Source organism: Streptomyces sp. NPDC097107 (assembly GCF_044762405.1).
In the GTDB taxonomy this organism is placed as follows: Bacteria; Actinomycetota; Actinomycetes; order Streptomycetales; family Streptomycetaceae; genus Streptomyces; species Streptomyces thinghirensis.
This window is the reverse complement of sequence record NZ_JBIWEF010000009.1, coordinates 226,025-280,665: the sequence shown is the minus strand read 5'-3', so window position 1 is coordinate 280,665 and position 54,641 is coordinate 226,025. Positions and strand designations below refer to the sequence as shown.

Here is a 54,641-nt window from a genome sequence, read left to right as displayed (position 1 = left end):
AGGGCTTCGTCGCCGGAGAGTTCGTCTCCGAGCATGTCCCGGGTCTGCGGGACGTGAACGGCGGTTCCCACGGTGCGGCTGCTCCTCGTGTCGGGGCGGGCGAGGCGGAGGTCCTCCACCCGTGCGCATGCCCCGTGAACGAGCCGGCAGCGCGCACGGGACGACCTCGTACCTCGACGGCATCGCCGTGTTGACCGGACTAACCCGTGAGTGTGCACTCGTGCCTTCCGCCACCGCCTCCCGTTTCCACCGGCCGGCGGACGGGCAGTCCCCGGCGGGGGAGCCGAGGGGCGGCCCCGGACGTCCGGTGAGCCGAAGCGTCCGGGGCCGCCCCTCGCACCGCTGGCCCTGCGAGAGGGGGCGCACGTCCGCCTGGTCCTCGTCCCGGGCGGCCAGTTCCTGGAGACGGGCCGGTTCGGTGGTGAGCAGTACGCCGCACCACACCCGTGACAAGGTCGCGGCGGCCGGCAGGCCTGGACAGCCGCGGAGCGAAGCACTACGGGGCGTGGCTTCGGCGGCTCGAGTAGGCCGACCAGCGGCCGTCGCGCCCGGACACCGTGATGTCGCGGCCGAAGCAGGCGGTCAGGAGGGAGTCGGTCAGGACACCGTTCACGGCCCCCTGGGACAGGACCCGGCCCTCGCGCAGCAGCAGGCCGTGGCTGACGGCCGGGAACAGCTCCGCCAGATGGTGGGTGACCGTCACGGTGGCCAGTCGCCGGCGCCCCTCGGCCAGTCGGTGCATGGTCTCGACGAGATCCTCGCGGGACGGCAGGTCCAGGGCGTCGAACGGCTCGTCCAGGAGCAGCAGGGCCGGGTCGGCCATCAGCGCCCTGGCGATGAGGACGCGCGCCCGCTGCCCGCCCGAGCAGACGCCGTGCGGCCGGTCGGCCAGTTCCTCGACGCCGAGTTCGGTGAGGAGGTCGTGGGCCCGGAGGCCGGACCTCCGTCGTCGTACGTCCGCCACAGGGGCTGCACGGTTCCGCTGTGGCCGGTGAGCACGACCGCGCGGGCGGTGAGGTCCTGCGGCACCCGCTGGGCGGAGCTGACACGGCCGATGCGCGCCCGGAGCTCGCGGACGTCCACCCGTCCGAGCCGGCTGCCGAGGACCTCGACGCCGCCGGTCGTGGGGTGCATGAGCGCGCCGAGCAGGCGCAGCAGGGTGCTCTTGCCGGCGCCGTTGGCTCCCAGCAGGGCCCAGTGCTCTCCTGGCCGGACCGTCCAGTCGACTCCGTCGAGGATCAGGTGGTCCGTGGTGTGGCGGCGGACGCTCACGTCCTGGAGCCGCAGGACGGCGGCCTCGTACTCGTCCACCGGTGACTCGGCTGTCTGCCCGGCCATGGCGGAGCTCCTTCGCGCGGGACGCCGATCGTTCACGGGGAACGGTAGATGCATCCACCACGCGCCTGCCGGGCCGTCCGGTTCCCGGACGGCCCGGTCCGTTCCACGCCGGAGACGGGTCAGGGTCAGACGCCCGCCACCGACTGGATCCACGAACGGTAGGCGGTCACGTTCGTGTAGGCGGTGGTGGTCTGCCGGTCGCTGGTCGAGGCGACGCCCACCTGGACGCCGCCGGCCGTCATCGGGCCGCCGGAGTCGCCGCCCGCGGTGATGCCGTCACCGGGGCGGGCGCAGATCGCCTGACCGTAGTAGGCGTCGTAGCAGCCGCGGGTGACGGTCAGGTTGGCGACCTTCAGGTACCGGGACTGGCAGTTGATCTCCGAGCCGCACCGGGAGGTGGCGCCCCAGCCGTAGACCTGCACGCCCTGGCCGACCCGCACCGTGCCCGGCTGCCCGAGCTGTGCGTAGGAGGCGGACACGGAGCGGTCGAGCCGGACCAGCGCGAGGTCCGACGAGGCGTGGGTGACGGTCTGGACGCCGCTCGCCACGGTGCCGCCGGAGCTCTGGTCGAGGCTGCCGATGCGGAAGGAGAGGTTTCCGCCGCTCACGCAGTGCTTGGCGGTCAGGATCCAGGTGGGGGAGATGATGGTCGATGAGCAGGTCTGGGTTCCGTTGGAGAACAGCCGGGCCGCCCAGGGGGCGTTCTGCGCGTAGCCGCCGCCGATGATCGGCTGGGGGCCGCCGTCACCGGGCCGGGGCTCAGCCGCGGAGGCGCTGGGTGCGAGCGCGAGGGCGGACAGCAGGGCTGCCACGAGAGCGGCCGTCAAGGTGGGGACGAGTCTGGATATGCGCAAGGCTCCTCGATTCCGACGACACGCGTGGGGGCGCGTGTTGATGTGTGGGGCGCCGCTCAGCATGTCCGGCGCGGTTACGGGGCCACCAATCCCGACTTCTCATAACGCGCCGTTATGGCGGGCCCGGGCCGGCCGGCGGAGCCAGCGGGCCGGCCCGGTGTGTCGGTCGGCCGGCGGGCGAGGCCGGTGCGTCCCTTCTGCCGCGCACGGTCACACGGTCATCAGCGGCGTCCGGGGCCGTACGGTGACCGCGGCGACGGGCCGCACCGTCCGACCGGGAGCCAGTTCCAGCCGCACCCGCCGGGTGATCGTGGCGATGGCGGTGGCGGTGGCGGTGGCGCTGACGAGTTAGGTGAGGGCGAGCCGGTCGCCGACGCACTTGTGCTTGCCCGCGCCGAAGGCGCAGGAACGCGTGCGTGGGCCGGGGCTGGTCGCTGTCCAGCCGGCGGTCGGGGTCGAACCTCAGCGGATCGCGAAAGAGTTCGGGGTCGCGGTGGAGTGCGTGTCGCCACCGCACCGCGGGCGCGGTAAGGGTGTGGGCGGGCGAGCGGCGGGGGCCCCATTCCACTTCCGGCCGCCTTTCAGCCCGCGGACCCGGGAAGGCCGCGGGCCCGCTGCCGGGTCAGCGGAGCAGCAGCTGCACGAGGGCGACGGTGCCGACCGCCACGACCAGTGTCCGCAGGACCAGCGGGCTGAAGCGGCGGCCCACTTTGGCTCCGAGATAACCGCCGAGGGCCGAGCCGACCGCGATGAGCGCGACGGCCGTCCAGTCGAAGTCCGCGGCGAAGAGGAAGAAGAGCGCGGCGACGGTGTTGACGATGGCGGCCAGCACGTTCTTGACGGCGTTGAGGCGCTGCAGGGAGTCGTCGAGGAGCATGCCCATCAGGGACAGGTAGATGATCCCCTGCGCGGCGGTGAAGTAGCCGCCGTAGACGCTGGCGAGAGTCAGGCCGGTGAACAGCAGTGGACCGCCGTCACTGCGGGGGGAGTTGCCGGTGCGTTCGCGGCGGCGTTGCACCAGCCTGCCGATCCGGGGCTGGAGTGCCACCAGCACCAGGGCCAGACCCACCAGGACCGGCACGATCGTCTCGAACGCGTCGGCCGGCAGCGCCAGCAGCAGCGTGGCGCCGGCGAGACCGCCGATGAGCGCGCCGACGCCCAGTTTCAGGATCCGCCGACGCTGGCCGCGAAGCTCCTTCCGGTAGCCGATCGCCCCGCTGATGGAGCCGGGGATGAGGCCGAGCGCGTTGGAGACCGTGGCGGTGACGGGGGACAGCCCCGTCGCCAGCAGGACGGGAAAGGTGATCAGCGTTCCGGAGCCGACGACGCTGTTGATCGCCCCGGCCCCGACGCCCGCCGTGAACACGGCGGCCATGGCCTCGGGCGTCACGCCGTGCCGCCCCGCGCCGCCCACGGACCCGGCGGGAAGGTGTCTTGTGCATCTTTCACGGGGCCGACTGTACCCACCGCCCGAGTCGGTCCTTGTGCCGGTATCAACCGGTCCTGGATGAACACTTCTTGACGTAAATTCACCTGATCACGCGGTGATACGATCACCGCGTTTGCGGAGCGGGCGGGTGGGTGAAAGACCGCATCCCCGACTTCAGGGACAGCCCGGACGGCAACCCCGGTGCGGGCAGTCCACCGGGCCGCCCGCGTAGACGGGAATCCAGCAAGCCGGCCTTCAGTCGCCTGAAGAGAGTCTTATGACGGAATACACAGGGAACCCAGTGCTCTGGGCCGCCCTCGTCGCCCTCGTCGTCGCCGCCGCGCTCATCAGCCGCCAGCGCAGGGCGGCACGAGCTCTGCGGCAGCAGGTCCAAGGGCTCAGGGATCATTACACGGAGCTGGAGAACGATTACGGGAAGTCCGTGCAGGCGGCTCAGGAGCGGGCCGAGGACGAGACGAAGACCGTGCTGAAATCGGCCATGCGGACCCTGCAGGGGCTCGCCGCCGAACAGCAACTGGTGCTCTCCCGGCTGCAGAGCAAGTACGGCGACTCGGCGCTCCTGCAGGACCTGCTGGAGATCGACCACACCAACTCGCAGTTCGGCCGGCGCGCCCAGTCCATCGCGGTCCTCTGCGACGGCTGGCTCGGCGGCCGGCGGGACACCGCATCGGTGTACGACGTGGTGCGCAGCGCCCAGGGCCGGATCCGGCACTTCCGCCGGGTGGAGATCCTCTCCCAGGTCGACTTCGGCATCACCAGCCGCGCCGTCGAACCCGTCGCCCTGGCCCTCGCCGAGCTGTTCGACAACGCCACCAGCTACTCCAGCCCGGACACCGTCGTCGAGATCAACATCCGGACCGTGCCCAAGGGCATCTGCGTCGTCGTCGACGACGCCGGTGTCGGCATGAGCGACGAGGAGCGTGCCCGCGCCGACAAGCTGCTCGCCACCGAGCGGGCCTCGGGGGTGGCGGGACTCGGCAACCCGCCCCAGTTCGGCTTCGCGGTCATCGGCCTGCTGTGCGAGCGTTTCGGCTTCGAGGTGTCGGTGGACTCCTCCTCCCCCTACGGAGGTGTACGCGCGGTGGTCCTGTTGCCGCACGAACTGCTCACCGCCATGCCGGAGAAGAAGGCCCCGGCCCCCGCCGCCCGCGGGACGGCGCGGTCCGCCCCGGACGCTGGGCCGGAGGCCGCGCTCACCTCGTCCCAGACCGATGACGGACTGCCCCGGCGGCGCCGCAAGCGCCCGATGGCCATCGTGCCCGGCAGCTCCTCCACCCCGCGCCAAGCGGGCCGCTCCGACTCCGAGCAGGCGCAGATCATGGGTGCCTTCCAGCGGGGCACCCAGACCGGCCGCGTCACCCGGACCGAGGACACGGACCGGACGAGCAGAACACCTGGTGCAAGCAGAGAAGGACATGAGGACTCGTGAACGACGATCTGTCATGGATGCTCGACAGCGCCCTGGAGATTCCCGGGGCCCTGCACGCGGTCCTGATCTCCGCCGACGGCCTGCTGATGGCCCGGACGCAGGACTTCGACAAGGACGACGCGGACCGGGTCGCCGCCGCGATGAGCGGTGTCCAGTCACTCAGCCGCACTCTTGCCTTCTTCTGTGAGGACCCGCACCAGGCGTGGCGGCAGACCCTGGTCGAGTTCGACGGCGGCTGGGTGTTCCTGATCTCCGCCGGCGAGGGCGCCTACCTCGGCGTCTCCGCCTCCCCGGAGATCGACATGGCGGACATCACCTTCCGGATGCAGCAGCTCGTCGCCCAGCTCGGCAAGCGGCTGACGACACCGCCGCGCGAGAACCTCGGCACCGGCTCATGACCGGCCGCGACGGCTGGGAGCCGGAAGCCGCCGAATTAGTACGGCCGTACGTCATCACCAAGGGACGCGGCCTGCCCGACGAGGACGACCTCTCCCTCATCACCCTGGTCACCGCCTCGGCCGAGGGCGCGCGGCGGCCGACCCGGCTGTCCCCCGAGGAGCAGAGCCTGCTGGACCTCTGCTCGGCCGGCTACCTCTCGGTCGCCGAGATCGCCGGACACACCCATTTCCCGCTTGGCGTGGTGCGGATCCTGCTGGCATCCCTCATGGAAGGCGGCTACGTCATGACCCGCCCGCCGGTGGCCCCCGCGCGCCTGGCCGACAGGGAGATCCTGGAGGAGGTGCTCAATGGGCTCCGCGCCAAGTTTGGGTGAACGGGACTACGTACGCGGCGGGGCCACCCAGACCGCGGTGAAGATCCTCGTCGTCGGGCACTTCGCGGTGGGCAAGACCACCCTCATCGGCTCCATCTCCGAGATCGAGCCGCTCTCCACCGAGGAGACGATGACGCAGGCCGCCGAGGCGGTCGACGACCTCAAGGGGGTCCAGGGCAAGACCACCACCACGGTCGCCATGGACTTCGGCCGCCTCACCATCAGCGACCGCGTCGTGCTCTACCTGTTCGGCACGCCCGGTCAGCAGCGCTTCGTGCAGATGTGGGAGGACATGGCCCGCGGCGCGCTCGGCGCCCTGGTGCTGGTCGACCCCGAGCGGCTGGCCGACTCCTTCCCCGTGATCGACCTCATCGAACACTACGGACTCGAGTACGCCATCGCGGTCAACCACTTCGACGGGTCGCCGCTGCGCGACGAGCGGGCGCTGCGCGAGGCCCTGGACCTGCTCGACGACACCCCCGTCGTCACCTGCGACGCCCGCGACGAGAAGTCCTCGGCCGCCGCACTGACCACCCTCGTCCGCTACTTGCTGGACCGCACCCGCTAGGAGCTGGGAGCAGACATGAACGCCCACGACACCGCCCCGGTGCCGCCGCCCGGGTGCCCGGCCCACGGCTCCGGCGCCCGAGTGCCGCTGCACGGGACGGAGTTCGCCGCCGACCCCCAGGCGTACTACGAGTACCTGCGCCACTACGGGGCCGCCGCGCCCGTCGAGCTGGCCCCCGGGGTCGAGGCGACGCTGGTCACCGACTACGCGGCGGCGCTCCAACTGCTGCAGGACTCCGGTTCCTTCCGCAAGGACGCGCGTCGCTGGCGGGCCTTCAACGAGGGCAAGGTGGGCCCGGACAGCCCCGTCGCGCCGCTGCTCGCCTACCGGCCCAACTGCATGTTCGCCGACGGCGCCGACCACCTGCGGCTGCGCCAGGCGGTCACCGACAGCATGGCGAAGGTGGACACCCGCCGGCTGAGCCGGAGCACCGAGCAGATCTCCGACTACCTCATCGCCCAGTTCCGCGGCCGCGGCTCGGCCGACCTGCTCGGCGACTACGCCAAGCAGCTGCCGCTGTTCGTGTTCAACGAACTCTTCGGCTGCCCCGCCGACATCGGCGACCGGGTGCTGTTCGGCATCTCCGGCATGTTCGACGGCGTCAACGCCGACAAGGCCACCGCGGTGCTGTTCCAGGCGGTGGGGGAGCTGGTCGCGCTCAAGCGGAGCAAGCCCGGTGACGACGTCACCTCCTGGCTGATGCAGCACGAGGCCGGGCTCACCGACGAGGAGATGGTCCACCAGCTCGCGCTGCTGCTCGGTGCGGGCGCCGAGCCACTGCGCAACCTCATCGGCAACACCCTGCACCGGCTTCTCACCCACGAGCGGTACGCCCGAGAGGGCGGTCTGATCGACGAGGCCCTCGACGACACGTTGTGGGAGAACCCTCCGATGTCGAACTACGCGCCGCACTACCCGGCCGCCGACACGGAACTCGCCGGACAGCAACTGCAGGCGGGCGACCTGGTCCTGGTCAGCTTCGCCGCGGCCAACACCGGCCCCGCACTCAGTGCGTCCCGCCAGGCCGGCAGCAACCGCGCGCACCTGGCCTGGAGCGCGGGGCCGCACGCCTGCCCGTCCAAGGAGCCGGCCCGGCACATCACGGTCACCGCCATCGAGCACCTGTTCAACGTACTGCCGGACGCCGAACTCGCCGTCCCCGAGGACAGCCTGACGTGGCGTCCGGGTCCCTTCAACCGGGCCCTGGCCACCCTTCCGGCCCGCTTCACCCCGGTGCGGTCCGGGCGGCGCGGTGACCCGCAGCCGGGCTCGGGGGCGGCCGAGCAGGACAAGTCGGCGGGTCCGGCCAGGCCGGCCGAACGCAACGGAATGTGGAGCCAGTTCCTCAGCTGGCTCACACGGTGACGTGCGCAACACCCTCCCAACCTGCCCCTCCCGCATGAAGGTTCAACGGCACGGGTAGTGAGCAACGCGGCATTCAAGTTGCTTACGAGTAAAAGGAGGTGTCGTGGACCACATATCCACGAACGCCGCTTTCCCGCCGCCGAACCCCCCGATACCCGCCTCCCCAGGCGGGTATCTCGCTGTGCGGCCCCGGCCGGGGACGGGCCGGTGACCGCCGCACCGACGGACACGGGCCTGCGCGGCACACCGACGCTCGGCGCTTTCACCGGCGGCCAGTTGCGAAGACTCGGCGCGGTCGCCGGCCTGTCCGGGGCCGACGTCGAGACGTATGCCCGTGTCCTGACCGACTCGCTCGGCCCGGTCGCCCAGCGGCCGCTGAACCTGCCGCCACCCAGCCGCACGTTCCTGTCCGACGACCACACCCCCGTGGAGTTCTCGCTCTCCTTCCAGCCCGGCGCGGCCCCCGCCCTGCGGGTGCTCCTGGACCCGGGCTGCGGCGCAGACAGCCTGGCCCGGGGCGGCCGTGTCGGACTCGAGGCGATCCGGGCGATGGCCCGGCGCTGGCACTTCACCACCGGGCCGCTCGACGACCTCGAGGACCTCTTCCTCCCGCCCTCACCGCAGGGTGCCCTGGCCCTGTGGTGCGCCCTGGAGCTGAGACCGGGCGGTGTGCCCAAGGTCAAGGTCTATCTGAACCCGGCCGCGAACGGGGCGGAACGTTCCGCCGGAACGGTGCGCGAGGCTTTGCACCGGCTGGGCCACCGGCAGGCCTTCGCCAGCCTGCCCCAGGGAAGCGGGTACCCCTTCCTCGCCCTGGACCTGGGGGACTGGGAGGAGCCCCGGGCGAAGGTCTACGTGCGCCACGAGGACCTCACGGCCGGTCAGGCCGGGCGGCTGTCCCGGATGTCCCCGGGACCCGGTCCCGCGGCGATCGAGGGATTCTTCCGGACGGCCGCGGGCCCCGGCCCCGACGTGAGCGGGCTCAGCGGGCGGCCCGGCCTGTCCTGCCACTCCTTCACCGACACCGCCGCGGCCCGACCGAGCGGTTTCACCCTCCACATCCCGGTCAGGGACTACGTCGGGCACGACGGGGAGGCCCTGGCACGGGTGGCGAGCGTGCTGCGCCACCACGGCATGGACGCCTCGGTGCCGGCCCGTGCCCTGGCCGCGCTCACCGACCGGCGGCCCGAGGACGGCGTGGGGCTGATCGCCTATCTGGCACTGGCCCACCAGCAGGACCGCCCGCCGCGGGTGACGGCCTACCTCTCCTCGGAGGCGTACGCGGTCAGGCCGCCGGCCGTGGAGGCCGTCCGCCACCCGGTGGCGGTGCACTGAGCGGACCCCCCGGGCACCGCAGGGCTCCCGGTGAGATCCACCGGGAGCCCTGGTCACGGACGGGGTGGCCGGGCGCCGGCGGCGGCACCGGGCGGCGCGGCTACACGGGCAGCGACTCCCGGAACTCCGCCAGATACGGGCCCACGTCGACCTGGATCGAGGCGCCCCGGGTCCGGCCGTAGCGCTCGACGATGGCGGCGAGGTACGTGCCGATCTCCTCGCGCATCTCCTTGGCCGCGGGCAGCTCGGCCTCGCCGTCGATGATCCGCGCGACCCACTGCGCCTGGGCCTCCACCAACCGGGTGATCGCTCCCACGGGGCGGACGAGTCCGACGAAGTACAGCCCCGGCCGGTCGGCCGGGACCACCCGTCTGTACAGCTCGACCGAGCCGTCCGCCGCCACCGGGCAACCGGCGGGCAGGAAGGGGAAGGTCATGTGAAATCCGGTGCAGTACACGACCGCGTCCGCCGCCACCCGGGTGCCGTCGGTGAAGACGACCTGGTCGCCGTCGAAGGAGGCGATCGCGGGCTTCGGGGTCACGGCGCCGTGCCGGATCCGGCTGAGGATCTCGTCCGAGAGGGTCGTGGCCGAGGAGAAGACCGGGTGGTCGGGCTCGGGCAGGCCGTAGTCCGCCAGCCTGCCGCGCGCGACGAGCAGGGCCTCCTCGGCCCACTTGCGCCGCTCGGCGAAGGACATCTCGTTCCACCAGGGCGCTTCGGCGATCTCGTCGAGCGACTTCCCGTACAGCTGCTTGGGCACGATGTGCAGTCCCCGGCGCACCGAGAGCACGGTCTCGGCGGCGTGCCGGGACAGGTCCGCGGCGATGTCCACCGCCGAGGCGCCGAGGCCCACCACGACCACGCGCCGGCCTGCGAAGTCGCCGCCGTCGCGGTAGTCGAGGGAGTGCAGAATCGTTCCGGTGAATGATTCGGAACCCGCCGGAAGCGGGTTGGGCAGAGCGGGGTCGGTGTGGTGTCCCGACGCGACGATCACCTGCTCGAACCGCCGCGACGCCATCGCGCCGTCCGCGTTCCGGCTGACCACCGTCCACATGCCGTCCGCGTCCCGGTCCACGGACACCGCCTCGGTCCGCAGTTCGACGTGGTCGCGCAGGCCGGACCGGTCGGCGAAGGCGCGCAGATAGGCGGCGACCTGGCTGTGCCGGGGATAGAGCGGATACGAGTCCGGCATCGGGAAGTCGGCGTAACCGGTCAGCTGCTTGGCGGTGTTGAGATGCAGCGACAGGTACCCGGGGCCCCGCTCGGCCGCCTCCGGCTGACGCCAGATCCCGCCGACGTCGGGAGCCTTGTCCAGGCAGACGAACCCGATGCCGCGCGCCTTGAGGGCGTGGGCCACCGCCAACCCCGACAGACCTGCACCGATCACACACACACGCACGGGATTTCCCCCCAGGACGGACTCAACCTCCCCCGATCATGCAGTGACTGCCCATCCGCATCCCTCCGCACACCAGCACGAGGGGCGAACAGACGTGTCGGTGCTCACGTTTCGTTTCCTCTGCCGGCCGGCGGTCACGCCTGGCGCAGGTCCCTCACCCTGCGGAGCTTGCCCAGTGAGCGCTCCAGGGCCTCCGGGTCGACGATCTCCACCTCCACGGTGACGCCCACGCCGTCCTTGACGCCCTGCCGGATCGCCCCTGCGGCGGCCGCGCGCTGCTCAGGAGCGGAGTCGGGGCGCGCCTCGACCCGTACGGTCATGTGGTCCATGCGGCCGCGCTGGGTGAGCCGGATCTGGAAGTGCGGGGCGACGCCGGGCGTGCGCAGCACGATCTCCTCGATCTGGGTGGGGAAGACGTTCACCCCGCGCAGAATGATCATGTCGTCGCAGCGGCCGGTGACCTTCTGCATCCGGCGGAAGGCGGGCCGGGCGGTGCCCGGCAGCAGCCTGGACAGGTCGCGGGTGCGGTACCGGATGACCGGGAGCGCCTCCTTGGTGAGTGAGGTGAAGACGATCTCACCCTCTTCGTCCTCGGTCAGCACGGCGTCCGTGAGCGGGTCCACCACCTCGGGGTAGAAGTGGTCCTCCCACACGTGCAGCCCGTCCTTGGTCTCGACGCACTCCTGCGCCACGCCGGGGCCGATGACCTCGGACAGCCCGTATATGTCGACGGCGTGGATGTCCATGCGCTGCTCGATCTCGCGGCGCATCTCCTCGGTCCACGGTTCGGCACCGAAGATGCCGACCTGGAGGGAGGTGGTGCGCGGATCGACACCCTGGCGCTCGAACTCGTCGAGCAGGGTGAGCATGTAGGACGGGGTGACCATGATGATCTCGGGCCGGAAGTCCTGGATGATCTGCACCTGCCGCGCCGTCATGCCGCCGGACGCCGGGATCACCGTGCACCCGGCGCGCTCGGCGCCGTAGTGCGCGCCGAGGCCTCCGGTGAACAGGCCGTAGCCGTAGGAGATGTGCACCTTGTGGCCGGGGCGGCCGCCCGCGGCCCGGATCGAACGGGCGACGACGTCCGCCCACATGGACAGGTCGCCCTCCGTGTAACCGACGACGGTGGCCCGGCCGGTGGTGCCGCTGGAGGCGTGCACGCGCCGCACGTCGGCCATCGGGACGGCGAACATGCCGAAGGGGTAGGTGTCCCGCAGGTCGGCCTTGGTGGTGAAGGGGAACCTGGACAGGTCCGCGAGACTGCGGCAGTCGTCGGGCTTCACCCCGGCGGCGTCGAACTTCCTGCGGTACAGCTCCACGTTCTCGTAGGCGTGCCGCAGCGTCGAGCGCAGCCGGTCGAGCTGGAGCTCCCGGAGCTGCTCACGGGACAGCCGCTCGGCGTCGTCCAGCAGGTCGTGGGGGAGGACCATTTCTCGGCGGGGTGCCGGGGCCGTCCCGGTCGTCGGCTCGCTGCTCATCGCGACTCCTTCGTCGTCGTGCCCGGCGTCTCGCGCGCCGTAGTGTCCCGCACGCTGCGGCTGCGTCCGCGGAACTCCGCGATCACTTCTCCGGCGCGCCGCACGGTCACGTCGTAGACGCCGCTGCGGCCGAACCGGGCGCGCTCCTCGGCGCGCGCCACCAGGACGTCGCCCTCGCGGGCCGGCGCGACGAACACGATGTCGGCGCCCGCCGCCACGGTCACCGGGCCGTGGCTGTTGCAGGCACAGGCGAAGGCGGTGTCGGCGAGCAGGAACAGGTAGCCGCCGTGGGCGATCCGGTGTCCGTTCACCATCGCCGGTGTCACGGTCATACGGAGCACGGCGCTGCCCTCGCCGTGCTCGACCAGTTCGATCCCCAGCCGCCGGGACGCCTCGTCCGCGGAGAACATCACCTCCGTGGACGTCGGCTCAGCGGCCCGCGACACCCTTCCCACCACGTGGTCCCACCACCCTGTATCCCGACCGACCATTCGGTTAGCGCATGGCCCGGCCCAGTAATCCAGCCGTGCGCTTGCCCTGTCAAGAGCGGGGGCGGCGAGGGTCCGGGTCTTGCCCGGCACCGGGAAACGCGTCACACTGGTACCGAACGAATGGTCGGTTGGGAAGCTGGTGACGATGACCACGACACACGCCGCCGAGGCGCCGCCCCCGGACGGGTTGCAGCAGCACTTCGACGCGACGATCGCGCACGACCAGCGCGTCGAACCGCGCGACTGGATGCCGGACGGCTACCGGAAGACGCTGATCCGGCAGATCGCCCAGCACGCCCACTCGGAGATCATCGGCATGCAGCCGGAGGGCGAGTGGATCACCCGGGCGCCGTCGCTGCGCCGCAAGGCGATCCTGTTCGCCAAGGTCCAGGACGAGGCCGGCCACGGGCTGTACCTGTACTCGGCGGCCGAGACGCTCGGCGCGGACCGCGAAGACCTCACCCAGCGGCTGATCGAGGGGCGCCAGAAGTACTCGTCGATCTTCAACTACCCCACCCCGAGCTTCGCCGACGTCGGCGTGATCGGCTGGTTCGTGGACGGCGCCGCGATCTGCAACCAGGTACCGCTGTGCCGCAGCTCGTACGGGCCGTACGCGCGCGCGATGGTGCGCATCTGCAAGGAGGAGTCCTTCCACCAGCGGCAGGGTTACGAGCTGCTGATGACGATGATGCGCGGCACCGACGCCCAGCGGGAGATGGTGCAGGACGCGGTGAACCGCTGGTGGTGGCCGTCCCTGATGATGTTCGGCCCGCCGGACGACGCCTCGCCCAACTCGGCCCGGTCGATGGCCTGGAAGATCAAGCGGCACAGCAACGACGAACTGCGCCGCCGCTTCGTCGACATGACCGTCCCGCAGGCCGAGAAGCTCGGCGTCACCCTGCCCGACCCCCAGCTGCGCTGGAACGAGGAGACGGGGCACCACGACTTCGGCACCCCGGACTGGGACGAGCTGACGCGCGTCATCAAGGGCGACGGCCCGTGCAACGACCAGCGGATCCGGCGCCGGCGGACCGCCCACGAGGAGGGCGCCTGGGTGCGCGAGGCGGCCACCGCCCACGCGGCCAGGCAGGCGGCCCGCACGGAGAAGGGAGCGGCGGCATGAGCGCCGAGAAGCAGGGCTGGCCGCTGTACGAGGTGTTCGTGCGCGGCAAGCGCGGCCTCAACCACGTCCACGTCGGCTCGCTGCACGCCGCCGACGACACGATGGCCCTCACTCACGCCCGCGACCTCTACACCCGGCGCAACGAGGGAGTGAGCATCTGGGTCGTGCGCTCCGAGCACATCGCCGCCTCCACCCGCGACGAGAAGGACCCCTTCTTCGCTCCCAGCGCCGACAAGGTCTACCGCCACCCGACCTTCTACGACATCCCCGACGACGTCCCCCACATCTAGGAGCAGGGCATGAGTGACGACCACGTCTACCTGACCCTGGCCGAGGGACACGAGGACGACACCCGCTGGGCCTACGGCACGGGCTTCGAGGACCCGCTGCACGGCGTCGACACCGCCGTGCCCGAGGGCGTCGACGCCGGTGAACTGGCCGCGGACTGCGTGGCCCTCGCCGACGACGCCCTGGTCTCGGCGCAGCGGCTCGCCGAGTGGGTCACGCGGGCACCGGAGCTGGAGGAGGAGGTGGCGCTGGCCAACATCGGCCTCGACCTCCTCGGCCAGGCCCGTCTGCTCTACTCGCGCGCGGGTCAGGCCGACGGCACCGGCCGCGACGAGGACGCCTACGCCTACTTCCGGGACGCCGGCGACTTCCGCAACGTGACGCTGGCCGAACTGCCCGGCGGCGACTTCGCGTTCGCCGTCGTGCGGCTCCTGGTTCTCTCCAGCTGGCGTCTGGCCCACTTCCAGCGGCTGGTGACCCACCCCGACCCGGTCCTCGCGGCGGTCGCGGCGAAGGGCGTCAAGGAACTGTCGTACCACCGGCAGTACGCCGTCGAGTGGGTCGTCCGCCTGGGCGACGGCACGGACGAGTCGCACCGCAGGACGCGCGCGGCGCTGGAGCAGGTCGCCCCGTACCTCGGCGAACTGCACACCGCGTACGACGTCCGGGACGAGGTCGCCGACGACCTGCGCCAGGTCACCGAGGCGGCCGGACTGCCCCTGCCGGTCTACCGCCCGCTGCCCGGCTCCGGACGCGCCGGCGAGCACACCGAGCATCTGGTGCCGCTCCTCGCGGAGTTGCAGGGCGTCGCCCGTGCTCACCCGGAGGCGACATGGTGACCGGTGGCCCCGCACTTCTGGACGTCCGCCGCGCCCGGCGCGTCGCCGAGCAGGTGCCCGACCCGGAGCTGCCCATGCTGACCCTCGCCGACCTCGGTGTGCTGCGCGGCGTCGAGGTGACCGGGGACGGGACCGTGGTCGCGAGCCTCACCCCCACCTACTCGGGGTGCCCGGCCATGGCCGAGATGCGGGCGGACGTCGCCGCGCGACTGCGCGACGCGGGGTACGCGCGCGTGGAGATCCGTACGGTCCTCGACCCACCGTGGACCACCGACTGGATCACCGAGGCCGGCCGCCGCAAGCTCGCCGAACACGGCATCGCCCCGCCCGGCGCCGCACCCCGCGGCCCGGTCCCCCTCGTCCTGTCGCCCACCCGGCCCACGGTGCCCTGCCCCCGGTGCGGCTCGGCGGAGACGGAGGAGACCTCCCGCTTCGCCGCCACGTCCTGCAAGGCGCTGTGGCGCTGCCGGGCCTGCCGCGAGCCGTTCGAGTACGTCAAGGAGATCTGATGGCCCCGACCGCCCCCGCCTCGGCGACCGCGTCCGCCTCGGCACCGCCGGCACGCACCCGTCGCCGTCCCGCCTTCCACCGCCTGCGCGTCGCCGCCGTCCAGCGGCTGTGCGCGGACGCGGCGGCCGTGAGCTTCGAGATCCCAAACGAACTGGCCGAGGAGTTCGCCTTCGCCCCGGGGCAGTCGCTCACCCTGCGGCGCGAGGTCGACGGCCGGGACGAGCGCCGCTCGTACTCGATCTGCGCACCGGCCGGTACGGTCCCGCGCATCGGTGTCCGGGTGGTGCCGGGCGGCGTGTTCTCGTCGTGGCTGGTGAGCGAGGTGCGCCCGGGTGACACCGTCGAGGTGATGGCCCCCACCGGCTTCTTCACGCCCGACCTGACCACGCCGGGGCACCACGTGCTGATCGCGGCCGGCTCGGGCATCACGCCCATGGTGTCCATCGCCGAGTCGGTGCTGGCCGCCGACCACCGCTCGGCCGTCACCCTGTTCTACGGCAACCGCCGCACCGACACGGTGATGTTCGCCGACGAACTGGCCGACCTGAAGGACCTCCACCCGACCCGTTTCCACCTGGCCCACGTGCTCTCCCGCGAACCCCGCGAGGCCGAGGTGCTCTCCGGCCGCCTGGACGCGGAGCGGCTCTCGGCGCTGGTCGACTCCCTGGTGGACGTGGACGGCGCGGACCACTGGTGGCTGTGCGGCCCGCAGGGCATGGTCGCCGACGCCCAGCAGGTCCTGACCGGCCTCGGCGTCCCGGCGGACCGCGTCCACCGGGAGCTGTTCCACGCCGACGACGAACCCGTGCGGGAGGTCCGCCATGAGGAGGCCGGCCTTGAGGGACCCGTCAGCGAGGTCACCATCACCCTGGACGGCCGCTCCACGACCTCCTCCCTCTCCCGCGAGCGGAGCGTCCTCGACGGCGCCCAGCAGACCCGCCCCGACCTGCCCTTCGCCTGCAAGGGCGGCGTCTGCGGCACCTGCCGAGCCCTGGTCACGGACGGCAGCGTCGACATGCGCCGCAACTACGCGCTCGAAGCGGCCGAGGTCGACGCCGGCTACGTCCTGACCTGCCAGTCGTACCCGGTCTCGGAGAAGCTGACCGTGGACTACGACAGCTGAGCCCGCGGCATTCTTCGGTGATCGGGCGAACACTATGAACGCAATGATCGAAGGGGTGGCCCCGGCCTCGGCGGGTTCCTAACATCCCGGCTCGCAGCGCAACTTCGCGCCGAGCACGTACAGGAGCCGCTTCGTGACCACACCTGACGCGCCCACCCGTGTCCCCTGGGCCTCCCACCGCCGACGCCGTCCGGCGGTGGCGGCCGCCGTCCTCGCCGCCGTCCTCCTCGGCACGCTCGGCAACGTACCGGCCGCCCACGCGCGGCCCGCCTCGCCCCGGGAGGCCGCCTGCCCGCCAGACCTGGCCGGCAAGGCGCGGTGCTACACCGGCCAGGACGCGAACGGCGCCCACTACACGATGGCCGTACCGGCCGACTGGAACGGCTCCCTCGTCGTGCACGCCCACGGCGGCCCCGGCCTCGGCGACTCCTCCGACCCGTCCCGCAGCACCGACGACCTGGAGCGCTGGGCGGTGATGGTCGGCGAAGGGTACGCGTGGGCCGGCTCCGCCTACCGCCGCGGCGGCTACGGAGCCCGGATGGCGGCCGCCGACACGGAGAACGTCCGCCGCCTGTTCGCCCAGCGGTTCGGCCGGCCGGAGCGGACCTATCTCCACGGACAGTCCTGGGGCGGCAACGTCGCAGCCAAGGTCGCGGAGACCTACGGCAGGCGGCCCGGAGCCTACGACGGAGTGCTGCTGACCAACGGTGTCCTCGGCGGCGGTTCGCGCGGCTACGACTACCGAGTGGACCTGCGGGCCGTCTACCAGTACTACTGCCACAACCACCCCCGCCCGACCGAGCCGCAGTACCCGCTGTGGCAGGGGCTGCGCCCGGACTCCACCATGACGACGGCCGGACTCCGGGCCCGTCTGCAGGAATGCACCGGGTACGCCTCCGAACCGGAGGACCGGACCGGGCTCCAGCAGCGCAACCTCGACGACATCCTCGCGGTCACCCGTATCCCGGAGCGCACCCTGGAGTCGCATCTGAAATTCGCGACCTTCACCTTCCGGGACATCGTGACGAACCGGCTCGGCGGCCGGAACCCGTGGAGCAACCGGGGTGTGCGGTACTCGGGTTCCCACGACGACAAGGCGCTCAACGCGGGCGTCGAGCGCTTCTCGGCCGACCCCGCCGCACGCCGTGACCTCTCCTACGACAGCGACCTCACCGGCAGGGTGCCCCTCCCCGTCCTCACGCTGCACGCGATCGACGACCCGACGGCCTTCGTGGAGCACGAGGCGGCCTACCGCGCCGCAGTCCGGGGCGCCGGCCGGGGCGGCAACCTCGTCCAGACGTTCACGAAGGAGGCCGAGCACAGTTCGCTGAGCGACTCCGAGTACGCCAACTCCATCTCCGCGCTGGACACCTGGGTGCGCTCCGGCCACAAGCCGACCCCGCGTTCGATCGCGGCCTCCTGCGGCGCCTTCGACGCGACGTACGGCGGCGGTTGCCTCTACGACCCCGGATTCCAACCCGCGCCGTACGGCTCGCGGGTGCGGCCCAGGCCGGGCGGACTCGGCTGGCCCGCCATGACCGCCGCTCAGGAGCGGGCGTGGAGCCGGATCGACGGGGTGGGTATCGCTCCCTAGCGCGCGGGAGGTGGGGCGGCCGACCGCTCAGCCGTTCTCCGAGAGCACCGCCCGGATCACGTGGCGGGCGTTACCGGCCATCGCCGGGTTGGTCTCGCGGTAGTACGGCAGTGCGATCAGGGCCTGGGAGAGCGTCCGTCCGCGGCCGCGCCTCCAGGCCGCGTCGTCCACGCCGAGCGCCTCGCGGAAGACCTCCCTCGCGCCGGCCGGCAGCAGATTCCAGGCCGGGAAGAGGTCGCAGGCCGGGTCGTCCGCTCCCATGCACCCGAAGTCGATCACCGAGGACTGCCTGCCGCCGTTCACCAGCAGGTTGCCCGGCATCAGATCGGCGTGCAGCCAGACCGGCGGTCCGTCCCAGGCCGGGGCCCGCAGCGCGTCCTCCCACACGGCGGCCAGGGCGTCGCAGTCGACACCTTCCCCCGGGGAGGCCGCGCAGTTCCCCGATCGCGGACCGGGTCGCCTCGTCGAGCGTGGCGAGCGGGCCGCCGCGATGGGGCCGGCGGCGCGTCCGGCAGGGTGACGCTCCGCATCGCCGCCACGAACCCGGCCAGATCCCCGGCCGGCAGCGCGGGTTCACTCAGCGCTCCGGCCTCGGGGATCTCCCCGGGCAGCCACCGGTACACCGACCACGGCCACGGATACCCTTCGGCGGGCCCGCCGTCCCCGAGCACCTCGGGGACGGCGGTGGGCAGCAGGGGCGACAGGCGCGGCAACCACTCCCGCTCCGCCAGCACGTCCCCGACCCCGCCCTCGATCAACGGCAGCCGTACGACCAGGTCGTCGCCGAGCCGGTACATCGCGTTGACCGTGCCACCCGACGGGAAGCGCTCGACAGGCAGTCCCGCCCACTGCGGGAACTGCCCGGCGACCAGGCGCCGTACGAGACGGTCGTCGAGGGGGCGAGGGCGGCCCTGCCGCGTCTGACCTGAACTCATGCGGCTCATCCGATCCCCCGACCCCGACGGCCGTCAAACGCCTTCCTCATCAGCGAGGCTGACGGACCCGGCTCGGTCAGACGCCGAACTCCGACGGCGACACGCCGAGGGCGGTGCAGGCCTCGCGGATCGCGTACTGCTCGGACGGCTCGAAGACCCCGTCGGCTCCGGCGATGACCATGCCGGTCTGGATGACCGCCCGCGCTTCCGCGGGCTTCTTGGCGGCCTTGGCGATCACCTGCAGGGCCTCGCTCTTGCCCAGCTCGAAGTTGGCGATGAGCTTGTCCACGTGCTGGTTGAAACGCTGACGGAGCTGGTCCGCCGGGAAGTTCTGCAGGACTTCGTTGGAGACGATCAGCTCCTCCACGCGCTGCCGCTCGGCCGGCTCCACCTGGCCGTCGGCCGCGGCGACCAGCGCGCACATGGCCATGCTGGCGTCCCGGTAGGCGCCGCTCTTGAGTTCGGTCTTGACCGACGCGAGCTGGGTCTTGAACATCCCGATCAGCTGGGCCTTGGAGCCGCCGGAGGACGAGCCGGGCCGGCCGGACCCCTGGTGCCCCTGATGTCCCTGCGGTCCCTGCCCGGGTCCGCCGGCTCCCCGAGTGCCCTGGGACTGCTGGAAGGTCTTGGCCTGGTCCTTGATCTTGTCCCACATCGCCACTCGTGCCACCTCGGCTTCTGTTGCTGCTGCGTGTCCGTCTTGGTCCTTGGCCGCGATTTCTCGCGGCTATCAGGATGAACGCACCCGTGGGCCGCTCGGTTCCCGAAAGGCAAAGGCCGGGCAAAGTCTCTCACGGCGGCGTAGTAGGCTGCGCGACCAGGAGTTGACGGTCGGTCGGCATGGGTGGGGGCGTGACGTGTGGCTCGGCTGAACGCGTCACCGGTCGCTCCCGAGCCCCGCGAGCCGCTCCGCGCTCCCTCCACGCGGCGCACGGTGTGGTCGCGGGAGGTCGGCTGGTTCGTCGCGATCGGCATCGTCTCGACCGTCGGTCAGGCCCTGTTGTACTGGGTGCTGCGGGTGTGGTGGCCGCCGGCCGCCGCCAACCTGGTCTCCCTGCTGGTGCTGACCGTGCTGAACACCGAGGCGAACCGGCGGTTGACGTTCCGGCACACCGCCGCGGGGGCGGTCCGTGCCCATCTGGGAGCCGGCGGCCTCTTCGTGCTCGGCTACCTGGTCACGTCCGGTGCCGTGCTGTGGTTCAGGCACGCCGAGCCCGGCGCCTCGCCCGCCGCCGAGACCGGGGTCCTCGCCGCCACGTCCGTCGCCGTCACCGTCGTGCGCTTCGTGGTCCTGCGGCTGGCCGTCTTCCGCGGCTCCGCTCCCCGGCGACGCTGAACCGGGCGGCGCCCGTCATGCCCCGAAGCGGCGACGGGAAGTCTCTATGCGGCCCAGGTACTGGTGGGTCCAGTCGCACATGTGGTGCGTCGTCTTCAGCAGTCCTCGTCCCGGCTCCGTGAGGGTGTCCTCGACCCGTTGCGGCACCGTGGGGTGCACGCGCCGCTCCACCAGCCCGTTGCGCTCCAGCATGCGCAGGCTCTGGGTGAGCATCTTGTGGCTGATGCCCTCGACCTCGTCGCGCAACTCGCTCAAACGCAGGGTGCGGCCGCCCAGTGCCACGATGAGCAGAAGTGCCCACTTGTTGGCGATGTCCGAGAAGATCTCCCGTGCCAGGGAGTCCGCGCGCGTCAGGTCCGCGTCGTCGGGCGAGCCCGTGAACTGCTTGGTCACCATCAGGTTCCCCAGTCACTGAAAAGTGCGTTCTTCCATGCCGGCGGCCGGCACCTGCCGCTCGACGCCCACGGCAGGGCCGGCCTGCGCCTGACCGTCCGGGCCCACCCGCACGGGCGCACCGTGCCCGCCGCTACCGGTACCGCTGTCGCCACCGGTACCGGTACCGAACGGCGACCGGACCGGCATGAACCGACGATGGACGTGACGGACGTGACGTCCGGACCCTCGCCGCCGGCCAGCGGCCCTACCACCCGCTGCCGTACCACCGGGGCAGCGCCTGGCCGCACGACAACGCGGTCATCGCCCTGGACCTGGCCCGTCAGGGGCTTACGCCCGAGGCGCGTACCGTCGCCGAGGGGCTCGTCGCGGCGGTGAACGGCCCGGCAGTGGGCGATCTCCACGAGCGGTGGCCTGCTTACCGACCTACTGCGGGGTCGTGCGGGCCCGGTCGTGCTCCGGCGTGCCGACGTGATGGCGGCAGTCCGCGTCGTGCCGTGCGCCCAGAGAGGTCCACCACCGCTCGCAGCAGTCGTCGCGGAGGGAGACGCGGGCGGCGGCGGGGCGGGTGCATCCCGGGCCGTGCACGGCCCCGTCGGAGTTCTGCCAGAACGCGCAGCAGGGCTTCAGCGTCGCGGCGAGCGGCTGCCGCAGGCGGGGGCGTGCCAGCCGCTCGGCGCGCTGCGCCCGCGCGACCCGCAGCCGGTGTTCCGTCCGGGCGCGGGCGGCACACCAGGCGAAAACCGCGGCGGCGTACAGGCCGGGCAGGCCGAGCCACGGGTGGTGGGTGGCCGCGTATCCGGCCGCCGCGAGAAGGAGGGCGGCGGCGGCACGGCACGCGCGGGCGGTGCGCAGGCTCGGCGTCACAGGGGACTCCCGTGGGTCGGCGACGGAGAGGGCCTCGGGACATCCGTATGCCCGCTGTTCGCCACCGGAAGCCACGCTAAGGCTGTTCGTTCTCCTGCGCCCGTTCCCGCGCGTGGTGGCCCAGGGCCGCGCTGCGGCTCGTCGCCAGGTGATGGAGGGCGAGCGCCTGTACGCGCTCGACGTCGCGCTCCGCGATGGCCTGGTAGAGAGCCTCGTGTTCCAGCGCCACGGCCAGCAGGTCGTCGTGCTGGCCCATGAGCCACCGCAGCCGGCTGCGCAGGACGCGCTCGAGTTCGTTGAGGAGCTCGTTGGCGGCCAGGGAGATGACCGTCCGGTGGAAGTCGGCGGCAGCCCGGCGGGCCCGTACCGCGTCGTCCGCGCGGGCCGCCTCCAGTTCGGCGTCCACCGTCGCGCGGAGCTTCTCCAGCCCGGGACGTGTGTGCCGCTGGGCGGCGAGCCGGAACGCCAGAGTCTCCAGGCCCGAACGGACCTCGTCGAGATCGGCGATGTCGCTCGTGGTGAACTCCCGTACCACCGCCCAGGACCGCGGCCGAGGCGTCACCAGGCCCTCGGACACCAGGGTCTTGAGGGCCTCCCGGACGGGCAGCCGACTCACGCCGAGCGCCTCGGCCAGCTCCCGTTCCACCAGGCGGCTGCCCGGCCGCCGCGCACCGTCGACGATCTCGTCGCGCAACAGCCGCGTGACCCGCTCGGACTCGGGCGTGAAGCCCTCTGACGCAGCCATCGCCGTCCTTCGTCTGTCTTCCCGTTCCGAGGCGCGCCGACCGCGCCGGTGCGGAGCGTCGGTCGGGCGGCCCGTCAGAATACCCCGCGGCCGGTGTACGGCCGGTGCGGCCGGTGTGCCGCCGCCCATAGGGGGCGCGGGACGGGGGGAGAGGGACGGGACGCAGCGGTTTCAGACCGCCTGCGGGGGCCAGTTGACGATCCGTTTGGGGCGCGGTCGGGCGTAGGTGCGCACCTTGGACGTGGACAGGCCGAGCCGGACCAGTGACTCGGCGATCGTCACGGCGGCGGCGATCCCGTCGACCACGGGGACACCGGCGCGTTCCACCACGCGTTCGGCGAGGCCGGCCATGCCGCCGCAGCCCAGGCAGATCACCTCGGCGCGGTCCTCCTCGACCGCGCGGGCGGCCTGCGCGGTGATGGCGTCCACGGCGGCCTGTTCGTCCCGTTCCAGTTCCAGTACGCCGAGCCCGCTGGCGCGCACGGAGGCGCATCTGGCGCTCAGCCCGGCCACCTCCAGCCGCTCCTCGATCAGGGGGACCGTGCGGTCGAGGGTGGTGACGACGGAGTAGCGGCGGCCCAGGAACTGGGCGGTGCTCGCCGCGGCCTCGGTGATGTCGACGACGGGGACGTCGAGCAGTTCCTGAAGACCCTCCCGGCCGTGTTCGCCGTACCCGGCCTGGACCACCGCGTCGAACGGCTCCGGGTGCGCGCGGACGGTCTCCATCACGGCGATGGCGGCGAGGTAGCTCTCGTAGTTCCCCTCGACGGACTCCGCGCCGAAGGCCGGGGTCAGGGGAACGATCTCGGTGCCGGGGGAGGCCGCGCCGGCCGCCTGCTTGCCGATCGCGTCGGTGATGGACTGCGTGGTGTTGACGTTGACCACGAGGATGCGCATGGGCGGGCCTTCTGCTCGGGTGGGTGTGGCGCGGCGACGGCGGAGCTATTCCGCGGCGACGGCGATGGCTTCGCCGTCCACGTCGCGGATCGGCGAGGCACGGTCGGCGATCAGCGCGTACAGCGCCGCCGCGATGATCGCGCCGATGAACCAGGAGAATCCGGCCGCGGCGTGGAAGTAGGGCACCAGGGCGACGACGACGGCGATGGCGGCGCTCGGCACGAAGGCGGCGACGGCCCGCGGGTTGTAGCCGCGGCGGTAGTGGTACTCGGCGCCCGCTTGCTCGGTGTAGAGGGCCGGCACGTTCACCCGGGACCTCCGCAGCAGCCAGTAGTCCGCCATGATCACGCCGAAGAGGGGGCCGAGCAGGGCGCCCAGCCCGCCGAGGAAGTAGTTGACGACGACCGGGCTGTTGTAGAGGTTCCAGGGTGTGATCACCAGGCCCAGGACCGCGCTCACGAGGCCGGCCCGGCGGAAGTCGAGCCGGTGCGGGAACAGGTCGACCAGGGCGTAGATCGGCGCCACGAAGTTGGCCAGCAGGTTCACCGCCACGGTCAGGGCGATGAGGGCGAGTGAGGCCACGGCCAGCAGGAACATGTTGGGGATGGTCCTGACGATGTCCGTCGGGCTGGTGATGACGTGCCCGTCGAGAGTGAACTGGGCTCCGCTGAGGATCGCCACGATGACGGCGAAGAAGAGCATGTTCACGGGGATGCCGATCACGTTCCCGCGGACGATGGAGCCGCGGCTCCTCGCGGACCGGGTGAAGTCGCAGAAGTTCAGGACGAACGTCCCGTAGATCACGACCCACAGGGCGGCGGCCTGCAGGACCTGGAGCCACATCGCGCCGCCGCTGAGCGGCTCGCCGTTGGACAGGCTGATCGAGCCGTCCGCCCGGACGAACATCCACACCGCGAGGGCGCACATGGTGAGCAGCGTGGTGGGCGCCGCGAAGGCCATGTACCGGCGGATCATCTGCATCCCGTAGCTCACGATGACCACTTGCAGGGCCCACAGGACCAGGAAGGTGATCCAGCCGAGCGTCGACTGACCGAGCAGGGAGTTCGTGTCCAGGCGTGCCAGGCCGGGGAACATCGCCACCAGCAGGGTGCTCAGCACCGCGGAGGCGAGGTAGGTCTGGATACCAAACCAGGCGATGGCGACGGCGCCTCGAACGGCGGCCGGGAGCTTCGCTCCTTTGATGCCGAACGCGATGCGGCTCATCACGGGGAAGGGGACGCCGGTCTTGTGTCCCATGAACCCGGACAGCGTCAGCAGCAGGAAGAGCAGGACCGACGCGAGCCCGAAGGCGGCGAGGATGCCCCACACGTTCAGTCCCAGGGCGAACAGCCCGATCGCGAAGGCGTAATTCCCAAGGCTGTGAACGTCGTTGGCCCACAGCGTGAAGACGTTGTAGGCACCCCAGCGGCGCCCTTCCCTCTTCGTCGGGGCCAGGTCGTACGTGTAGAGGCCCGGACTGGGGGCGGTGTCGCTGGTCTCCACGGGCGAGCGGCGGTCTTCCAGGGCAGTCATGCGGGACTCCTGGGATCAGGTGCGGGGGATTGGAGAGTTCCACAAAGCGGAAGCGGCGTTCCGATGAACAGAACGTAGTTTTCGCCAAACGGCACCGTCAAGAGGTCTGCGGCAAAATGGAATACCATTTTGGAGCGAGCGTGCCCCGGCCTGCCCGTCACCGCCCGCATCCGGCCCGTCGCGGGCCTGCCGCCCGCGCTCGCCGCACCGACCGCCCCCTCAGCGCCGCTCGTGGCCCTCCGCGCGCTCTCTCAGGACGAGCCGGTGGGCCACGATGCGGTCCTGGGGCGACAGCACACCCGAATCGGCGCCGTCACTCACGCCGTCCGGTCCCGTCGCCTCCTCGATGCGGCGCTGCAGCAGTTGCACGGCGACCTTGGCCACCGCCGCCTTGTCGGGGGCCACCGTGCTCAGTGTCGGTACGCTGAAACGCCCGCCCTCCACGTCGTCGAAGCCGATGACGGCGACGTCCTCGGGTACTCCGACGCCGTGCTCATGCAGGGCGCGCAACGCGCCCAGCGCCAACTGGTCGTTGAGACAGAGCAGCGCGTCGGGCCGCGCGCCGTCCCGCAGTGCCCGCGTCACTGCCTCGGCGCCGTCGGCATCCGGAAGGAGTCGACCGGCAGCAGGGCCGCCGGATAGGCGAGTGTGCCCGCTCACTCCGCACCGCGCCCGGAGTACCCGCGACCGCAGTTCGTGCGCCGCGACTGGCTCGACCTGAACGGCGCCTGGCAGTTCGAGACCGACCGAGGCGACAGCGGACTCGAACGAGGCCTCCTCGACCGGGAGCTGCGGGAGGAGATCCTCGTCCCCTTCCCGCCCGAGTCCGAGCTGTCCGGCATCGCAGACACCGACTTCCAGTCGGAGGCGGCCGCCGACCGCTCCGGCGAGGACCGCACCGTGTCCTGGGGCGCCCGGCCGCGGACGAGGAGCAGGACGCGGCGTAGCGGCACCCGGGGCCGCAGGCGGCGGACCGCCGTCTCCGGCCCCGGCACGGGGTCAGAAGGGACGGTCGCCCTCGATGGCGACGCGTTCGGCGACACGGCGGTCGGAGCCGTAGTCGCCCACGGCGTAGTGCTGCGTGGCGCGGTTGTCCCAGAAGGCGACGTCGCCGGGCTGCCAGCGGAAGCGCACCTGGTACTCGGGAACGTGCGCCTGCTGGAAGAGGAAGCGCAGCAGCCGGTCGCTCTCGTCCCGGTCCATGCCGGTGATGTGGGTGGTGAAGGACGTGTTGACGAACAGCATGCGCCGCCCGGTCTCGGGGTGGGTGCGCACGACGGGGTGCTCCACGGGCGGGAAGAGGTCCTGGTGCGGGATCAGCCGCTCGGGACCGTAGAACCTCGCGAAGCCGGGGATGAAGTCGTGCACGGCGCGGGCACCGTCGATGCGGTCCTTCACCTCCTGCGGGAGGTTGTCGTAGGCGGCCGCCATGTCCGCCCACATGGTGTCCCCGCCGAACGGCGGGACCTCGCGCAGCTGGAGGACGGCGCCGAGCGCCGGCCGCTCGCGGAACGTGACGTCGGTGTGCCAGACGTTCTCGTACGTGGGGGTGGCCCCGTCGGCCTTGTCGAAGCGGACGACGTCCTCGCTGGAGCCTGCGGCGAGCAGGGGGTTGGTCTCCAACTCGCCCCAGTGGCCCGCGAAGTGGCGCTGCCGGTCGGAGGTGAGGTGCTGGGCGCGGAAGAACAGCACCTTCCACTCCAGCAGGGCGCGGTTCAGTTCCTCGCGCAGCGCGGAATCGAGCGGGCGCGAGAGGTCGACGCCTCTGATCTCGGCGCCGATCGTGCGCGCCTGCGGAACGACCTCGAAGAGTTCGTAGGGCCGTTCCTCCCACCCCGCCGGCAGTCGGCGCAGCACACGCCGGCCCTCGTACATTCCGTCCTCCGGAACGCGTGCTTCTCGCAGACGGGTGATCGGGCCGGCGGCAGTGACGGTCATGGGGGTCCTCCCCTTGTGTGGCGGTACGGGTGGGCCGGGCCATGGCGGTACGACGTCATCGCCGGACGGGCCCGGGAAATGAAGGTGTTCCGGACTGTTCGCCGGAAGGAACACCGATCGGCTCACGACGCGGTACGCGTCGGGCCCTCGGTTCGAAGACGGCCGTTATCGGCCGGAGCGCTCACAGCCGGTTCGTTCGGGCACGCGGAGACACTCCGCCGTGGTGCCGAGCCGGTATGTGGTCATGGCACCGATTGTGTGATCTTCTCGCGCTCGTGTCAACGGGGCCGGACGGGCTGCGGGACGAAGGGGAGCATCGCATCGCCCTCGGGCTGGACCACGCCGTAACTGCTTTCGGGCACCTTGTTCCAGACGCCGGGCAGATCACCCAGGGGTTCCGAGACGATGAGGCGGGTCTCGTCGGACGCCTCCCGGAGGAACGGCAGGTCGGGCTGGAGGGCCCGCAGGCTCTCCACACGTGAGCTGTAGTAGAGCGACCGTGACTCCCCCTGGCTGGAGTAGCGGAAGGCCCACAGCCGCAGCCCGTCGGTCACGGCGACCGTCATCTGCATCGGGTACTCCACGTCGTGCCGGTGTCCGACCTCCTCCACCATCCCCGCCATCCGTGCCACGGCCGTCGGAGGATCGTCCTCCAGGCCGAACGTGAGGGCCAGGAAGAACATCATCTCCGAGTCCGTCGAACCCTCGATGTGCGTGAAGAGCCGCGGATCGACGGCCAGGGCGAGGTCGCGCCGGACGCGGTGGAACTCGGCGATCGCGCCGTTGTGCATCCACATCCAGCGGCCGTGGCGAAACGGATGGCAGTTGGTCTGCTGCACCGCGCTGCCCGTCGAGGCCCGGATGTGCGCGAAGAACAGGGGTGAGCGGACATGGCTCGCGATCTCCCGCAGATTGCGGTTGCTCCACGCCGGACCGATATCCCGGACGATCGCGGGCGTCGTCATCTCGGGCCTGAACCATCCGACGCCGAACCCGTCCCCGTTCGTCGTCTCGACGCCCATCCGGGCGTGCAGGCTCTGGTCGATCAGTGAGTGCTGCGGCTGGTAGAGGATGGTCTCCAGCAGCACGGGCGTTCCCGAGTAGGCAAGCCATCGGCACATCGTCTGCCGCCTCCCTGGTCCTGGGCGCGTGCCGCGCGGGGCGGCGGCCCTCAGTCGACCGGCCAGGTGTGGACCGGGGCGTTGAGGTGCATGTAGTCCATGTACTGCCGGGTCATCCGGCGCAGGGCCTCGTGGCGGCCCGGATGGACGGAGGCGTCGATGTGGTGGAACATCTCCTTCTGCCAGACCGCGCCGTTTCGCCCGGTGACGCACCGCTGCTCGATGATGCCGAGCAGCGGCTCCCGCCAGGCCGCGTCCATGCCGGAGAGCTCCAGTCCCCGGTGCGCCAGCGGCAGCAGCCGCCGCAGGACGAGTTCGGGCACGGTCACCTCGCCCACGCCGGGCCAGTACAGCTGTGCCTCGATGCCGTGCCGGGCCGCGGTGTGCAGGTTGTCCTCGGCGACGGAGAAGGACATCCGCGACCACACCGGCCGTTCCTCCTCCACCAGGGCGCGGGTGAGCCCGTAGTAGAAGGCGCCGTTGGCGAGGGTGTCGGCGACGGTCGGGCCGGCGGGCAGCACGCGGTTCTCCACCCGGACGTGCGGTTTGTCGTGGGCGACGGCGTAGACGGGCCGGTTCCAGCGGTAGATGGTGCCGTTGTGGAGGGTGAGCTCGCCCAGGTCGGGGACGTCACCCCGGTCCAGCGTCTCCACCGGGTTCTGCTCCTCGCACAGGGGCAGCAGGGCCGGGAAATAGCGCAGGTTCTCCTCGAAGAGGTCGAAGACGCTGTTGATCCACCGCTCCCCGAACCACACCCGGGGCCGCACGCCCTGCGCCTTGATCTCCTGCGGCCGGGTGTCGGTGGCCTGCTCGAACAGCGGGATACGGCTCTCGTGCCAGAGTTCCTTGCCGAGCAGGAAGGGCGAGTTGGCCGCGAGGGCGACCTGGACTCCGGCGATCGCCTGGGCCGCGTTCCAGTAGTCGGCGAACTCGTCGGGGGACACCTGGAGGTGGAACTGCGTGCTGGTGCAGGCGGCCTCCGGCATGATCGTGTCCGCGTAGGTCCGCAGGCGGTCGACGCCGTCCACCTCGATGTGCAGGTCCTCGCCCCGGGCGGCGAACACCTGATCGTTGAGCAGCCGGTAGCGCGGGTTCTCCGACAGGGCGGCCTCGCCGACGTCCGCCTCCCGCAGCGTGGGCAGGGTGCCGACCATGATCAGATGCGCGCCGATCGACGTGGCACGGTCCTCCGCGTGGTTCAGGGCGGCGCGGATCTCGGTCTCCCAGGAATCGGGGCCGCCCGCCGTCAGCCGGCGGGGCGGGATGTTGATCTCCAGGTTGAACCGGCCCAGCTCGGTGGCCCAGGCGGGGTCCGCGATCGCTTCGAGCGCGTCGCTGTTGCACATCGCGGGCTCGGCCCCGTCATCGACCAGGTTCAGCTCGATCTCCAGCCCCACCTGGGGCCGCTCGGTCTCGAACCGTGACTCGCGCAGCATCTGCGCGAAGGCCTCGAGGCACTCCTGCATCTTGCTCCGGTACCGGCGGCGGTCCTCGCGGGTGAAGACCAGCGCCGGGACGTCCCGTCCCATCGGCCCTCCCGGGTTCGCTCGGATGCCTCTCCACCCCAGCGTCGCACCACCTGGCGCCCCTCACCAGACGGGACGGCAAGGGGGCCCACCGCACGGTGTGCGGTGGGCCCCCTTCGGTTCAGGTCCTGGTGCGGCCGATCAGCCCTCAGATCTTGCCGGACTCCCGCACCGTGATCTTGGCGGAGGTGCGGCCGGCCGGGGAGGAGCCGTAGCCCTCGATCTTGTCGACCACGTCCGTGCCCTCGACGACCTTGCCGAAGACGACGTGCTTGCCGTCCAGCCAGGGCGTGGGGACCGTGGTGACGAAGAACTGCGAGCCGTTGGTGTTCGGGCCCGCGTTCGCCATGGAGAGCAGGTAGGGCTCGGTGTGCTTCAGCTGGAAGTTCTCGTCCGCGAACTTCTCGCCGTAGATGCTCTTGCCGCCGGTGCCGTCGCCCCGGGTGAAGTCACCGCCCTGGAGCATGAACTGCGGGATCACGCGGTGGAACGGGGAACCCGCGTAGCCGAAGCCGTGCTCGCCGGTGGCCAGCTCGAGGAAGTTCTTGGCGGTCTTGGGGGTGACGTCCTCGAAGAGCTCGAAGACGATGCGGCCCGCATCCTGGCCGGCGATGTCGATGTCGAAGTAAACCTTGGAATTGCTCATCGCACCATTGTGACGTGCGAGCCCCCGTGATGTCGCACCGGCCGTGCTTTCAGCGTGTGGCGAGCAGTCCGAGCGTGTCGATCACACGGTTCGAGAAGCCCCACTCGTTGTCGTACCAGGCGACCACCTTGACGTGGCGGCCGTCGACGCGGGTCAGGGCCGAGTCGAAGATCGACGAGGCCGGGTTGCCCGTGATGTCCGAGGAGACCAGGGGGTCGTCCGAGTATTCCAGCACGCCCGCGAGGGGCCCCTCGGCGGCGGCGCGGTAGGCGGCCAGCACGTCGTCCCGCGTCACGTCACGGACGACGGTCGTGTTCAGTTCGACGATCGAACCCACCGGCACCGGCACCCGGATCGAGTCGCCCGACAGCTTGCCGTCGAGGTTCGGCAGCACCAGGCCGATCGCCTTGGCGGCGCCCGTCGTGGTCGGCACGATGTTGACCCCGGCGGCGCGGGCGCGGCGGGGGTCGCGGTGCGGACCGTCCTGGAGGTTCTGCTCCTGTGTGTAGGCGTGCACCGTCGTCATGAAGCCGTGCTCGATACCGGCCAGCTCGTCGAGGACCGCGGCCAGCGGCGCGAGCGCGTTGGTCGTGCAGGACGCGTTCGAGACGATCGTGTGCGCGGCCGGGTCGTACGCGGCGGTGTTCACGCCGTACGCGAGGGTGACGTCGGCGCCGTCCGACGGTGCGCTGACCAGGACCTTCCTCGCGCCCGCGGTGAGGTGGGCGCGGGCGGCGCCGGCCGAGGTGAAGCGGCCGGTGGCCTCCAGCACGAGCTCGACGCCGAGCTCGGCCCAGGGCAGCCGCGCCGGCTCGCGCTCGGCGAGCACCTTGATGCGGTGGCCGTCGACGACGAGGGTGTCGCCGTCGACGGTCACCGGGCGGCCGAGCCGGCCCGCCGTCGAGTCGTAGGCCAGCAGCCGTGCGAGGGTGGCGGGCTCCGTGAGGTCGTTGACGGCGACGACCTCGAGCTTGCTGTCGCGTTCGAGCAGGGCGCGCAGCACGTTGCGTCCGATGCGGCCGAAACCGTTGATGCCGATGCGAGTCATGAGTGGTGTCCCTTCGGGTGCGCCGTGCGGTCCGCCACCAGACTCCCGCGCGGCGTCCGCCGACGGCAGCGGCGTGAGTGCCACGGTTCGCAAGGATCGCGCCAGGAACGTGAGGCGGTGGTGGCGGGCTACACGCCCTGGGCGAAGGTGCGCCGGTACTCGCTCGGTGTGGTGCCCAGGATGCGCCGGAAGTGCAGCCGCAGGTTCGCACCGGTGCCGAGGCCGACGTCGGCGGCGATCTGCTCGACGCTGCGCTCCGAGCGTTCGAGCAGCTCACGGGCCATGTCGATACGGGTGCGCATGACCCACTGCATCGGCGTGTACCCCGTGTCGTCGACGAAGCGCCGGGAGAACGTGCGCGCCGACACCGCCGCATGCCGGGCGAGGGCCTCCAGGGTCAGTGGTTCGCCGAGCCGGCGCAGCGCCCACTCGCGGGTGGCGGCGAACCGCTCGCCCAGCGGCTCCGGCACGCTGCGCGGCACGTACTGGGCCTGACCCCCGCTGCGGTAGGGGGCGGCGACGAGGCGCCGGGCGGCGTGGTTCGACGCGGCCACCCCGAGGTCGCCGCGCAGGATGTGCAGGCACAGGTCGATGCCCGAGGCGGCGCCGGCGGACGTCAGCACGCTGCCCTCGTCCACGAACAGCACGTTCTCGTCGACCCGCACGAGAGGGTGCTTCGCCGCGAGTGCCCGCGTGTAGTGCCAGTGCGTCGTGGCGCGCCTGCCGTCGAGCAGGCCCGTGGCGGCGAGCGCGAAGGCGCCGGTGGAGATGGCGGCGAGCCGCGCGCCCCGTCCGTGGGCCGCCGTCAGCGCGTCGACGACGGTCCGCGGCGGATCGTCGAGGTCGGGGGACCGGTAACCGGGCAGGAAGACCACGTCGGCCCGGGCCAGCGCGTCGAGGCCGTGTGCCACGTGGTACGACAGGCCGTCACCGCCGGTCACGAGGCCGGGCGCCGCGCCGCACACCCGCACCTCGTACGGCATGCTCGCGCGCGTGGTGAACACCTGCGCCGGAATACCGACATCGAGAGGCTTGGCACCTTCGAGCACGAGGACGGCGACACGACGCAGGCGGGGGGACGGCACGGAGCCAGCGTACGTGGGGAGGTGAGGGTCAGCTCAGGCCCAGCGCGCTCATGGTGTGCTCGGCCATGCGCCGCTCCCCGAGGGCGTTGGGGTGCACGGGGACCAGGCTGTGACCGAAGAGCAGCGGTTCGATCCACCGGGTTCCGGGGGCCTCGCAGGCGTCGTGGCCCTCGGACACCCGGGAGAAGTCCACATACGTGGCACCGGTCTCCTCGGCGGCCCGCTCGACGACGGCGTTGAGGCGCGTCTGGATGTCCCGCAGGTAGGGCACGTCACCGGCGGCGACCGGCAGCTTCGCGAAGCAGGAGGGGTCGGCGGTGGCCGGTGTGATCCACGGGTAACCCAGGGCCGCCACCCGGGCGTTGGGGGCCTTGTCGCGGACGGTGCGCAGCGCGGCCTTGAGCGCGGGGTAGGTGTTGTTCTCGATCTGGTCCACGAAGGACGTGCCGTGTCTGTCCTTGCAGGGGCTGCCCTTCCCGCCGCTGAGGACGCCGGCGGAGCCGCACGCCGTGATGGCGTTGATGAACGTGTTGTTGTCGTTGCCGCCGATGGTCAGCGTGACCAGGTCCGTGCCGGTGCTGAGCGCGTTCACCTGCGGCGCGACGCCCGGGTACTGCGCCTTGGTGAAGTGGGAGGTCTGTGCGGCGCCGCAGGTGACGTCCTTGAGGCGGGCGCCCGTGGCGGAGGCGATGACGTGCGGGTAGTTCGCCGTGGAGCGCAGGCAGAGCAGGTTGGTGAGATCGACGGGCAGGACGCCCGAGCCGGCGCTGTAGCTGTCGCCGAGAGCGACGTAGTCCAGGGAGGAGGGGGTGGCGTGCGCGGTGGCGTCGGTGAGACCGAGAGCCAGTGTGCCGGCGAGGGCGACTGACGCGGTCATGACACGACGCAAGGCGTGCTTCGGCATGTGGTCTCTCTTCTCGGGGCGCGGGCAGGGGAGTCGAGCGAGGGCGCGACCGCGGGTTACCGGCCGGTTCTACTTTTAAGTAATGTGCATGCGCCCTGACTTTGCGTCAACGTTGTTGACGGAACTTCTTGCGCCCGCCTTGGCGGAGGCCGGCCACCCAAGTGGCCCGGTCCCCCGACTGCAGTGAGCGCTGTCGGTGCCCGTCGATATGCTCACCGGGCCCTTTCCGTCCCCGCGCGCACCGGGAGCCGATGCCGTGCACCGGCCGAGACCGGCCTCCCCCGACGCCGTCCACCGCGCGGCCCGCGCCGCCCTCCCGGACCTGTTCCGCGACCATCCCGACCACCGCTTCTACTCCTGCCCCCTCGTCACGTCACCCCCGGCGAGGCCTACGGGCCGGTGCTGTCCGCGTGGCCCGTCCAGGCCCTGGCCGAGGAGTCGGCACGCCAGGCCATGCGCGCCGCTGGACAGCAAGTGGTCCTACGCCGACTCCCCGCTCTGCGGCTACGGCGAACGCCATATGGAGCCGGTGCGGCCCCTCTTCGAGGCGCGGGGGGAACGGGGGAACTCTTCGACCTGCCCGACGGAGAGTGGGAGGCCGAGTTCGACCTGAGACTGCGGGCGATGGAGACGGCCATGGCCCGCCTCGACGCGGAAGGGCTCTTCGGCACGGGCACCGGCCGCCACTGCGTCGTCGTCACCGTCGAGGTGCCGTCCGAGACGGGCAACGACGAGAGGGCGCTGCGGCTGAACCCGCCGGAGGCGCTGACGGACTGGCCGGCGGAGGCAGCCCCGCTGGAGGACGGCCGACCGGCGCCGATGGGAACCCGGGCTGTTCTAGAGTGACTTCCGCCAGTCCAGAAGACCGCGGACCTGTGAGGTACTCACCAGCCATGACGACCGAAACGTTTGAGTTCCAGGTAGAGGCGCGTCAGCTCCTGCAGCTGATGATTCACTCCGTCTACTCGAACAAGGATGTCTTCCTGCGCGAGCTCGTCTCCAACGCCTCCGACGCGCTGGACAAGCTGCGCCTGGCCGCCCTGCGGGACGACGCTCCCGACGCCGACGTGACCGACCTCCACATCGAACTCGGCGTCGACAAAAAGGCCCGCACCCTCACCGTGCGGGACAACGGCATCGGGATGTCGTACGAAGAGGTCACGCGCCTCATCGGCACCATCGCCAACTCGGGCACGGCCAAGTTCCTGGAGGAGCTGCGCGAGGCCAAGGACGCCGCCGGGGCCGACGGGCTCATCGGCCAGTTCGGCGTCGGTTTCTACTCGGGCTTCATGGTGGCGGACGAGGTCACCCTGGTGACCCGGCGTGCCGGTGAGACCGAGGGCACCCGCTGGACGTCGCGCGGCGAGGGCACGTACACCCTGGAGACGGTCGCCGAGGCGCCGCAGGGGACCTCCGTCACCCTCCACCTCAAGCCCGCGGACGCCGAGAACCAGCTCCACGACTACACCTCCGAGTGGAAGATCAAGGAGATCGTCAAGCGGTACTCGGACTTCATCACGTGGCCGATCCGCCTGCTGCCGGAGCCGGCCGAGGACGGCGCCGAGGCGCGCGAGGCCGAGACGCTCAACTCGATGAAGGCACTGTGGGCCCGCCCGCGCGACGAGGTGTCCGACGACGAATACCACGAGCTGTACAAGCACATCGCGCACGACTGGCGCGAACCGCTGGAGACGATCCGGCTCCAGGCCGAGGGCACCTTCGAGTACCAGGCACTGCTCTTCGTGCCCTCGCACGCTCCGCACGACCTGTTCACCCAGGGCTACCAGCGCGGGGTGCAGCTCTACGTGAAGCGCGTCTTCATCATGGACGACTGCGAGGAACTGCTGCAGCCGTACCTCCGCTTCGTCAAGGGCGTCGTCGACGCGCAGGACCTCTCGCTCAACGTCTCCCGCGAGATCCTCCAGCAGGACCGCCACATCCGTATGATCCAGCGCCGCCTGACCAAGAAGGTGCTGGGCACGGTCAAGGACCTGATGACCTCCGCGCCGGACCGCTACGCCACCTTCTGGCGGGAGTTCGGCGCCGTCCTGAAGGAAGGCCTGGTGACCGACTCCGGCAACCGGGACGCGATCCTCGCCGCCTGTTCGTTCGCGAGCACGCACGACGCCGACGAGCCGACCACGCTGAAGAGCTACGTGGAGCGGATGAAGGACGGCCAGGACGACATCTACTTCATGACGGGCGAGTCCCGGCAGGCCATCGAGGACTCCCCGCACATGGAGGCGTTCCGGGCCAAGGGTGTCGAGGTGCTGCTGCTGACCGACGCCGTGGACGAGGTCTGGGTCGACGCGGTGGGGGAGTACGAGGGCAAGCCGCTGCGTTCGGTGGCCAAGGGCGAGATCGACCTCGGTGGCACCGAGGACGACAAGAGCGACGCCGAGAAGGACGCGCAGAGCGAGGAGTACGCCGGGCTGCTCGGCTGGATGACGGAGCACCTGGGCGAGGACGTCAAGGAGGTCCGCCTCTCCTCCCGCCTCACGGTCTCCCCGGCCTGTGTCGTATCCGACGCGAACGAGCTCACGCCCGCCCTGGAGAACATGTACCGGGCCATGGGCCAGGAGGTGCCCCACGCCAAGCGGATCCTCGAACTCAATCCGGAGCACCAACTCGTGAAGGCCCTGAACCGGGCGCACGCGGAACAGCGGGACCGGACGGAACTGACCGAGACCGCCGAACTGCTGCACGCCCTGGCGGTACTCGGTGAGGGGGGCCGGCCGAAGGAGCCGGCCCGGTTCGTGAAGCTGGTGGCGGACCGTCTGGAGCGGACGCTCTAGCCACGCCGTTCGCTGTGAGGCCCCGAGGCAGTCCCCTGCTTCGGGGCCTCACGTATGCCCCACGGGGTGACTCGCGGGACGCGAAGGGCCGCGCGGCGGGGGCTTCGGCTCGTCCGCCGTCCACGTCGGTATCCGCATGGCGAGACGGCCTGGCATCCGGAGCGACCCACTCCGTATATTCGCACGCATGTATGCATCGGCTCCGCTGCTGTGCCTCGCGCTCTTCGCGAACTCGGCGTGGTGCGTCGACGACGGCCTCTGTCGCCGCTGAGCCCCGTACCGGCCGCGTGAACCGCGCCGCCGGTACGCCAGTGCCCTCGCCCGCCGTCCCCGTGCACCACACCGGAGATCTTCCGTGACCACCGCGCCCCCGGCCGGGCCGGCCCCGGCCGCGCCGCCGCGCCCGCCCGCCGCCCTGTTCGCCCCCTCGCCCACCTCCTCGGCACGGCCCGAGGCGCCGCCCCTGCCCCCGGTGCGCCGGACGCCACTCGCGGTGTCCGGGCTGCTCGCGGCGGCCCTGACCGCGTACGTGTGGTCCGCGCACGGCGCCAAGCCGGGCGTGCTGGTGCTGCTCGGTCTCGGTCTGGGCGTCGCCCTCTTCCACTCCCGGTTCGGCTTCACCTCCGCGTGGCGGCAGCTGGTCGCCGTCGGCAACGGCGCCGGGCTGCGGGCGCACACCCTGCTGCTCGGCACCACGGCCACCCTGTTCGCGCTGCTCATCGGCACGGGCACCGGGCTGTTCGGCTCCCAGCCGGCCCCGTCCGCCGGGACCATCGGGGTCGGTCTGTTCGCCGGCTCGGCGCTCTTCGCGATCGGCATGCAACTCGGCGGCGCCTGCGCCTCGGGCACCTTCTTCGCGGTCGGCTCGGGACAGGGGTCGGTGATGCTGACCCTCGGCGGCTTCATAGCGGGCGCCACGCTCGCCGCCTGGCAGTTCGACCTGTGGAAGGATCTGCCGGCCTGGGAGCCCGTCGTCCTGTCCGACCATGTCGGCTGGTTCGGCTCCTGGGCCGTGACCATCGCCGCGCTGCTGCTGGTGGTGCTGGTCACGCGGCGCGTCCAGGCCCGCCGGAACCCGCCGCCCCTCGGGGCGGTGCCCTCGGCGCGCGGTGCGGCGGTCCGCGCCGTCCGCGGCTCCTGGCCGCTCGCCGCCGGTGCCCTCGCGCTGGCCGTGCTCGGGGCGGGCGTGCTGTGGGTCTCCGGCGGTGCCTGGGGCGTCACGAGCGCCTTCAGCCTGTGGGGCTCCGAACTCGTGGGCGCGCTCGGCGGGCACCCGGCGAACTGGACGTGGTGGCAGCGGCCCGGCAACGCCGAGATGCTGGCGGGCCCGGTGCTCGCCGACAAGACCAGCCTCACCGACATCGGCATCATGATCGGCGCCGCGGTCGCCGCGTCGGCCGGTGGCACCTGGGCCCTGCACCGGCGCATCCCCTGGCGCACGGCGCTCGCTGCGGTGCTCGGCGGCGTGCTGATGGGCATCGGCGCCCGCCTGGCCGGCGGCTGCAACATCGGCGCCTATCTGGCGGGCATCGCCTCGGGCAGCCTCAGCGGCTGGCTGTGGGGCGCCTTCGCGCTGGCCGGCACGTGGGTGGGGCTCAAGCTGCGTCCCCTGTTCGGCCTGGGCAACCCCAAGCCGGGCGACGGCGTCTGCTGAACGGGGATGCTCCCGCGGCACAGAGGTCAGGCCCGTGCCGCACGGGCGGCCAGGGGGTGTCGTTCGGATCTTGCCGGGATCGCGGGGCCCGGCACGCGCTCCCCACTGCCTGAAGGGCGTGGGAGATGCCCCCAGCGGCGTTGTCGTCGGTTGCCAGGGCTTCGCCCTGGCGCCCTCCTCCGCCTTGCAGCCGCACGCACCGGACCCCGCTCGGGTCGGCGGCGAGGCACCGTTGCCCGAGCCGGCCTGATCCGAACGACACCCCCTTAGGAGACGCGCCGGTCCGTGGTCGTGACGCGGGAGATGGCCTCCGCGGTGAGGGCACGTCCGTGGGGTTCACGGGCCAGCGCGCGGTGCAGGGTCAGACCCTCGATGACGGCGTCGAGCTGGCGGGCCGTGTCCGGGTCGAAGTGCTTCTCCAGGTGGACGCGACTGCGGCGCATCCACTCGTGGGTGAGCTCCCGGTAGGCCGGCTGCCGCGCGGCGAGGGTGTACAGCTCCTGGGTGAGCACCAGGTCCCGCTGACTCCCCTCGGACAGTTCGTGTACGAGGTCGGCGACCGCCGCCCGGGCCTGGTCGCGGTCGGCCGCCGCGCCGAGGTGGGCGTCGAAGACGGCGACGATGTGGTCGGTGAACCGGCCGAACGCCTCCCGAAGCAGCTCCTCGATGCCGCTGAAGTGGTACGTCATCGAGCCCAGGGGGACCCCGGCACGCGTGGCGATCTTCCGGTGGGAGACGCGCGCGATGCCCTCCTCGGCGATCAGGTCGAGCGTGGCGGCGATGATGCGCTCGCGCCGCTGCGGATCGGTGTGTCCGGTTGCCATGGGAGCGGGCCTACACCTTCCGCACCGGGCGGGCGGGGTTGCCGACGGCGACGACGTTCGCGGCTACGTCCTTCGTGACGACGGCTCCGGCGCCGATGACGGCGTTGTCGCCGATGGTCACACCGGGGAGGACGACGGCGCCCCCGCCCAGCCAGACGTTGTCGCCGATGGTGATGGGCCGGGCGGCCTCCAGCTTGTCCCGCCGGGGCCCGGCCTCAAGGGGATGCGTGGGGGTGAGCAGCTGGACGCCCGGCCCGATCTGGCAGTCCTCGCCGATGGTGATCGCCGCGACGTCCAGCGCGGTCAGGTTGTAGTTGACGAAGGTGCGCGCGCCGATCGTGACGTTGCTGCCGTAGTCGACGTACAGCGGTGGCCGCACGTGGGCCTCGGCGCCCAAGGAGCCGAGCAGTTCCGCCAGGAGCGGCCGCGCGGCTTCCGCGTCCTCCGCGTACGCGGCCTGGTAGCGGGCGGCGAGCCGCACGGCCTGCTGCTGCCTGCGGGCGATCTCGGGGTCGTCGGCGACGTAGAGGTCGCCCGCAAGCATGCGTTCGAGATTCGATCGGGGGTCCTGCGCGAAGTGATCCGTCGGCATGGGCGCGATCGTACCTCGAAGCGTACGAACGTACACTCAGGATCGCCGGGGTTGCCTACCATCGGAAGCGTACGAACGCACACTCCAAGAAATCGGTATCCCGCGAGCCACGTCGGCGGCGATCATGGGCCGAGTCACCGCACGCCGACCCCGAGGAGCAGCCCGACATGTCCGTGCCCGCAGACCACACGGTGCTCCATCCGATGCCCGGGCAGCCGAGGGTGGTGCTCCTCAAGCCGCTGGTGACCTCCCCGCTGATCGAGGTGGGGGAGTACTCCTACTACGACGACCCGGACGACGCGACGGCGTTCGAGACGCGCAACGTGCTCTACCACTACGGGCCGGAGAGGCTCGTCATCGGCAGGTTCTGCGCGCTGGGGACGGGCACGCGGTTCATCATGAACGGCGCCAACCACCGCATGGACGGCCCCTCCACCTTCCCGTTCCCCACCATGGGCGGCTCCTGGTCCGAGCACTTCGACCTGCTCACCGGCCTGCCGAACCGGGGCGACACGGTCGTGGGGAACGACGTCTGGTTCGGCCACGGCGCGACGGTCCTGCCCGGCGTACGGATCGGACACGGGGCGATCATCGGCGCGGGCTCCGTGGTCACCCAGGACGTGCCCGACTACGGGATCGTCGGCGGCAACCCCGCCCGGCTCATCCGCACTCGCTACAACGACGAGGACGTCGCCCGGCTGCTCGCGGTTGCCTGGTGGGACTGGCCGGCCGACCTCATCACCGAGCAGGTGCGGACGATCATGTCGGGCACCGTCGCCGACCTCGAAGCGGCCGCCCCACCTCGTTGAACTGGCGCCCGCCGTAACGCACAGCGCACTGAGGAGACCCGGATGCCGGCACACGACCCGTCCGTCTCCGACGACGCGGCCGGTGCGCAGGGGCCGTCCTCGGCGCCGGTCCGGCAGGTACTGTCCGACAGCGTCTACGAGGACGTCAAGGCCATGGTCATGGACCATGAGATCGCCCCTGGTGCCCGCGTCGGCATCGAGGCCCTGGCCCGCACGCTCAACGTCTCACCGACCCCTGTGCGCGAGGCCCTGGCGCGGCTGGAGTCCGACGGTCTCGTCGTCAAGCGATCCCTGTCCGGGTACCGGGCCACCGAGTTGCTGACCCGGCAGGGAGTGGAGGAGCTCTTCGAGATGCGGCTGCTCCTGGAACCGCGAGCCGCCGCCCTGGCCGCCCGCCACGCCGACGAGTCCCAACTGGGCGCCGTCGAGGCCATCCTGGAGGACATGCAGGCCCACCCCGGCCCAGCCGGGCCGTACGCGGCCTACCGGGACTTCGCCGTCCTGGACCAGCGCTTCCACGACGCGATCGCCGAGGCCGCCCGCCGGCCCCTGCTCGCGGACGCGGTGGAGCGGCTCCACTCCCATCTGCACATCTTCCGCCTCAGCAGTCTCCAGAGTGAGGGTGCCCCGACCCTCGCGGAGCACGAGCGCGTGGTCCGCGCGATCCTGCGCCGCAGGCCCGAACGCGCGGCCGAGGCGATGGCGGACCACCTCGCCCGCAGCCTGGAACGCCGGCTGGGCCGGTTCGGACCCGGCTGACAGCACACCGGTTCCCGTTGCCCCGACCGTGCTGGCGCGTGCGGACGAGACTCAGGACTCGCTGCCGGACGGCACCGGTACCTCACCGGGCAGCAGGCCCCGCGTCCGCAGCCCCTCCCACACCGCGTCGGGCAGGGGCCGGTGGAACTGCCCGGTCGCGTCGCGCACCTGGGCGGCCGACCGCGCACCGACGAGGACGGAAGCGACCGCCGGATGCCCGAAGGGAAAGCGCAGCGCGGCCGCACGCAACGGCACTCCCCACGCCTCGGTGACCTCGCGCATCCGCACGGCCCGGCGCAGGAGGCCGGCGGGAGCGGCCGCGTAGTCGTACGTGACACCCGGCGACGGATCGGCCAGCAGCCCGGAGTTGAACACGCCGCCGACGACCACGCTTTTGCCGGCCGCCTCCGCGGCGGGCAGCAGGGCGTCCAACGCGCCCTGTTCCAGGAGGGTGTAGCGCCCCGCGCACAGCACGGCGTCGACGTCCGTGTCGTTCAGGAAGCGCGTCAGCATCCGGGTCTGGTTCATTCCCGCGCCGATCGCCCGTACGACCCCTTGCGACCGCAGGTCCTCCAGCGCCGGGTAGGCCTCCCGGAACACCTGCTCCTCGTGGTCGTCGGGATCGTGCAGCAGGACCAGGTCGACGCGGGCGAGTCCGAGGCGGGTGAGGCTGTCCTCCAGTGAGCGGCGCACCCCGTCGGCGCTGAAGTCCCACCGCCGCCGGTGGGTGGCGGGAACGGCGAAGCCGTGGGCGAGGTCGTCCCCGCCGCCGTCGTGGGGCACGAGTACCCGGCCCACCTTGGTGGACAGGGTGAAGTCATCCCGCGGCCTGCCCCTGAGAGCCTCGCCCAGTCTGCGTTCCGACAGACCGAGGCCGTAGTGCGGGGCGGTGTCGAAGTAGCGGACGCCCGCCGCCCAGGCGGCGTCCACGGCGGCCGTGGCCTCCTCCTCGCCCACGTCCTCGTAGAGACCGGCGACGGCCGCGCCGCCGAAACCGAGGGCGGTGACGCGGACGTCACTCCGGCCGAGGGCGCGGCCGGGCAGCGGCGGGCACGCACCGCTGGGGTCCGGCCGCGTCACCGTGCCTCCGGGCGCAACCGCAGCCCCTGCATTCCGCCGTCCACGGCGAGCGCGGTGCCCGTGACCGAGGCGGCGGCCGGGCTCGCCAGGTACACGATGGCCGCCGCGACCTCCTCCGCCGTGACCAGCCTGCCCATGGGCTGCCGGGCGTCGAGCGCCTCCCGCTCGGCGACCGAGTCCGCGGCCCGGTCGAGGAGGCGGCCGATCCAGGGGGTGTCCGCCGTACCGGGGCTGACGCAGTTGACGCGGATGCCCTCCCGGAGGTGGTCCGCCGCCATGGCCAGCGTCAGGGACAGCACCGCGCCCTTGCTCGCGCTGTACAGGGCGCGCTGGGGCAGGCCGGCCGTGGCGGCGATCGAACAGGTGTTGACGACGGCGGCGTGTTCGGAGGCCCGCAGGTGGGTCAGTGCCGCGCGGGTGGTGCGGACCATGCCGAGGACGTTCACGTCGAGGACCCGGTGCCACTCGGCGTCGTCGTTGTCCCCGACCGTGCCCACCGCGCCGATGCCGGCGTTGTTGACCAGGATGTCGACGCCGCCCAGGTCTTCGGCGGCGGTGGTGACGGCGGACCGCACGGACGCGTCGTCGGACACGTCCGCGAGGTAACCGCGCAGGCGTTCGCCGGCGGCCGGCGGGGCGACGTCCAGCACGGCGACGTCGGCGCCGCGGGCGGCCAGCAGGGCGGCGGTGGCCCTGCCGATACCGGACGCGCCGCCGGTCACCAGGGCTTTGAGCCCGGACAGTTCGCTCATCGGTTCGTACCCTTCCGCCGTTGCGTGAGGCCGGTGGCTTCGGTGACCCAGAAGGAACCGTCCGGATACCGATGGGCGGCGATCGACGCGGCGTGCATCTCCGAGGAGAAGCCGGGTGTCGTGGGCGCCTCGTAGTGCCCGTTCGCGACGGCGACGGGGTCCTTGAAGTGCTCGTGCAGGTGGTCCACGTACTCGATCACACGGTCCTCGGTCGTCCCACTCAGCGCCACGTAGTCGAACATCGACAGATGGCGCACCAACTCGCACAGGCCGACGCCACCGGCGTGCGGGCAGACCGGGACCCCGTACTTGGCGGCGAGGAGCAGGATCGCCAGGTTCTCGTTGACGCCGCCCACCCGTGTCGCGTCGATCTGCAGCACGTCGATCGCCTCGGCCTGCAGGAGTTGCTTGAACACGATGCGATTCTGGACGTGCTCACCGGTGGCGACCCTGACCGGGGCGACCCCCCTGCGTACGGCCGCGTGCCCGAGGATGTCGTCGGGGCTGGTGGGCTCCTCGACCCAGTACGGGGCCTGGTCGGCCAGCGCGTTGGTCCACTCGACGGCCTCCGCGACGTTCCAGCGCTGATTGGCGTCGACGGCGATCCGGACGTCGGGGCCGACGGCCGCGCGCGCCGCGCGCAGCCTGCGGACGTCGTCGGCGAGATCGGCGCCGACCTTCAGCTTGATCTGCGTGAAGCCTTCGGCGACCGCCTGCTCGGCGAGCCGGACCAGCTTCTCGTCGGAGTAACCGAGCCAGCCGGGGGAGGTGGTGTACGCCGGGTAGCCGTTCGTCAGAAGGCGGGCCTCGCGCTCGACGGCACCGGCCTTGCCCTGCCGGAGCAGCGCCACGGCCTCCTCGCGGGTGAGGGCGTCCTCGATGTAGCGGAAGTCCACCTGGTCCGCGAGCCATTCCGGTTCGGCGTCGGAGAGCAGCTTCCACAGCGGTCTGCCCGCCCGCTTGGCCGCCAGGTCCCACACCGCGTTGACCACGGCCCCGATCGCCATGTGCATCACGCCCTTCTCCGGGCCGAGCCAGCGCAGTTGGCTGTCGCCGGTCAGGGCCCGGCCCACCGACCCGGGGTCGGCGCACACCGCTTCGGCGGACAGGCCCAGGACGTGGTCGCGCAGGGCGGCTGTCGCCGCGGCCTGCACGTCGTTGCCGCGCCCGATGGTGAACGTGAAGGCGTGGCCCTCCAGCCCGTCACCCGCGTCGGTCCGCAGGATCACGTACGCGGCCGAGTAGTCGGGGTCGGGGTTCATCGCGTCGGAGCCGTCGAGCTCGCGTGAGGTGGGGAAACGGATGTCGATCACGTCGAGGTCGGTGATGCGCGCCGCTGCCATTGGTCGTATCCCCACTGGAGTGCCGGGAGACTGGAATCACATAGGATCAAGCCGTCTCTGATGGTGAGGCAGGTGTGATGGACTGGTCAAGATGCTCGCGGTACCGAGCAGATCCCATAGGATTCTTCGGACGGCGTGGGCCACCACCCGCGCTCGGCTCACTCCGGGAGACCGGCGACGCGGGTTGCGCGAGAGCTTCTCCGGTTTTCCGGTCGTCGCGCCGGTGACCACCACCCTCATCCCCGTCAGCGGACCACCCTCCACCGGCGACGCGGCCCCGCCCTCACCTTCGCCTTCGCCTCGGCCCTCGACATCGGTACGCGCCTCCCGGCGGAGTGGCGCCGGGCTCCGTCATGCCTGCCCGGGAGCCGGATCCAGTGGGTTCCTGCCTCCCACCACTGACAATGGTCCCGGCCACCACGGTCCGCCGCATCGTGAGACGGCACCTGCGGGTGGGAATGGTGGGATCAAGGGCACCGTTGACACCTGTCATGCCCGACTCTTCCGCACGGCCCCCGGCATCCCGCATGCCGCTCGCCGTATACATCCTCGGCCTGTCCGTATTCGCCCTCGGCACGAGCGAGTTCATGCTCTCCGGGCTGCTGCCGCCCATCGCCGACGACATGGACGTGTCGATACCCCAAGCCGGGCTGCTGATATCGGCCTTCGCGATCGGCATGGTGGTCGGCGCGCCCCTGCTCGCGGTCGCGACCCTGCGGCTGCCACGGAAGATCACGCTGGTCGCGCTGATCTCGGTGTTCGGCCTCGGCCAGGTGGCGGGTGCGCTGGCGACGACGTACGAGATCCTCTTCGTCTCGCGTGTCGTGAGCGCGCTGGCGTGCGCCGGATTCTGGGCGGTGGGCGCCGCCGTCGCCATCGCGATGGTGCCGAAGACCGCACGGGCCCGGGCGATGGCCGTGATGATCGGCGGACTGTCCATCGCCAACGTCCTCGGTGTCCCGGTGGGCGCCTTCCTCGGTGAGCACCTGGGCTGGCGGTCCGCGTTCTGGGCGGTGGGCGCGGCGTCCGCCGTCGCGCTCGTGGGTGTGGTGACCCTGATCCCGCACATCCCCCTCCCCGAGCAGCGGCCCCGGCTCAAGGGTGAGCTGGCGATCTACCGCGACCGCCAGGTGTGGCTGTCCATCGTGGTGACCGCACTCGCCGCAGGCGGCGTGTTCTGTGCCTTCTCGTATCTCGCGCCGCTGCTGACCGACGTGGCCGGGCTGGCGGACGGCTGGGTGCCGACCGTGCTGGCCCTGTTCGGCCTCGGCGCCCTGATCGGCACGACGATCGGCGGCCGGATCGCGGACGCCCACCTGTTCGGCGTACTGCTCTCCGGCATCACCGCTTCGACCGTGCTGTTGGCCGCGCTGGCGCTGTTCGCGTCGAGCCCCGCCGCCGTGATCGCCCTCTCCCTGCTCCTCGGCGTCTCGGCCTTCTACACGGCGCCGGCGCTCAACGCCCGCATGTTCAATGTCGCGGGCGCCGCGCCCACCCTCGCCGGCGCGACGACGACCGCCGCGTTCAACCTGGGCAACACCGGCGGCCCTTGGCTCGGCGGCACGGTCATCGACGCGGGCCTCGGCTACGCCGCCACCGCCTGGGCGGGCGCGGCGATGACCCTGGTCGCGATCGTCTTCGTCGTCGCCTCGCTGCGGTTGCACAGCCGGTCGCGCGTCGTGATGGGGGGCATGGCCGCGGAGCCCGTGGGTGCGGAGCAGACCCAGCGGGTGTGACGCCCGCCGGAACGCGGAGGCGTTCCGTATGATCATCGGCAAGGCGGGGTCGTAGCACAGAGGTAGTGCGCCGCGACAGCATCTCGGAGGACGCCGGTTCGAACCCGGCCGCCCCGCCCCTTCTCGCCGCCCCCGGTCAGACCTTGCCGATGCCGAGGGTGTTCTCGCGGGGCAGCAAGCCGGAGCCCAGCACGTCCAGCCAGACCGGGCCGAGGAGTTCGGCGAGCCGCGCGGTGTCCTCGGTACCGAGCGCCCGCCAGGGAGCGGCGGCCAGTTCGTCGGTACGGCGCTCGACCTCGGCGCGCAGGGCGCGGCCCGCGTCGGTCGCGGTGCCGTCCGCCGCCAGCAGGCCTCGCACGGAGAGTCGCTCGCGGGCCGCCGCCCACTCGTGCTCGCTCCAGCCGCGGCTCGCGAAGACGCCGGCCGGCGCCGCGCCGATCGCCGCGAAGGACACCAGCGCCTCCACGGGGTCGAGGTCCGCGGTCAGCAGAGCGGCGAGATGACCGTCGCCGCGGTGCTCGCGCAGGATCGTCGCGGCCTGCCACAGCACGAGATGCGGTTCCTGCGGCCACGGCAGGCCGGCATTGGCGGCGGCGAGCGGCCGGCCTCCGGTGGGCGCGCCCTCCGCAGCCCGGCGGGCGAGCGCGGCGGCCTCGGAGAGATCGGGACTGCCCGTGCGGTCCCCGATGAGCGCGGTGTACGCCCGGTCGACGCCGCGCGCCCGGGCGGCGAGCACCTTGTCCGGTGCGGCGACGTGCCAGGCGGCCGGGATGTGCTCGGCCACCATGCGCGGGCTGAAGCTGTAGAACGCCGATGCCACCAGACGGGTCTCCGGCGCCCCGAGGGGCGCCGCCCGCAAGGGAAGTAGCTCGGCCAGCGCTCGTCGGTGTCGTAACCGAGCGACCGGGTCTCCTCGAAGACCTCCGGCGCGTAGTAGACGACGGCGTGCAGCGGCTCCAGGAGGTGCCACATCTGCCGCACGCGTCCGGCGTCGATACCCATATCCATGGCGTCCCTCGTTCCGCGAGCCCGTATCTTGACGCCGACTAGATTGCTGGTCGACGTGCGGTCTTGTCAATGACTAGATTGCGCTAGCCTGCTCTCATGACCGCAGAACGCGCCTATCATCACGGAGACCTGCGACGGGCCGTGCTCACCGCGGCTCTCGACGTGATCGCCACCGACGGACCGGCCGCCCTGTCCCTGCGGGACCTGGCCCGCCGGGCGGGCGTCTCCCACGCCGCGCCCGCACATCACTTCAAGGACCGCACGGGCCTTCTCACGGCCATCGCGGCCGAGGGGCACGGCCTTCTGGCCGCCGCACTCGGCGAGGCGGAGGACCTGCGTGACCTGGGCGTCCGGTACGTGCGTTTCGCCACCGCGCATCCGGCGCACTTCCAGGTCATGTTCCGGCCGGAACTGCTGCGCACGGACGACCCGGAGCTCCTCGCCGCGCGCGAGCGGACGCGGACCCGGCTTCGCACGGCCGTGGAGGGCCACGGCGACGATCCGGCCCTCGGCTTCATGGCGGCCTGGTCGATGGCCCACGGCTTCGCGACGCTGCTGCTCTCCCGCAACCTCGACGGCCTGCTGAGCGGGAGCGACCCCGAGGAGACCTTCCGGGCGCTGGCCGGTGCCATGGTCCGGCCCGCCGGGAACCCCGCGACGGGATGAGCCGAGGCGCCCGTTCACGGCGCTCGACGGCCGGGTGGAGCGCGCTTGGCCGGCGCGGGAAGTGTGCTGGGTGTACTCCTCGCGGCGTCGGCGCAACGCTGGGCCATGGCGGGCGAAGGCCTCCTTGTGCGCGGGCGGGCCGATGTCCTCGATGTCGGTGCCCGGCCAGAAGATCTCCGCCTGCTCCTACGGCGCCGGGGCCGGGAAGCAGTGGCGGAGCGCGGCGTCCACCAGTAGCCGAGGGCCAGGTGACCCGTCCGATGGCGAGCGCCGGCACCGGGCGGGGCTCGGACGCCCGGAAGTCGGCGACCCACCGCCCCCGTTCGTCCGGCCGTACCGTCCAGTGGTGCGGGTCGGGCGCCCACGGGCACAGGGCGTCGTCCAAGCCGTCGGCGTGGTCCTCGAAGAGGACCCGGGCGATGTCGGGCTGCGGAGCAGCAGGTCCGTCCGGGGGTGTGGTCGTCCTCTGGATGCCCGCTCCCCTCCCCGCGATCGCGGGGCAGGGAGCGCATTCCCCCCCGGGCCGACGTACTCGGTGGAGTCACCCGCCTCATGTGGCGTCGGCGACCACGCAGCCGACGTTGCCGGGACCGACGGTGCCCTCCCGGGTGGTGCGCGGCATCGGCTGCCCGCAGCAACGAAGTGCGGCGTACACCCATCGCCGCGATCTACACCCGGGGGAGAGGGGCACGGGGCCGCACTACACCCGATGCAGTACGTCAGTCCAGCCCCAGGGTCGGATCAAATGCGGGAGACGCCGGGCGAGCATGGAACCGTACCCCGGTCAGCGTCTCTGCCTTCCCCCCATGTGCCGGGTTTTCGTCCTGCCCGAAATCCGACGGATTGGTCCCAGGTGGCTACGTTCCTCTACCGACTCGGCCGACGCGCGTTCCGGCGCCGCGGCCTCGTCGCCCTGCTCTGGGTGGCCATACTCGTGGGCGCCGGCGTCGCCGCGTCCACGGCGCCCGCCCCGCCCGAAGACTCCTTCTCGATGCCCGGCACCGAGTCCCAGAAGGCATTCGACCTCCTCGACGAGCGCTTCCCGGCCGCCAGTGCCGAGGGCGCCACCGCACGCGTCGTGATCCGCGCCCCCGACGGCGGCAAGATCTCGGACCCGGCCGGCAAGGCCAAGGTCGGGGAACTGGTGACGGCCCTCGGCGACGGCCCGCAGGTCTCCTCGGTCGCCGACCCGTTCAAGGCGGACGCCGTCAGCCAGGACGGTACGACCGCGTACGCCTCGGTGACGTACAAGGTCAACGCCATGGAGCTGACCGACCAGGCACGTGACTCGCTCACCGCCGCCACCGACGGGGCGCGCAGCGACGGCTTCACCGTCGAGACCGGCGGCGACGCGGTCATGGCCGAGCAGGAGATGGGCGGCACCGCCGAGTTGATCGGCATCGGGGTCGCCGCGATCGTCCTCCTGCTGACCTTCGGCTCACTCGTCGCGGCCGGCATGCCGCTGCTCTCGGCCATCATCGGTGTCGGCATCGGCATCTCCGCCATCGGGGCGCTCGGCAGCACGCTGGAACTCTCCGCCACGACCTCGACCCTCGCCATGATGATCGGCCTCGCGGTCGCCATCGACTACGCCCTCTTCATCGTCTCCCGCTACCGCGCGGAGATCGCCGAGGGACGCACCCCGGAGGATGCCGCGGGACGCGCGACCGGCACCGCCGGGTCCGCCGTCGTCTTCGCCGGACTCACCGTCATCGTGGCTCTGGCCGGCCTCGCGGTGGTCAACATCCCGATCCTCACCAAGATGGGCCTGGCCGCAGCGGCCACGGTCGGCATCGCCGTGCTGATCGCCCTCACCCTCACCCCGGCACTGCTCGGCTTCGCCGGCAAGAAGGCGCTCAGCCGCAAGGACCGCAAGGCGCCCGCGGCACAGCGGGCCGCGTCCGCCAAGCCGAAGCTCGGCACCCGCTGGGCGCAGTTCGTGCTGCGGCGTCCGGTGACCGTGCTGCTGACCGCGGTGCTCGGCCTCGGCGTCGTCGCCGTGCCGGCCGCGAGCATGGAGCTGGGGCTGCCCGACGAGGGCAGCTCCGCGCCCGAGACCACGCAGCGCAAGGCCTACGACATGCTGTCCGAGTCCTTCGGTGCCGGGTTCAACGGCCCGTTGACGGTCACCGTCGACACCCGGGGCGCGGACGACGCGAAGGCCGCCGCCGACACCGTCGGCAAGGAGATCACCGGCCTGGGCGAGGCCGCCGCCGTCACTCCGGCCAACTTCAACGAGGCGGGCGACACCGCCCTCCTCACGGTCGTGCCCAAGACGGGGCCGAGCGAGGCGGACACCGAGTCGCTGGTGAGGGACATCCGCTCGCTGTCCGGTGACATCGAGGCCGAGACCGGCGCGACCATGCTGGTCACCGGCGCGACCGCGATGACGATCGACTTCTCGCAGACCCTGGACGACGCGCTCATCCCGTACCTGGCCCTGGTCGTCGGCCTCGCCTTCCTGCTCCTGATGCTGGTCTTCCGTTCGATCCTCGTCCCGCTGAAGGCGGCCCTTGGCTTCCTGCTCTCGGTGGCCGCGGCGCTCGGCGCGGTGGTCGCGGTCTTCCAGTGGGGCTGGCTCGCCGACCTCCTCGGTGTGGCCCAGCCGGGCCCGATCATGTCGATGATGCCCATCTTCATGATCGGCGTGGTCTTCGGCCTGGCCATGGACTACGAGGTCTTCCTCGTGACGCGCATGCGCGAGGCATACGTCCACGGATCGTCCGCCGCCGAGTCCGTCACCACCGGCTTCACCCACGGCGGCCGGGTCGTCGCGGCGGCCGCGATCATCATGATCAGCGTCTTCTCCGGCTTCATCATGGAGGACGACAACATGATCAAGATGATGGGCTTCGGCCTCGCGATCGCCGTCCTCTTCGACGCCTTCGTGGTCCGCATGGCCATCGTGCCCGCCGTGCTGGCCCTGCTCGGCACCAAGGCGTGGTGGCTGCCCAAGTGGCTGGACCGCCTGCTCCCGAACGTCGACGTCGAGGGCGAGAAGCTCCACAAGGAGCTCGGTGACACCACCGAGCCTCCGGAGCCTGCCCGCGAGCCGGAGACGGCCGGCGTCTGACACCCACGCGTACGGCCCCGGTGACCTGGACCTCCAGGCCACCGGGGCCTTCGCACGGGGGCGGAGATCGGTCTGGGCAGCGGGCCGGCCATCCTCATCGACGCGGTCGCCGTCCGCGGCGTACTCGTACCCGACCGTCTTGCGGCTGCTCGGCCTGTACGCGCCCGGCTTCCCGCGGAAGTTCCACGGACGGTTCGGACTCGGCGAGGGCCGGCCCTCGCCCGCCCCGGCCGCGGTGCCCGAGTCGTCGGCGAAGGCATCCCGGGTGAAGGACTCGACCGGGGGCTGACCACACCCGGTCCCGCCCGCCCGTGCCCGCCTCCACCCACCCGCGCAGGCGGGCACGGGCGGGCATGCCGCCGCACGAGGGAGCCGCGCGACCGGTCAGAGGCCGACGGAGGCCGCGCCCTCGACACCGGCCTCTCCCGCCGGTCTGAACTCCACGGCGACGACACCGTCGACGCGCCGGCAGAGCTCTTCCAGCACGGAAACGGACACGTCGCCCGGGAGCCGGCCGCTGAGGACGACATGGCCGTGTGTCACATCCACCTGCATCGACGAGGGAGCCAGACCGAGGGACCCGACCAGTGCCTCCTCGATGATCTCGGTACGGATCGCCCGGTCCTTGCGGAGGAAGACCCGCAGCAGGTCGCTTCTGCTGACGACCCCGATCAGCCGCCCTCCCTCGTCGACGACCAGGAGCCGCTTGATGCCGTGCCGGGCCATCACCCGGGCGGCGTCCACGACGCTCCAGCTCTCCCGCGCGCAGACCGCGGGCGAGGTCATGAGCCCGTCGGCGTCCGTGGCGGACGCCTTGCCGCCGACCGGCCGGGACCCCTCCGCGTCCTCCGGGGAACGGCCGTGGTCTCCACCCCACATCTTCTGCAGGAGGTCCGCCTCGGACACCACTCCCACGGGACGGTTCTCCTCGTCCACGACGGGCACCGCTGTGATGTCGTACTCCTGCAGCAGGTGGGCGATCTCCTTGAACGGTGTGCCGCGCTGGACGCGGACCACGGCGTCGCTCATCAGATCGCACACCTTCTGGTGCTTCATCGAGGTTCTTCTCCTCCGCTGCCGGCCTGTGCCGGCCGGCGTCAGTCCTACTTGCCTGGGTAAACGATCTGTTGGTCACGGGAGTGCCCCATGCGTCATGCACGGGTACTGAGGAGGAGCAGGGCGATGTCGTCGCCGGGGCTGGGGGCGTGCCGGATGAGGGTGTCGGCCATCGCGTCGAGGTCGGTGGGATCGGCCTGTTCGAGAAGCCCGGCGAGGGCCGCGGTGGCGTCGTCGAGGTCGACTCCGGGGGCTTCGACGAGTCCGTCGGTGTAGAGGGCGAGCACGCTGCCGGGCGGCAGGTCGCATTCCAGCACCGAGTACTGGGCGTCCGGCTCGATGCCGAGCAGGAGGCCGGGCGGCACCTGGAGGAGTTCGACGCGTCCGCCGGCATGGCGCACCAGCGGTGGCGGGTGACCGGCGGAGGACAGACAGACGCGGTGCGTGGCGAGGTCGAGGTGGACGTAGACGCAGCTGGTGAAGAGGCCGGGGTCCAGGTCGGTGAGCAGGCGGTTGGTGCGGGCCAGGACGTCATCGGGGCTCGCCCCCACGGTGGCGTGGGCATGCACGGCGGTGCGGACCTGCCCCATCAGCGCGGCGGCGTCCACGTTGTGGCCCTGTACGTCGCCGATGGTGGCGCTGGCCGTGTGCTCGTCGAGACGGATGAGGTCGTAGAAGTCACCACCGATCCCCAGGCCCCGGGCCGCCGGAAGATAGCGGGCGGCGACCCGCAGGCCGGGCACGTGGGGGAGGGTGTGCGGGAGCAGAGCGGACTGCAGGCGGTGTGCGAGGTGGTGTTTGGCGTCGTAGAGACGGGCACGGTCCAGGGCCTGCCCGACCAGGCCGGCCAGTGAGGTGAGCGCGGCCCGTTCGCCGGGCGGGAAGACGTGCGGCCGTTCGTAGGCGAGCAGGAGGGAGCCGATCGGCCGACCGGACGCGATCAACGGCAGGACCGCCCACGCGGCCATACCGTCCTCGTGCACGGTGGTGGGGTAGGCGTGCCGCAGCTCGGCGAAGGACGCGAAGAAGTCCGGGACACCGCGGGCCAGGACGTTGGCGCCGGGGATGTCAGAGCTGAGCGGAACGGCGTCGAACCGGTCCATGAGTTCGGCGCGGTAACCGCGGTGGCCGAGGATTTTGAGGCGGCCGCCCTCGGCGGTCATCAGCACCATGGCCTGCGCTCCCAGAGCGGGCAGCAACTGGTCGGCGGTCTGCTCGACCACGTCCTGCACACCGACGGCCTCGGTCAGGGTGGAGGCCAGGTGCATCAGGTGGTACAGAACGGTGGCGCGGCTGGGGCCCGCGGCCGGCACGGACGGCACCGGGGGAACGTCCTCGGCCGGGCCGCCGGGGGTGATGCGGACGCTGATGCCGGTGGCGTCCGGGTACAGCGCGAAGGACAGCCAGGTGTCCGGGGGACGCAGGACGCTGAAGTTCTGCGGCCGGCGGCTGACCAGCGCGGCCCGGTAACGGTCCTCGACATGGGGTACGTCCATCCACGGCAGCGCCTCCCACGGCAGGGCACCCACCAGGTCGGTTCGATCGGCACCGACCAGGTCGGCCCCGGCCGGGGTGATGAAGGTGATGCGTCCGTGCAGGTCCAGCGCGCAGGACCCGCCCGGCAGGCGGTCGACGAAGGCCGACACCGCGGTCGCCTCGGCGGGGGAGGGAGTGCGCCCGGCCGGCGGCGGCAGGGTCCGCGGCCGGTCCGCGGGCAGCAGCGGGTCGCCGCGGTCCGCCGCCTGCTGCAGGATCCCGCCCAGCTGGCGACAGCCCTCCTGGATGACGTCGCGCTCCTCGGGGCTCAGCCGCTCCGGATGGGCCCCGGACCACAGCAGCACCAGTCCGCCCCGGACGGTGGTGCCCGAAGCGAGCGGGGTGGCCGCCAGCGCGAAGTCGTACGGCAGGACCAGCGCCGGCCGAGGATACCGGCGCGCCATGTCCTCCCGGCCGCCGACCCATACCAGGCGCCGCTCGCGGACGGCGTCCGCCACCGGCATCGGATCGGTCAGCGCGACGCGCCGCCACGGAGCGGCGATCTCCTGGGGTACGCCCGCCACCAGGACCTGCCACAGGGCGTTGCCGGCCGGCGGCAGCACGTACAACAGCCCTCCGAACGCACCGCTCTCCCGTACTACGGCGGCCATCGCGGCGTCCATCAGAACTCCGGCTCCGGCAGGGCTGCTCGACGCCGACCACACCGAGCATCACGCATATGAGGACACTACGCCCGTCCTGCCGTGATGGCATGTGATGCCGGGGCCGCGGCCGGCGCCGGTGGCGCAGGTGCGGGCCCGCCGGGTCCCTCCTAGTCTGGTGCTGCTCGGGGACGTTTCGTGGAGAGGCCTGTCCATGCCCCGGTCGATCTGGAGCGGTGCCATCTCGTTCGGCTTGGTCACCGTGCCGATCCATGTGGTCGGCGCGACCGAGGACCACAGCATCCGCTTCCACCGGTACCACCTGGCGGACCAGGGGAGGATCCGGACCCGGAAGGTCTGCGAGCTCGAGGACCGGGAGGTCCGCCCCGACGAGATCGGCAAGGGGTACGAGCTGACCAGGACGCAGATCGTTCCGGTCACCGACGAGGACCTGCGGGAGCTGCCGCTGCCGACCGCGAAGGCCATCGAGATCGTGGCGTTCGTACCGCTGGGGTCCGTGGACCCGATCAGGATCGGTGACGGCTACTACCTGCAGCCGGACGGACAGGTCGCGGCGAAGCCGTACGAGCTGCTGCGTCAGGCCCTGGCACGGTCGTCGAAGGTGGCGGTGGCGAAGTACGCGTGGTCGGGCCGGGAGCGGCTGGGCCTGCTCCGGGTGCGGGACGAGGCGATCGTGCTGCACGCCATGCGCTGGCCCGACGAGATCCGCGACCCCTCCTCGCTCACCCCGCCTCCGGTCGAGGTGGCCGAGGAGGAGATCGAGGGAGCGCTCGCGCTGATGGACACGATGACCCGCGACGACCTGGAGGGCGACGAGTTCCGGGACACCTACACGGACGCCGTCGCGGACCTGATCGAGGCGAAGCGCGAGCACAGGGCGCCGCCGGCGGCGCCCGAGCAGGAGGAGCGGCCGGGGCAGGTGCTGGACCTGATGGCCGCGCTGCAGGAGTCCGTGTCCCAGGCGAAGGAGTCGCGGGGCGAGGACGGGCACGCCGAGGTGCACGAGCTGCCCGGACCGAAGAAGAAGCCCGCGGCGGGGAAGGCGCCCGCCAGGAAGACAGCGGCGAAGAAGACAGCGGCGAAGAAGACCGCGTGGAAGGCGACGACCGCGAAGAAGGCGCCGGCCCGCAAACCGCCGGCCCGCAAACCGAGGAGCGCCTAGTCCCGGTGTCCGAAGGGGCCGACGCGGATGTTCCCGGCCTGCCCACCGAGGCGGCGCCCCGGACGGACCCGCGAGGCCCGGAGACCGGGACCGCGCTCGTCCTGACCGAGCGGGCCCGGCCCTGCCGTCCATCTGGCCGGACGCCACATCGCCGGCCTCCTGCTCAGGTCCGCTCGCTGATGCCGCGGGCCACACGTTCCGGGGCGCGGGTGGAACTGCTCGATCCGGTCGCGTTCGGTG

Annotated in this window: 51 protein-coding genes, 1 tRNA gene and 4 pseudogenes (1 of these 56 cut by a window edge); 26 read left to right on the top strand and 30 right to left on the bottom strand. The window is 71.8% G+C overall.

Features of this window, described 5'->3' with window-relative positions:
* The 4 genes and pseudogenes from ACIQ1J_RS23100 to ACIQ1J_RS23085 all read right to left on the bottom strand — a co-directional run.
* Positions 1 to 71, bottom strand: the 5' portion of a protein-coding gene (locus ACIQ1J_RS23100) for a YihY/virulence factor BrkB family protein (protein WP_403559427.1). Its footprint begins 895 nt before the window's first position; 71 of the gene's 966 nt are visible here — the first part of the coding sequence; its start codon is at positions 69 to 71; its stop codon lies off the left edge, out of view.
* A 425-nt stretch (positions 72 to 496) separates the two neighbouring features.
* Positions 497 to 1,338: pseudogene (locus ACIQ1J_RS23095) on the bottom strand (ABC transporter ATP-binding protein).
* Positions 1,339 to 1,463: 125 nt separating this feature from the next.
* Positions 1,464 to 2,192: a trypsin-like serine protease gene (locus ACIQ1J_RS23090; RefSeq protein ID WP_210961263.1), complete on the bottom strand. Its 729-nt coding sequence runs from the start codon at positions 2,190 to 2,192 to the stop codon at positions 1,464 to 1,466.
* A gap of 622 nt (positions 2,193 to 2,814) precedes the next feature.
* Positions 2,815 to 3,567, bottom strand: coding sequence for a sulfite exporter TauE/SafE family protein (locus tag ACIQ1J_RS23085; RefSeq protein ID WP_210961264.1), 753 nt, complete (start codon positions 3,565 to 3,567; stop codon positions 2,815 to 2,817).
* A 331-nt stretch (positions 3,568 to 3,898) separates the two neighbouring features.
* Here ACIQ1J_RS23085 and ACIQ1J_RS23080 point away from each other — a divergent pair, with 331 nt between their 5' ends.
* From ACIQ1J_RS23080 to ACIQ1J_RS23055, 6 genes are all read left to right on the top strand, one after another.
* The gene (locus ACIQ1J_RS23080; protein ID WP_403559424.1) at positions 3,899 to 5,071 is read left to right on the top strand and encodes an ATP-binding protein; all 1,173 of its coding nucleotides are present in this window, start codon (positions 3,899 to 3,901) and stop codon (positions 5,069 to 5,071) included.
* Positions 5,068 to 5,469: a roadblock/LC7 domain-containing protein gene (locus tag ACIQ1J_RS23075; protein WP_403559421.1), complete on the top strand. Its 402-nt coding sequence runs from the start codon at positions 5,068 to 5,070 to the stop codon at positions 5,467 to 5,469. Before ACIQ1J_RS23080 ends, ACIQ1J_RS23075 begins: the two co-directional genes overlap by 4 nt.
* Positions 5,466 to 5,843 carry a DUF742 domain-containing protein gene (locus ACIQ1J_RS23070; protein WP_403559419.1) on the top strand — a complete coding sequence of 126 codons (378 nt, stop codon included), beginning with the start codon at positions 5,466 to 5,468 and terminating at the stop codon, positions 5,841 to 5,843. Before ACIQ1J_RS23075 ends, ACIQ1J_RS23070 begins: the two co-directional genes overlap by 4 nt.
* On the top strand, positions 5,818 to 6,411 hold the full coding sequence (locus ACIQ1J_RS23065; RefSeq protein WP_403559416.1) for a GTP-binding protein: 594 nt from the start codon (positions 5,818 to 5,820) through the stop codon (positions 6,409 to 6,411). Before ACIQ1J_RS23070 ends, ACIQ1J_RS23065 begins: the two co-directional genes overlap by 26 nt.
* 15 nt (positions 6,412 to 6,426) lie before the next feature.
* Positions 6,427 to 7,776, top strand: a complete 1,350-nt coding sequence (locus tag ACIQ1J_RS23060; RefSeq protein ID WP_210961269.1) for a cytochrome P450 — start codon at positions 6,427 to 6,429, stop codon at positions 7,774 to 7,776.
* A 207-nt stretch (positions 7,777 to 7,983) separates the two neighbouring features.
* The gene (locus tag ACIQ1J_RS23055) at positions 7,984 to 9,111 is read left to right on the top strand and encodes a tryptophan dimethylallyltransferase family protein (protein ID WP_403559413.1); all 1,128 of its coding nucleotides are present in this window, start codon (positions 7,984 to 7,986) and stop codon (positions 9,109 to 9,111) included.
* Positions 9,112 to 9,211: 100 nt separating this feature from the next.
* Here ACIQ1J_RS23055 and ACIQ1J_RS23050 read toward each other — a convergent pair whose 3' ends face one another.
* The 3 genes from ACIQ1J_RS23050 to paaI all read right to left on the bottom strand — a co-directional run bounded on the left by ACIQ1J_RS23050 (position 9,212) and on the right by paaI (position 12,401).
* Positions 9,212 to 10,510 carry an NAD(P)/FAD-dependent oxidoreductase gene (locus ACIQ1J_RS23050; RefSeq protein ID WP_210961271.1) on the bottom strand — a complete coding sequence of 433 codons (1,299 nt, stop codon included), beginning with the start codon at positions 10,508 to 10,510 and terminating at the stop codon, positions 9,212 to 9,214.
* A 134-nt stretch (positions 10,511 to 10,644) separates the two neighbouring features.
* Entirely contained in the window at positions 10,645 to 11,991 is a 1,347-nt protein-coding gene (gene paaK, locus ACIQ1J_RS23045; RefSeq protein ID WP_403559410.1) for a phenylacetate--CoA ligase PaaK, read from the bottom strand.
* Complete coding sequence (paaI, locus tag ACIQ1J_RS23040; RefSeq protein WP_403559407.1) at positions 11,988 to 12,401, bottom strand: hydroxyphenylacetyl-CoA thioesterase PaaI; 414 nt, start codon at positions 12,399 to 12,401, stop codon at positions 11,988 to 11,990. Before paaI ends, paaK begins: the two co-directional genes overlap by 4 nt.
* Positions 12,402 to 12,627: 226 nt before the next feature.
* Between paaI and paaA the strand changes: the two genes are divergently transcribed.
* The 6 genes from paaA (at position 12,628) to ACIQ1J_RS23010 (ending at position 17,959) form a co-directional block, all read left to right on the top strand.
* Positions 12,628 to 13,605, top strand: a complete 978-nt coding sequence (paaA, locus tag ACIQ1J_RS23035; RefSeq protein WP_403559404.1) for a 1,2-phenylacetyl-CoA epoxidase subunit PaaA — start codon at positions 12,628 to 12,630, stop codon at positions 13,603 to 13,605.
* Positions 13,602 to 13,895 carry a 1,2-phenylacetyl-CoA epoxidase subunit PaaB gene (paaB, locus tag ACIQ1J_RS23030; RefSeq protein ID WP_121750802.1) on the top strand — a complete coding sequence of 98 codons (294 nt, stop codon included), beginning with the start codon at positions 13,602 to 13,604 and terminating at the stop codon, positions 13,893 to 13,895. The genes paaA and paaB overlap by 4 nt, the downstream gene beginning before the upstream one ends.
* Before the next feature lie 9 nt (positions 13,896 to 13,904).
* Positions 13,905 to 14,732: a 1,2-phenylacetyl-CoA epoxidase subunit PaaC gene (paaC, locus tag ACIQ1J_RS23025; protein ID WP_403559401.1), complete on the top strand. Its 828-nt coding sequence runs from the start codon at positions 13,905 to 13,907 to the stop codon at positions 14,730 to 14,732.
* A complete protein-coding gene (paaD, locus tag ACIQ1J_RS23020) occupies positions 14,726 to 15,241 on the top strand; it encodes a 1,2-phenylacetyl-CoA epoxidase subunit PaaD (RefSeq protein WP_403559398.1) in 516 nt (171 codons plus the stop codon). Before paaC ends, paaD begins: the two co-directional genes overlap by 7 nt.
* Positions 15,241 to 16,365 (top strand): 1,2-phenylacetyl-CoA epoxidase subunit PaaE, encoded by a 1,125-nt coding sequence (gene paaE / locus ACIQ1J_RS23015; protein ID WP_403559395.1) that lies wholly within the window; start codon positions 15,241 to 15,243, stop codon positions 16,363 to 16,365. The genes paaD and paaE overlap by 1 nt, the downstream gene beginning before the upstream one ends.
* 133 nt (positions 16,366 to 16,498) lie before the next feature.
* Complete coding sequence (locus ACIQ1J_RS23010) at positions 16,499 to 17,959, top strand: alpha/beta hydrolase family protein (protein WP_403559392.1); 1,461 nt, start codon at positions 16,499 to 16,501, stop codon at positions 17,957 to 17,959.
* A 27-nt stretch (positions 17,960 to 17,986) separates the two neighbouring features.
* Here ACIQ1J_RS23010 and ACIQ1J_RS23005 read toward each other — a convergent pair.
* Both ACIQ1J_RS23005 and ACIQ1J_RS23000 read right to left on the bottom strand, forming a co-directional pair.
* Positions 17,987 to 18,894 (bottom strand): annotated as a pseudogene (locus ACIQ1J_RS23005) (aminoglycoside phosphotransferase family protein).
* Between the two features lie 76 nt (positions 18,895 to 18,970).
* The gene (locus tag ACIQ1J_RS23000) at positions 18,971 to 19,555 is read right to left on the bottom strand and encodes a tellurite resistance TerB family protein (RefSeq protein WP_403559703.1); all 585 of its coding nucleotides are present in this window, start codon (positions 19,553 to 19,555) and stop codon (positions 18,971 to 18,973) included.
* A 198-nt stretch (positions 19,556 to 19,753) separates the two neighbouring features.
* Between ACIQ1J_RS23000 and ACIQ1J_RS22995 the strand changes: the two genes are divergently transcribed.
* Complete coding sequence (locus tag ACIQ1J_RS22995; protein WP_403559389.1) at positions 19,754 to 20,230, top strand: GtrA family protein; 477 nt, start codon at positions 19,754 to 19,756, stop codon at positions 20,228 to 20,230.
* A 15-nt stretch (positions 20,231 to 20,245) separates the two neighbouring features.
* Here ACIQ1J_RS22995 and ACIQ1J_RS22990 read toward each other — a convergent pair whose 3' ends face one another.
* From ACIQ1J_RS22990 to ACIQ1J_RS22965, 6 genes are all read right to left on the bottom strand, one after another.
* Positions 20,246 to 20,626, bottom strand: a complete 381-nt coding sequence (locus ACIQ1J_RS22990; protein WP_403559386.1) for a winged helix-turn-helix transcriptional regulator — start codon at positions 20,624 to 20,626, stop codon at positions 20,246 to 20,248.
* Positions 20,627 to 21,049: 423 nt separating this feature from the next.
* Positions 21,050 to 21,490, bottom strand: a complete 441-nt coding sequence (locus ACIQ1J_RS22985; RefSeq protein WP_403559383.1) for a hypothetical protein — start codon at positions 21,488 to 21,490, stop codon at positions 21,050 to 21,052.
* Positions 21,491 to 21,566: 76 nt separating this feature from the next.
* The gene (locus ACIQ1J_RS22980) at positions 21,567 to 22,235 is read right to left on the bottom strand and encodes a GntR family transcriptional regulator (RefSeq protein ID WP_403559380.1); all 669 of its coding nucleotides are present in this window, start codon (positions 22,233 to 22,235) and stop codon (positions 21,567 to 21,569) included.
* Between the two features lie 171 nt (positions 22,236 to 22,406).
* A complete protein-coding gene (locus tag ACIQ1J_RS22975) occupies positions 22,407 to 23,132 on the bottom strand; it encodes an aspartate/glutamate racemase family protein (protein ID WP_403559377.1) in 726 nt (241 codons plus the stop codon).
* 45 nt (positions 23,133 to 23,177) lie between these two features.
* Complete coding sequence (locus ACIQ1J_RS22970) at positions 23,178 to 24,665, bottom strand: NCS1 family nucleobase:cation symporter-1 (RefSeq protein ID WP_403559375.1); 1,488 nt, start codon at positions 24,663 to 24,665, stop codon at positions 23,178 to 23,180.
* Between the two features lie 219 nt (positions 24,666 to 24,884).
* Complete coding sequence (locus ACIQ1J_RS22965) at positions 24,885 to 25,325, bottom strand: substrate-binding domain-containing protein (RefSeq protein ID WP_403559372.1); 441 nt, start codon at positions 25,323 to 25,325, stop codon at positions 24,885 to 24,887.
* Between ACIQ1J_RS22965 and ACIQ1J_RS22960 the strand changes: the two are divergent.
* Positions 25,314 to 25,583, top strand: a pseudogene (locus tag ACIQ1J_RS22960) (beta-galactosidase); the annotation flags it as partial. The gene ACIQ1J_RS22965 and the pseudogene ACIQ1J_RS22960 overlap by 12 nt on opposite strands.
* An 81-nt stretch (positions 25,584 to 25,664) precedes the next feature.
* On the opposite strand, the gene ACIQ1J_RS22955 reads toward ACIQ1J_RS22960, so the two are convergent.
* The 7 genes from ACIQ1J_RS22955 to ACIQ1J_RS22925 all read right to left on the bottom strand — a co-directional run bounded on the left by ACIQ1J_RS22955 (position 25,665) and on the right by ACIQ1J_RS22925 (position 32,933).
* The gene (locus ACIQ1J_RS22955; RefSeq protein ID WP_403559369.1) at positions 25,665 to 26,603 is read right to left on the bottom strand and encodes a TauD/TfdA dioxygenase family protein; all 939 of its coding nucleotides are present in this window, start codon (positions 26,601 to 26,603) and stop codon (positions 25,665 to 25,667) included.
* A gap of 278 nt (positions 26,604 to 26,881) precedes the next feature.
* Positions 26,882 to 27,724 carry a class II glutamine amidotransferase gene (locus ACIQ1J_RS22950; RefSeq protein ID WP_403559366.1) on the bottom strand — a complete coding sequence of 281 codons (843 nt, stop codon included), beginning with the start codon at positions 27,722 to 27,724 and terminating at the stop codon, positions 26,882 to 26,884.
* 50 nt (positions 27,725 to 27,774) lie between these two features.
* Entirely contained in the window at positions 27,775 to 29,253 is a 1,479-nt protein-coding gene (locus tag ACIQ1J_RS22945; RefSeq protein WP_403559365.1) for a glutamate-cysteine ligase family protein, read from the bottom strand.
* Between the two features lie 145 nt (positions 29,254 to 29,398).
* The gene (locus tag ACIQ1J_RS22940) at positions 29,399 to 29,896 is read right to left on the bottom strand and encodes a peptidylprolyl isomerase (RefSeq protein WP_403559363.1); all 498 of its coding nucleotides are present in this window, start codon (positions 29,894 to 29,896) and stop codon (positions 29,399 to 29,401) included.
* 49 nt (positions 29,897 to 29,945) lie between these two features.
* The gene (gap, locus tag ACIQ1J_RS22935; protein ID WP_403559361.1) at positions 29,946 to 30,944 is read right to left on the bottom strand and encodes a type I glyceraldehyde-3-phosphate dehydrogenase; all 999 of its coding nucleotides are present in this window, start codon (positions 30,942 to 30,944) and stop codon (positions 29,946 to 29,948) included.
* 128 nt (positions 30,945 to 31,072) lie between these two features.
* The gene (locus tag ACIQ1J_RS22930) at positions 31,073 to 32,029 is read right to left on the bottom strand and encodes a GlxA family transcriptional regulator (protein WP_403559358.1); all 957 of its coding nucleotides are present in this window, start codon (positions 32,027 to 32,029) and stop codon (positions 31,073 to 31,075) included.
* Positions 32,030 to 32,057: 28 nt separating this feature from the next.
* Positions 32,058 to 32,933, bottom strand: a complete 876-nt coding sequence (locus ACIQ1J_RS22925; RefSeq protein WP_403559355.1) for an SGNH/GDSL hydrolase family protein — start codon at positions 32,931 to 32,933, stop codon at positions 32,058 to 32,060.
* 208 nt (positions 32,934 to 33,141) lie between these two features.
* Between ACIQ1J_RS22925 and ACIQ1J_RS22920 the strand changes: the two genes are divergently transcribed.
* From ACIQ1J_RS22920 to ACIQ1J_RS22905, 4 genes are all read left to right on the top strand, one after another.
* Positions 33,142 to 33,546, top strand: a complete 405-nt coding sequence (locus ACIQ1J_RS22920; RefSeq protein WP_403559701.1) for a DUF4303 domain-containing protein — start codon at positions 33,142 to 33,144, stop codon at positions 33,544 to 33,546.
* An 11-nt stretch (positions 33,547 to 33,557) separates the two neighbouring features.
* Positions 33,558 to 33,779, top strand: a complete 222-nt coding sequence (locus tag ACIQ1J_RS22915; RefSeq protein ID WP_403559352.1) for a DUF4303 domain-containing protein — start codon at positions 33,558 to 33,560, stop codon at positions 33,777 to 33,779.
* Positions 33,780 to 33,826: 47 nt separating this feature from the next.
* Positions 33,827 to 35,728, top strand: a complete 1,902-nt coding sequence (htpG, locus tag ACIQ1J_RS22910) for a molecular chaperone HtpG (RefSeq protein WP_403559349.1) — start codon at positions 33,827 to 33,829, stop codon at positions 35,726 to 35,728.
* 355 nt (positions 35,729 to 36,083) lie between these two features.
* The gene (locus ACIQ1J_RS22905; RefSeq protein ID WP_403559346.1) at positions 36,084 to 37,382 is read left to right on the top strand and encodes a YeeE/YedE family protein; all 1,299 of its coding nucleotides are present in this window, start codon (positions 36,084 to 36,086) and stop codon (positions 37,380 to 37,382) included.
* A 266-nt stretch (positions 37,383 to 37,648) separates the two neighbouring features.
* Here ACIQ1J_RS22905 and ACIQ1J_RS22900 read toward each other — a convergent pair whose 3' ends face one another.
* A complete protein-coding gene (locus ACIQ1J_RS22900) occupies positions 37,649 to 38,206 on the bottom strand; it encodes a TetR/AcrR family transcriptional regulator (RefSeq protein ID WP_403559343.1) in 558 nt (185 codons plus the stop codon).
* Positions 38,207 to 38,216: 10 nt separating this feature from the next.
* Positions 38,217 to 38,798, bottom strand: coding sequence for a sugar O-acetyltransferase (locus tag ACIQ1J_RS22895; protein WP_403559340.1), 582 nt, complete (start codon positions 38,796 to 38,798; stop codon positions 38,217 to 38,219).
* A gap of 167 nt (positions 38,799 to 38,965) precedes the next feature.
* Between ACIQ1J_RS22895 and ACIQ1J_RS22890 the strand changes: the two genes are divergently transcribed.
* Entirely contained in the window at positions 38,966 to 39,607 is a 642-nt protein-coding gene (locus ACIQ1J_RS22890) for a CatB-related O-acetyltransferase (RefSeq protein ID WP_403559338.1), read from the top strand.
* A 42-nt stretch (positions 39,608 to 39,649) separates the two neighbouring features.
* Positions 39,650 to 40,366, top strand: coding sequence for a GntR family transcriptional regulator (locus ACIQ1J_RS22885; protein ID WP_403559335.1), 717 nt, complete (start codon positions 39,650 to 39,652; stop codon positions 40,364 to 40,366).
* Positions 40,367 to 40,417: 51 nt separating this feature from the next.
* Here the strand turns inward: ACIQ1J_RS22885 and ACIQ1J_RS22880 are convergent, their stop codons facing one another.
* Genes ACIQ1J_RS22880 through ACIQ1J_RS22870 form a run of 3 tightly spaced genes read right to left on the bottom strand, consistent with a single transcriptional unit; the run spans position 40,418 to position 43,541 of the window.
* A complete protein-coding gene (locus tag ACIQ1J_RS22880; RefSeq protein ID WP_403559333.1) occupies positions 40,418 to 41,446 on the bottom strand; it encodes an aldo/keto reductase in 1,029 nt (342 codons plus the stop codon).
* Complete coding sequence (locus tag ACIQ1J_RS22875; protein WP_403559330.1) at positions 41,443 to 42,198, bottom strand: SDR family NAD(P)-dependent oxidoreductase; 756 nt, start codon at positions 42,196 to 42,198, stop codon at positions 41,443 to 41,445. The genes ACIQ1J_RS22880 and ACIQ1J_RS22875 overlap by 4 nt, the downstream gene beginning before the upstream one ends.
* On the bottom strand, positions 42,195 to 43,541 hold the full coding sequence (locus ACIQ1J_RS22870) for an enolase C-terminal domain-like protein (RefSeq protein WP_403559327.1): 1,347 nt from the start codon (positions 43,539 to 43,541) through the stop codon (positions 42,195 to 42,197). Before ACIQ1J_RS22870 ends, ACIQ1J_RS22875 begins: the two co-directional genes overlap by 4 nt.
* A gap of 527 nt (positions 43,542 to 44,068) precedes the next feature.
* Between ACIQ1J_RS22870 and ACIQ1J_RS22865 the strand changes: the two genes are divergently transcribed.
* Both ACIQ1J_RS22865 and ACIQ1J_RS22860 read left to right on the top strand, forming a co-directional pair.
* Entirely contained in the window at positions 44,069 to 45,277 is a 1,209-nt protein-coding gene (locus tag ACIQ1J_RS22865) for a Cmx/CmrA family chloramphenicol efflux MFS transporter (protein WP_403559698.1), read from the top strand.
* A gap of 43 nt (positions 45,278 to 45,320) precedes the next feature.
* Positions 45,321 to 45,395, top strand: a tRNA-Leu gene (locus tag ACIQ1J_RS22860).
* A gap of 18 nt (positions 45,396 to 45,413) precedes the next feature.
* Here the strand turns inward: ACIQ1J_RS22860 and ACIQ1J_RS22855 are convergent.
* Positions 45,414 to 46,279, bottom strand: a pseudogene (locus tag ACIQ1J_RS22855) (hypothetical protein).
* A gap of 102 nt (positions 46,280 to 46,381) precedes the next feature.
* On the opposite strand from ACIQ1J_RS22855, the gene ACIQ1J_RS22850 reads away from it, so the two are divergent.
* From ACIQ1J_RS22850 to ACIQ1J_RS22840, 3 genes are all read left to right on the top strand, one after another.
* Entirely contained in the window at positions 46,382 to 46,951 is a 570-nt protein-coding gene (locus ACIQ1J_RS22850; RefSeq protein WP_403559325.1) for a TetR/AcrR family transcriptional regulator, read from the top strand.
* 853 nt (positions 46,952 to 47,804) lie between these two features.
* The gene (locus tag ACIQ1J_RS22845; protein ID WP_403559322.1) at positions 47,805 to 50,024 is read left to right on the top strand and encodes an MMPL family transporter; all 2,220 of its coding nucleotides are present in this window, start codon (positions 47,805 to 47,807) and stop codon (positions 50,022 to 50,024) included.
* Positions 50,025 to 50,163: 139 nt separating this feature from the next.
* A complete protein-coding gene (locus ACIQ1J_RS22840) occupies positions 50,164 to 50,313 on the top strand; it encodes a hypothetical protein (RefSeq protein ID WP_403559319.1) in 150 nt (49 codons plus the stop codon).
* A gap of 95 nt (positions 50,314 to 50,408) precedes the next feature.
* Here ACIQ1J_RS22840 and ACIQ1J_RS22835 read toward each other — a convergent pair whose 3' ends face one another.
* Complete coding sequence (locus ACIQ1J_RS22835) at positions 50,409 to 51,080, bottom strand: CBS domain-containing protein (RefSeq protein WP_403559315.1); 672 nt, start codon at positions 51,078 to 51,080, stop codon at positions 50,409 to 50,411.
* A gap of 95 nt (positions 51,081 to 51,175) precedes the next feature.
* Entirely contained in the window at positions 51,176 to 53,239 is a 2,064-nt protein-coding gene (locus ACIQ1J_RS22830; RefSeq protein ID WP_403559312.1) for a SpoIIE family protein phosphatase, read from the bottom strand.
* A gap of 193 nt (positions 53,240 to 53,432) precedes the next feature.
* Between ACIQ1J_RS22830 and ACIQ1J_RS22825 the strand changes: the two genes are divergently transcribed.
* Positions 53,433 to 54,401 carry a Ku protein gene (locus ACIQ1J_RS22825; protein ID WP_403559309.1) on the top strand — a complete coding sequence of 323 codons (969 nt, stop codon included), beginning with the start codon at positions 53,433 to 53,435 and terminating at the stop codon, positions 54,399 to 54,401.
* Positions 54,402 to 54,641: the final 240 nt, after the last annotated feature.

Excerpts from the sequence above, each read along its gene's own strand:
- paaD (WP_403559398.1), top strand. The coding sequence starts at position 14,726 with ATGGTGACCGGTGGCCCCGCACTTCTGGACGTCCGCCGCGCCCGGCGC.
- ACIQ1J_RS22945 (WP_403559365.1), bottom strand. The coding sequence starts at position 29,253 with ATGGGACGGGACGTCCCGGCGCTGGTCTTCACCCGCGAGGACCGCCGC.
- ACIQ1J_RS22925 (WP_403559355.1), bottom strand. The coding sequence starts at position 32,933 with ATGCCGAAGCACGCCTTGCGTCGTGTCATGACCGCGTCAGTCGCCCTC.
- paaC (WP_403559401.1), top strand. The coding sequence starts at position 13,905 with ATGAGTGACGACCACGTCTACCTGACCCTGGCCGAGGGACACGAGGAC.
- paaE (WP_403559395.1), top strand. The coding sequence starts at position 15,241 with ATGGCCCCGACCGCCCCCGCCTCGGCGACCGCGTCCGCCTCGGCACCG.
- gap (WP_403559361.1), bottom strand. The coding sequence starts at position 30,944 with ATGACTCGCATCGGCATCAACGGTTTCGGCCGCATCGGACGCAACGTG.
- ACIQ1J_RS22835 (WP_403559315.1), bottom strand. The coding sequence starts at position 51,080 with ATGAAGCACCAGAAGGTGTGCGATCTGATGAGCGACGCCGTGGTCCGC.
- ACIQ1J_RS22915 (WP_403559352.1), top strand. The coding sequence starts at position 33,558 with ATGGAGACGGCCATGGCCCGCCTCGACGCGGAAGGGCTCTTCGGCACG.
- ACIQ1J_RS23065 (WP_403559416.1), top strand. The coding sequence starts at position 5,818 with ATGGGCTCCGCGCCAAGTTTGGGTGAACGGGACTACGTACGCGGCGGG.
- ACIQ1J_RS23080 (WP_403559424.1), top strand. The coding sequence starts at position 3,899 with ATGACGGAATACACAGGGAACCCAGTGCTCTGGGCCGCCCTCGTCGCC.
- ACIQ1J_RS23060 (WP_210961269.1), top strand. The coding sequence starts at position 6,427 with ATGAACGCCCACGACACCGCCCCGGTGCCGCCGCCCGGGTGCCCGGCC.
- ACIQ1J_RS23085 (WP_210961264.1), bottom strand. The coding sequence starts at position 3,567 with ATGGCCGCCGTGTTCACGGCGGGCGTCGGGGCCGGGGCGATCAACAGC.
- ACIQ1J_RS22970 (WP_403559375.1), bottom strand. The coding sequence starts at position 24,665 with ATGACTGCCCTGGAAGACCGCCGCTCGCCCGTGGAGACCAGCGACACC.
- paaK (WP_403559410.1), bottom strand. The coding sequence starts at position 11,991 with ATGAGCAGCGAGCCGACGACCGGGACGGCCCCGGCACCCCGCCGAGAA.
- ACIQ1J_RS22875 (WP_403559330.1), bottom strand. The coding sequence starts at position 42,198 with ATGAGCGAACTGTCCGGGCTCAAAGCCCTGGTGACCGGCGGCGCGTCC.
- ACIQ1J_RS22850 (WP_403559325.1), top strand. The coding sequence starts at position 46,382 with ATGACCGCAGAACGCGCCTATCATCACGGAGACCTGCGACGGGCCGTG.
- ACIQ1J_RS22920 (WP_403559701.1), top strand. The coding sequence starts at position 33,142 with ATGCTCACCGGGCCCTTTCCGTCCCCGCGCGCACCGGGAGCCGATGCC.
- ACIQ1J_RS22940 (WP_403559363.1), bottom strand. The coding sequence starts at position 29,896 with ATGAGCAATTCCAAGGTTTACTTCGACATCGACATCGCCGGCCAGGAT.
- ACIQ1J_RS22900 (WP_403559343.1), bottom strand. The coding sequence starts at position 38,206 with ATGGCAACCGGACACACCGATCCGCAGCGGCGCGAGCGCATCATCGCC.
- ACIQ1J_RS22990 (WP_403559386.1), bottom strand. The coding sequence starts at position 20,626 with ATGGTGACCAAGCAGTTCACGGGCTCGCCCGACGACGCGGACCTGACG.
- ACIQ1J_RS22865 (WP_403559698.1), top strand. The coding sequence starts at position 44,069 with ATGCCGCTCGCCGTATACATCCTCGGCCTGTCCGTATTCGCCCTCGGC.
- ACIQ1J_RS22895 (WP_403559340.1), bottom strand. The coding sequence starts at position 38,798 with ATGCCGACGGATCACTTCGCGCAGGACCCCCGATCGAATCTCGAACGC.
- ACIQ1J_RS22890 (WP_403559338.1), top strand. The coding sequence starts at position 38,966 with ATGTCCGTGCCCGCAGACCACACGGTGCTCCATCCGATGCCCGGGCAG.
- ACIQ1J_RS22825 (WP_403559309.1), top strand. The coding sequence starts at position 53,433 with ATGCCCCGGTCGATCTGGAGCGGTGCCATCTCGTTCGGCTTGGTCACC.
- ACIQ1J_RS22885 (WP_403559335.1), top strand. The coding sequence starts at position 39,650 with ATGCCGGCACACGACCCGTCCGTCTCCGACGACGCGGCCGGTGCGCAG.
- ACIQ1J_RS22955 (WP_403559369.1), bottom strand. The coding sequence starts at position 26,603 with ATGACCGTCACTGCCGCCGGCCCGATCACCCGTCTGCGAGAAGCACGC.
- htpG (WP_403559349.1), top strand. The coding sequence starts at position 33,827 with ATGACGACCGAAACGTTTGAGTTCCAGGTAGAGGCGCGTCAGCTCCTG.
- paaA (WP_403559404.1), top strand. The coding sequence starts at position 12,628 with ATGACCACGACACACGCCGCCGAGGCGCCGCCCCCGGACGGGTTGCAG.
- ACIQ1J_RS23070 (WP_403559419.1), top strand. The coding sequence starts at position 5,466 with ATGACCGGCCGCGACGGCTGGGAGCCGGAAGCCGCCGAATTAGTACGG.
- ACIQ1J_RS22870 (WP_403559327.1), bottom strand. The coding sequence starts at position 43,541 with ATGGCAGCGGCGCGCATCACCGACCTCGACGTGATCGACATCCGTTTC.
- ACIQ1J_RS22980 (WP_403559380.1), bottom strand. The coding sequence starts at position 22,235 with ATGGCTGCGTCAGAGGGCTTCACGCCCGAGTCCGAGCGGGTCACGCGG.
- ACIQ1J_RS22830 (WP_403559312.1), bottom strand. The coding sequence starts at position 53,239 with ATGGACGCCGCGATGGCCGCCGTAGTACGGGAGAGCGGTGCGTTCGGA.
- ACIQ1J_RS22950 (WP_403559366.1), bottom strand. The coding sequence starts at position 27,724 with ATGTGCCGATGGCTTGCCTACTCGGGAACGCCCGTGCTGCTGGAGACC.
- paaI (WP_403559407.1), bottom strand. The coding sequence starts at position 12,401 with ATGTTCTCCGCGGACGAGGCGTCCCGGCGGCTGGGGATCGAACTGGTC.
- paaB (WP_121750802.1), top strand. The coding sequence starts at position 13,602 with ATGAGCGCCGAGAAGCAGGGCTGGCCGCTGTACGAGGTGTTCGTGCGC.
- ACIQ1J_RS22975 (WP_403559377.1), bottom strand. The coding sequence starts at position 23,132 with ATGCGCATCCTCGTGGTCAACGTCAACACCACGCAGTCCATCACCGAC.